57 protein-coding genes and 1 pseudogene (2 of these 58 cut by a window edge) are annotated in these 57,220 nt (G+C 54.9%); 25 read left to right on the plus strand and 33 right to left on the minus strand.

Features of this window, described 5'->3' with window-relative positions; translation table 11 throughout:
* Positions 1-1,408 carry the 5' portion of a CNNM family cation transport protein YoaE gene (gene yoaE / locus APU11_RS20755; protein ID WP_013096133.1) on the minus strand. Its footprint begins 152 nt before the window's first position, so 1,408 of the gene's 1,560 nt are visible here — the first part of the coding sequence; its start codon is at positions 1,406-1,408; its stop codon lies off the left edge, out of view.
* A 461-nt stretch (positions 1,409-1,869) separates the two neighbouring features.
* On the opposite strand from yoaE, the gene manX reads away from it, so the two are divergent.
* From manX to mntP, 5 genes are all read left to right on the plus strand, one after another.
* A complete protein-coding gene (gene manX / locus APU11_RS20760) occupies positions 1,870-2,835 on the plus strand; it encodes a PTS mannose transporter subunit IIAB (RefSeq protein ID WP_038419895.1) in 966 nt (321 codons plus the stop codon).
* Positions 2,836-2,882: 47 nt separating this feature from the next.
* Positions 2,883-3,683 carry a PTS mannose transporter subunit IIC gene (gene manY, locus APU11_RS20765; RefSeq protein WP_003859914.1) on the plus strand — a complete coding sequence of 267 codons (801 nt, stop codon included), beginning with the start codon at positions 2,883-2,885 and terminating at the stop codon, positions 3,681-3,683.
* Between the two features lie 12 nt (positions 3,684-3,695).
* Positions 3,696-4,547 carry a PTS mannose transporter subunit IID gene (locus tag APU11_RS20770; RefSeq protein WP_006175979.1) on the plus strand — a complete coding sequence of 284 codons (852 nt, stop codon included), beginning with the start codon at positions 3,696-3,698 and terminating at the stop codon, positions 4,545-4,547.
* Positions 4,548-4,601: 54 nt separating this feature from the next.
* The gene (locus APU11_RS20775; RefSeq protein WP_013096131.1) at positions 4,602-5,060 is read left to right on the plus strand and encodes a DUF986 family protein; all 459 of its coding nucleotides are present in this window, start codon (positions 4,602-4,604) and stop codon (positions 5,058-5,060) included.
* 395 nt (positions 5,061-5,455) lie between these two features.
* Complete coding sequence (gene mntP, locus APU11_RS20780) at positions 5,456-6,022, plus strand: manganese efflux pump MntP (RefSeq protein ID WP_013096130.1); 567 nt, start codon at positions 5,456-5,458, stop codon at positions 6,020-6,022.
* On the opposite strand, the gene rlmA is transcribed toward mntP, so the two are convergent.
* From rlmA to mgrB, 7 genes and pseudogenes are all read right to left on the minus strand, one after another.
* The gene (rlmA, locus tag APU11_RS20785) at positions 6,019-6,834 is read right to left on the minus strand and encodes a 23S rRNA (guanine(745)-N(1))-methyltransferase (protein ID WP_038419898.1); all 816 of its coding nucleotides are present in this window, start codon (positions 6,832-6,834) and stop codon (positions 6,019-6,021) included. The genes mntP and rlmA overlap by 4 nt on opposite strands.
* 67 nt (positions 6,835-6,901) lie before the next feature.
* Positions 6,902-8,608: a peptidoglycan glycosyltransferase FtsI gene (ftsI, locus tag APU11_RS20790; RefSeq protein WP_072200481.1), complete on the minus strand. Its 1,707-nt coding sequence runs from the start codon at positions 8,606-8,608 to the stop codon at positions 6,902-6,904.
* Positions 8,609-8,838: 230 nt separating this feature from the next.
* Positions 8,839-9,048, minus strand: coding sequence for a transcription antiterminator/RNA stability regulator CspE (cspE, locus tag APU11_RS20795; protein ID WP_001062678.1), 210 nt, complete (start codon positions 9,046-9,048; stop codon positions 8,839-8,841).
* A 12-nt stretch (positions 9,049-9,060) separates the two neighbouring features.
* Positions 9,061-9,205: pseudogene (locus APU11_RS20800) on the minus strand (DUF2627 domain-containing protein).
* A 525-nt stretch (positions 9,206-9,730) separates the two neighbouring features.
* Entirely contained in the window at positions 9,731-10,720 is a 990-nt protein-coding gene (locus APU11_RS20805; protein ID WP_013096126.1) for an MBL fold metallo-hydrolase, read from the minus strand.
* Positions 10,721-10,743: 23 nt separating this feature from the next.
* Positions 10,744-11,031: a YebO family protein gene (locus APU11_RS20810; protein ID WP_020690832.1), complete on the minus strand. Its 288-nt coding sequence runs from the start codon at positions 11,029-11,031 to the stop codon at positions 10,744-10,746.
* Between the two features lie 74 nt (positions 11,032-11,105).
* Entirely contained in the window at positions 11,106-11,249 is a 144-nt protein-coding gene (gene mgrB / locus APU11_RS20815) for a PhoP/PhoQ regulator MgrB (RefSeq protein ID WP_013096124.1), read from the minus strand.
* 159 nt (positions 11,250-11,408) lie between these two features.
* Here mgrB and APU11_RS20820 point away from each other — a divergent pair, with 159 nt between their 5' ends.
* Positions 11,409-11,648 carry a YobH family protein gene (locus APU11_RS20820; RefSeq protein ID WP_013096123.1) on the plus strand — a complete coding sequence of 80 codons (240 nt, stop codon included), beginning with the start codon at positions 11,409-11,411 and terminating at the stop codon, positions 11,646-11,648.
* A gap of 66 nt (positions 11,649-11,714) precedes the next feature.
* Here the strand turns inward: APU11_RS20820 and kdgR are convergent, their stop codons facing one another.
* A complete protein-coding gene (gene kdgR, locus APU11_RS20825) occupies positions 11,715-12,506 on the minus strand; it encodes a DNA-binding transcriptional regulator KdgR (protein WP_013096122.1) in 792 nt (263 codons plus the stop codon).
* 178 nt (positions 12,507-12,684) lie between these two features.
* On the opposite strand from kdgR, the gene APU11_RS20830 reads away from it, so the two are divergent.
* Positions 12,685-14,058 carry an MFS transporter gene (locus APU11_RS20830; protein ID WP_013096121.1) on the plus strand — a complete coding sequence of 458 codons (1,374 nt, stop codon included), beginning with the start codon at positions 12,685-12,687 and terminating at the stop codon, positions 14,056-14,058.
* 50 nt (positions 14,059-14,108) lie between these two features.
* Here APU11_RS20830 and htpX read toward each other — a convergent pair whose 3' ends face one another.
* The 4 genes from htpX to APU11_RS20850 form a co-directional block, all read right to left on the minus strand.
* Complete coding sequence (htpX, locus tag APU11_RS20835) at positions 14,109-14,990, minus strand: protease HtpX (protein WP_058650799.1); 882 nt, start codon at positions 14,988-14,990, stop codon at positions 14,109-14,111.
* Between the two features lie 192 nt (positions 14,991-15,182).
* Positions 15,183-17,231, minus strand: coding sequence for a carboxy terminal-processing peptidase (gene prc, locus APU11_RS20840; RefSeq protein WP_013096119.1), 2,049 nt, complete (start codon positions 17,229-17,231; stop codon positions 15,183-15,185).
* Positions 17,232-17,250: 19 nt separating this feature from the next.
* On the minus strand, positions 17,251-17,937 hold the full coding sequence (gene proQ, locus APU11_RS20845) for an RNA chaperone ProQ (protein WP_023620460.1): 687 nt from the start codon (positions 17,935-17,937) through the stop codon (positions 17,251-17,253).
* Positions 17,938-18,033: 96 nt separating this feature from the next.
* Positions 18,034-18,531, minus strand: a complete 498-nt coding sequence (locus APU11_RS20850) for a GAF domain-containing protein (RefSeq protein WP_040020000.1) — start codon at positions 18,529-18,531, stop codon at positions 18,034-18,036.
* A 132-nt stretch (positions 18,532-18,663) separates the two neighbouring features.
* Here APU11_RS20850 and yebS point away from each other — a divergent pair, with 132 nt between their 5' ends.
* The 4 genes from yebS (at position 18,664) to APU11_RS20870 (ending at position 24,413) form a co-directional block, all read left to right on the plus strand.
* Positions 18,664-19,947 carry a membrane integrity lipid transport subunit YebS gene (gene yebS / locus APU11_RS20855; protein ID WP_058650801.1) on the plus strand — a complete coding sequence of 428 codons (1,284 nt, stop codon included), beginning with the start codon at positions 18,664-18,666 and terminating at the stop codon, positions 19,945-19,947.
* Positions 19,916-22,549 carry a PqiB family protein gene (locus APU11_RS20860; RefSeq protein ID WP_038419908.1) on the plus strand — a complete coding sequence of 878 codons (2,634 nt, stop codon included), beginning with the start codon at positions 19,916-19,918 and terminating at the stop codon, positions 22,547-22,549. The genes yebS and APU11_RS20860 overlap by 32 nt, the downstream gene beginning before the upstream one ends.
* 76 nt (positions 22,550-22,625) lie before the next feature.
* Positions 22,626-24,068, plus strand: coding sequence for a 16S rRNA (cytosine(1407)-C(5))-methyltransferase RsmF (gene rsmF / locus APU11_RS20865; protein WP_058650802.1), 1,443 nt, complete (start codon positions 22,626-22,628; stop codon positions 24,066-24,068).
* Positions 24,069-24,173: 105 nt separating this feature from the next.
* Entirely contained in the window at positions 24,174-24,413 is a 240-nt protein-coding gene (locus APU11_RS20870; RefSeq protein WP_013096113.1) for a YebV family protein, read from the plus strand.
* Between the two features lie 33 nt (positions 24,414-24,446).
* Here APU11_RS20870 and pphA read toward each other — a convergent pair whose 3' ends face one another.
* Positions 24,447-25,091: a protein-serine/threonine phosphatase gene (gene pphA, locus APU11_RS20875; RefSeq protein WP_023620457.1), complete on the minus strand. Its 645-nt coding sequence runs from the start codon at positions 25,089-25,091 to the stop codon at positions 24,447-24,449.
* Between the two features lie 166 nt (positions 25,092-25,257).
* Here pphA and APU11_RS20880 point away from each other — a divergent pair, with 166 nt between their 5' ends.
* A complete protein-coding gene (locus APU11_RS20880) occupies positions 25,258-26,199 on the plus strand; it encodes a VirK/YbjX family protein (RefSeq protein ID WP_058650803.1) in 942 nt (313 codons plus the stop codon).
* Positions 26,200-26,605: 406 nt separating this feature from the next.
* On the opposite strand, the gene APU11_RS20885 is transcribed toward APU11_RS20880, so the two are convergent.
* From APU11_RS20885 to yobA, 3 genes are read right to left on the minus strand one after another with little or no spacing between them, the layout of a single operon-like run.
* Positions 26,606-26,944: a YebY family protein gene (locus APU11_RS20885; protein ID WP_013096105.1), complete on the minus strand. Its 339-nt coding sequence runs from the start codon at positions 26,942-26,944 to the stop codon at positions 26,606-26,608.
* A gap of 16 nt (positions 26,945-26,960) precedes the next feature.
* Positions 26,961-27,830 carry a copper homeostasis membrane protein CopD gene (gene copD / locus APU11_RS20890; RefSeq protein ID WP_060578714.1) on the minus strand — a complete coding sequence of 290 codons (870 nt, stop codon included), beginning with the start codon at positions 27,828-27,830 and terminating at the stop codon, positions 26,961-26,963.
* 1 nt (position 27,831) lies between these two features.
* A complete protein-coding gene (gene yobA / locus APU11_RS20895; RefSeq protein WP_058650805.1) occupies positions 27,832-28,203 on the minus strand; it encodes a CopC domain-containing protein YobA in 372 nt (123 codons plus the stop codon).
* A gap of 137 nt (positions 28,204-28,340) precedes the next feature.
* Between yobA and APU11_RS20900 the strand changes: the two genes are divergently transcribed.
* The 3 genes from APU11_RS20900 to exoX all read left to right on the plus strand — a co-directional run bounded on the left by APU11_RS20900 (position 28,341) and on the right by exoX (position 30,017).
* Entirely contained in the window at positions 28,341-28,571 is a 231-nt protein-coding gene (locus APU11_RS20900) for a DNA polymerase III subunit theta (protein ID WP_013096102.1), read from the plus strand.
* Between the two features lie 109 nt (positions 28,572-28,680).
* Positions 28,681-29,331, plus strand: coding sequence for a carbon-nitrogen hydrolase family protein (locus APU11_RS20905; RefSeq protein WP_058650806.1), 651 nt, complete (start codon positions 28,681-28,683; stop codon positions 29,329-29,331).
* Positions 29,332-29,354: 23 nt separating this feature from the next.
* Positions 29,355-30,017, plus strand: a complete 663-nt coding sequence (exoX, locus tag APU11_RS20910; protein WP_013096100.1) for an exodeoxyribonuclease X — start codon at positions 29,355-29,357, stop codon at positions 30,015-30,017.
* On the opposite strand, the gene ptrB is transcribed toward exoX, so the two are convergent.
* Both ptrB and APU11_RS20920 read right to left on the minus strand, forming a co-directional pair.
* Positions 30,014-32,074, minus strand: coding sequence for an oligopeptidase B (gene ptrB / locus APU11_RS20915; RefSeq protein ID WP_020690816.1), 2,061 nt, complete (start codon positions 32,072-32,074; stop codon positions 30,014-30,016). The genes exoX and ptrB overlap by 4 nt on opposite strands.
* An 85-nt stretch (positions 32,075-32,159) precedes the next feature.
* Positions 32,160-32,807 (minus strand): tellurite resistance TerB family protein, encoded by a 648-nt coding sequence (locus APU11_RS20920; protein ID WP_020690815.1) that lies wholly within the window; start codon positions 32,805-32,807, stop codon positions 32,160-32,162.
* Between the two features lie 170 nt (positions 32,808-32,977).
* Here APU11_RS20920 and purT point away from each other — a divergent pair, with 170 nt between their 5' ends.
* Positions 32,978-34,156 carry a formate-dependent phosphoribosylglycinamide formyltransferase gene (purT, locus tag APU11_RS20925; RefSeq protein ID WP_044158213.1) on the plus strand — a complete coding sequence of 393 codons (1,179 nt, stop codon included), beginning with the start codon at positions 32,978-32,980 and terminating at the stop codon, positions 34,154-34,156.
* Positions 34,157-34,198: 42 nt separating this feature from the next.
* On the opposite strand, the gene kdgA is transcribed toward purT, so the two are convergent.
* The 3 genes from kdgA to zwf all read right to left on the minus strand — a co-directional run bounded on the left by kdgA (position 34,199) and on the right by zwf (position 38,401).
* The gene (gene kdgA, locus APU11_RS20930; protein ID WP_029882310.1) at positions 34,199-34,840 is read right to left on the minus strand and encodes a bifunctional 4-hydroxy-2-oxoglutarate aldolase/2-dehydro-3-deoxy-phosphogluconate aldolase; all 642 of its coding nucleotides are present in this window, start codon (positions 34,838-34,840) and stop codon (positions 34,199-34,201) included.
* A 39-nt stretch (positions 34,841-34,879) separates the two neighbouring features.
* Complete coding sequence (gene edd, locus APU11_RS20935) at positions 34,880-36,691, minus strand: phosphogluconate dehydratase (protein ID WP_058650807.1); 1,812 nt, start codon at positions 36,689-36,691, stop codon at positions 34,880-34,882.
* A 234-nt stretch (positions 36,692-36,925) separates the two neighbouring features.
* Positions 36,926-38,401 carry a glucose-6-phosphate dehydrogenase gene (zwf, locus tag APU11_RS20940; RefSeq protein ID WP_014832396.1) on the minus strand — a complete coding sequence of 492 codons (1,476 nt, stop codon included), beginning with the start codon at positions 38,399-38,401 and terminating at the stop codon, positions 36,926-36,928.
* 356 nt (positions 38,402-38,757) lie between these two features.
* Between zwf and APU11_RS20945 the strand changes: the two genes are divergently transcribed.
* Positions 38,758-39,627, plus strand: a complete 870-nt coding sequence (locus APU11_RS20945; protein WP_029882312.1) for a MurR/RpiR family transcriptional regulator — start codon at positions 38,758-38,760, stop codon at positions 39,625-39,627.
* A gap of 140 nt (positions 39,628-39,767) precedes the next feature.
* Complete coding sequence (pyk, locus tag APU11_RS20950; protein WP_013096092.1) at positions 39,768-41,210, plus strand: pyruvate kinase; 1,443 nt, start codon at positions 39,768-39,770, stop codon at positions 41,208-41,210.
* A gap of 48 nt (positions 41,211-41,258) precedes the next feature.
* Here pyk and lpxM read toward each other — a convergent pair whose 3' ends face one another.
* From lpxM to znuA, 3 genes are all read right to left on the minus strand, one after another.
* The gene (gene lpxM, locus APU11_RS20955) at positions 41,259-42,230 is read right to left on the minus strand and encodes a lauroyl-Kdo(2)-lipid IV(A) myristoyltransferase (protein WP_058650808.1); all 972 of its coding nucleotides are present in this window, start codon (positions 42,228-42,230) and stop codon (positions 41,259-41,261) included.
* A 119-nt stretch (positions 42,231-42,349) separates the two neighbouring features.
* Complete coding sequence (mepM, locus tag APU11_RS20960; protein ID WP_013096090.1) at positions 42,350-43,669, minus strand: murein DD-endopeptidase MepM; 1,320 nt, start codon at positions 43,667-43,669, stop codon at positions 42,350-42,352.
* A gap of 15 nt (positions 43,670-43,684) precedes the next feature.
* Entirely contained in the window at positions 43,685-44,629 is a 945-nt protein-coding gene (gene znuA, locus APU11_RS20965; RefSeq protein ID WP_013096089.1) for a zinc ABC transporter substrate-binding protein ZnuA, read from the minus strand.
* 77 nt (positions 44,630-44,706) lie between these two features.
* On the opposite strand from znuA, the gene znuC reads away from it, so the two are divergent.
* Complete coding sequence (gene znuC, locus APU11_RS20970; protein WP_014832401.1) at positions 44,707-45,462, plus strand: zinc ABC transporter ATP-binding protein ZnuC; 756 nt, start codon at positions 44,707-44,709, stop codon at positions 45,460-45,462.
* Positions 45,459-46,244, plus strand: a complete 786-nt coding sequence (znuB, locus tag APU11_RS20975) for a zinc ABC transporter permease subunit ZnuB (RefSeq protein ID WP_013096087.1) — start codon at positions 45,459-45,461, stop codon at positions 46,242-46,244. The genes znuC and znuB overlap by 4 nt, the downstream gene beginning before the upstream one ends.
* Positions 46,245-46,736: 492 nt before the next feature.
* On the opposite strand, the gene ruvB is transcribed toward znuB, so the two are convergent.
* From ruvB to aspS, 6 genes are all read right to left on the minus strand, one after another.
* Positions 46,737-47,747 carry a Holliday junction branch migration DNA helicase RuvB gene (gene ruvB / locus APU11_RS20980; RefSeq protein WP_013096086.1) on the minus strand — a complete coding sequence of 337 codons (1,011 nt, stop codon included), beginning with the start codon at positions 47,745-47,747 and terminating at the stop codon, positions 46,737-46,739.
* Between the two features lie 8 nt (positions 47,748-47,755).
* Positions 47,756-48,370, minus strand: a complete 615-nt coding sequence (gene ruvA / locus APU11_RS20985) for a Holliday junction branch migration protein RuvA (RefSeq protein WP_013096085.1) — start codon at positions 48,368-48,370, stop codon at positions 47,756-47,758.
* An 81-nt stretch (positions 48,371-48,451) separates the two neighbouring features.
* Positions 48,452-48,973, minus strand: coding sequence for a crossover junction endodeoxyribonuclease RuvC (gene ruvC, locus APU11_RS20990; RefSeq protein WP_013096083.1), 522 nt, complete (start codon positions 48,971-48,973; stop codon positions 48,452-48,454).
* A 34-nt stretch (positions 48,974-49,007) separates the two neighbouring features.
* A complete protein-coding gene (locus tag APU11_RS20995; RefSeq protein WP_013096082.1) occupies positions 49,008-49,748 on the minus strand; it encodes a YebC/PmpR family DNA-binding transcriptional regulator in 741 nt (246 codons plus the stop codon).
* A gap of 27 nt (positions 49,749-49,775) precedes the next feature.
* Complete coding sequence (nudB, locus tag APU11_RS21000) at positions 49,776-50,219, minus strand: dihydroneopterin triphosphate diphosphatase (protein ID WP_023620451.1); 444 nt, start codon at positions 50,217-50,219, stop codon at positions 49,776-49,778.
* Position 50,220: 1 nt separating this feature from the next.
* Positions 50,221-51,993, minus strand: coding sequence for an aspartate--tRNA ligase (aspS, locus tag APU11_RS21005; protein WP_013096080.1), 1,773 nt, complete (start codon positions 51,991-51,993; stop codon positions 50,221-50,223).
* 264 nt (positions 51,994-52,257) lie between these two features.
* Between aspS and APU11_RS21010 the strand changes: the two genes are divergently transcribed.
* The 5 genes from APU11_RS21010 to cmoB are packed head-to-tail and all read left to right on the plus strand — an operon-like array spanning position 52,258 to position 55,837.
* The gene (locus APU11_RS21010; protein ID WP_058650810.1) at positions 52,258-52,824 is read left to right on the plus strand and encodes a hydrolase; all 567 of its coding nucleotides are present in this window, start codon (positions 52,258-52,260) and stop codon (positions 52,822-52,824) included.
* The gene (locus tag APU11_RS21015) at positions 52,821-53,639 is read left to right on the plus strand and encodes a DUF72 domain-containing protein (RefSeq protein ID WP_013096078.1); all 819 of its coding nucleotides are present in this window, start codon (positions 52,821-52,823) and stop codon (positions 53,637-53,639) included. The genes APU11_RS21010 and APU11_RS21015 overlap by 4 nt, the downstream gene beginning before the upstream one ends.
* A 50-nt stretch (positions 53,640-53,689) precedes the next feature.
* The gene (locus APU11_RS21020; RefSeq protein WP_013096077.1) at positions 53,690-54,085 is read left to right on the plus strand and encodes an MAPEG family protein; all 396 of its coding nucleotides are present in this window, start codon (positions 53,690-53,692) and stop codon (positions 54,083-54,085) included.
* A 40-nt stretch (positions 54,086-54,125) separates the two neighbouring features.
* Positions 54,126-54,869 carry a carboxy-S-adenosyl-L-methionine synthase CmoA gene (gene cmoA / locus APU11_RS21025; protein ID WP_013096076.1) on the plus strand — a complete coding sequence of 248 codons (744 nt, stop codon included), beginning with the start codon at positions 54,126-54,128 and terminating at the stop codon, positions 54,867-54,869.
* Positions 54,866-55,837: a tRNA 5-methoxyuridine(34)/uridine 5-oxyacetic acid(34) synthase CmoB gene (gene cmoB / locus APU11_RS21030; RefSeq protein WP_013096075.1), complete on the plus strand. Its 972-nt coding sequence runs from the start codon at positions 54,866-54,868 to the stop codon at positions 55,835-55,837. Before cmoA ends, cmoB begins: the two co-directional genes overlap by 4 nt.
* 262 nt (positions 55,838-56,099) lie before the next feature.
* Here the strand turns inward: cmoB and cutC are convergent, their stop codons facing one another.
* Both cutC and APU11_RS21040 read right to left on the minus strand, forming a co-directional pair.
* Positions 56,100-56,843: a copper homeostasis protein CutC gene (gene cutC, locus APU11_RS21035; RefSeq protein ID WP_029882316.1), complete on the minus strand. Its 744-nt coding sequence runs from the start codon at positions 56,841-56,843 to the stop codon at positions 56,100-56,102.
* A 78-nt stretch (positions 56,844-56,921) separates the two neighbouring features.
* Positions 56,922-57,220 carry the 3' portion of a VOC family protein gene (locus APU11_RS21040; protein ID WP_038979737.1) on the minus strand. It continues 262 nt past the right edge of the window, so only the last 299 of its 561 coding nucleotides appear in the window; the start codon falls outside the window, past its right edge; it ends in the stop codon at positions 56,922-56,924.

The following is a 57,220-nucleotide window of genomic DNA, read 5'->3' on the forward strand; positions in this document are numbered from 1 at the left end:
CGGCCACGGTGGCAATGTCTTCTTCATCGTTGACCACGTTTTCCAGCCCCAGCGTATGCGAAAGCGCGTGCAGGTCAGTGGTACCTTTCACCAGCCAGCCTTCACCATCGGCCACGATTTCCGGTGTTTCGTCCTCATCCGGGAACTCACCGGCAATGGCTTCAAGCACGTCCAGCGGCGTGACCAGCCCCTGCACCACACCGAACTCGTTGGTGACAATCACGAAGCTGCCGCGGGCACGGCGCAGAACGCCAAGCAGGTTGATGGGGTCCAGCGTTTCCGGTACCACGATAGCCGGTGAGGCGGCGGCGATGGCTTCGACGTCAACGCCCTCTTCCAGCGCGACCAGCATCTCTTTGGCACGCACGACACCGATGATCTCATCCAGCTCACCACGACACACCGGGAACAGGCTGTGCGGTGAAGAGAGCAGCTGCTGACGAATTTCATCAACGCTCAACCGGGAATCTACCCAGCTGATCTCGCCGCGTGGGGTCATGATGCCGCGTAGTGAACGGGAGGCCAGGGAGAGAACGCCGTTAATCATATAACGCTCTTCTTCCACAAATGCCCCTTCCGGCACCGGAACCGGGTTACGGTTCTCGGTGTCACTCTGCACATTCACCTGACGGCGACCGCCCATCAGGCGCAGGATGGCATCCGCGGTGCGGGCACGCAGCGGCTGATTGGACTGCTGCTTAATAAAGTTACGGCGTGCAATCTGGTTAAACAGTTCGATCAGGATCGAGAAGCCAATCGCGGCATACAGATAACCTTTCGGAATATGGAAACCGAAACCTTCCGCAACGAGGCTCAGACCGATCATCAGCAGGAAGCTCAGACACAGCACCACGACCGTCGGATGTTGGTTCACAAAGCGGGTCAGCGGTTTAGACGCCAGCAGCATAACCGCCATGGCGATAACCACCGCCGCCATCATCACCGGGAGATGGTTCACCATACCCACCGCTGTGATCACCGCATCAAGCGAGAAGACGGCATCCAGCACCACGATCTGCAGCACCACAACCCAGAAGCTGGCATAGCCTTTGCCATGACCATCGTCGTGCTGACGGTTCTCCAGCCGCTCGTGCAGTTCTGTCGTTGCTTTAAAGAGCAGGAATATCCCCCCGAGCAGCATGATCAAATCGCGGCCAGAAAAGGTGAAATCCATGACGGTAAAGAGCGGTTTTGTCAGGGTGACCATCCACGAGATCACGGACAGCAGCGCCAGACGCATAACCAGCGCCAGCGAGAGGCCGATCAGACGCGCTTTATCACGCTGTTTTGGCGGCAGTTTGTCCGCGAGGATGGCAATAAACACCAGGTTATCAATGCCGAGAACGATCTCCAGCACCACCAGCGTGAGCAATCCCACCCAGATTGACGGGTCCATTAAGAATTCCATGACAAGCTCCTGCTAAAGGAATGACGAAACGGTGCCCCACTCAATGTGGGCAAAACAGCGGTAAACAGAGTCGATACGTGGCGAGGATCGCCGGTGAACAAGGCGCGAAGTGGCCTGATAGATGACTGACGTCGGTGACGGTCCATATAGTGGGCTGTAGCCCTATACTCCTGATCAATTAAACGGAGGCTAAACATATCAGAGACATTACGTTTTTAGCAAAGATTTACGTTCCTTTGCAAAAACGTGAAAAGGCAGAATTTGTGTTGAGTAATTTCTGATTTTCGAAACCTAAATTACGGATCTTCATCACATAAATTATTTTTTCACTATCTAAAATAATTCGCGTAAGTCTGAGCTTTTTTAACTCTAACCCTTATCTGAATCGATTCGGTTCGCCAATACGATTCTCAGTACGTCTGCCTGGCAGAGGTATTAATGATAATAAAAGGAGGTAGCAAGTGACCATTGCTATTGTCATAGGCACACATGGTTGGGCTGCAGAGCAGCTACTCAAAACAGCAGAGATGCTGTTGGGCGAGCAGGAAAACGTCGGCTGGATCGATTTCGTTCCCGGTGAAAACGCCGAGACGCTGATTGAGAAATACACGGCTCAACTGTCGAAGCTGGATACCAGCAAAGGCGTGCTGTTTCTCGTTGATACATGGGGCGGCAGCCCGTTCAACGCTGCCAGCCGCATTGTCGTCGATAAAGAGCACTATGAAGTTGTCGCCGGGGTCAATATTCCGATGCTGGTGGAAACCTTCATGGCACGCGACGACAATCCGGCTTTTGATGAGCTGGTTGCCCTGGCGGTCGAAACCGGTCGCGAAGGCGTGAAAGCGCTGAAGGCACAGCCGGTTGAAAAACCCGCACCGGCGGCTGCCGCGGCACCGAAAGCCGCTGCCCCCGCAAAACCGATGGGCCCGAACGATTATATGGTGATTGGCCTTGCGCGCATCGATGACCGTTTAATTCACGGCCAGGTGGCAACGCGCTGGACCAAAGAGACCAACGTTCAACGTATTATCGTGGTCAGCGACGAAGTGGCCGCCGACACGGTGCGTAAAACCCTCCTCACCCAGGTTGCTCCTCCGGGCGTTACCGCGCACGTGGTGGATGTCGCCAAGATGATTCGCGTCTATAACAACCCGAAATATGCCGGTGAACGCGTGATGCTTCTGTTCACTAACCCGACAGACGTCGAGCGCATTGTTGAAGGCGGCGTGAAAATCACCTCCGTGAACATTGGTGGTATGGCTTTCCGTCAGGGCAAAACGCAGGTCAACAACGCGATTTCAGTCGATGCGAAGGATATCGAGGCATTTAACAAGTTGAATGCTCGCGGTATTGAACTGGAAGCCCGTAAGGTTTCCACGGACCCGAAACTGAAAATGATGGATTTGATCGGCAAAGTTGGGAAATAAGCCCGCGCCGGTTTTTCACATAAAGATTATGCAATAGGAGAAGTACAATGGAGATTACCACTCTTCAGATTGTGCTGGTGTTCATCGTCGCGTGTATTGCGGGTATGGAATCCGTACTTGATGAATTTCAGTTCCACCGCCCTCTGGTGGCCTGTACGTTGATTGGCGCCGTTCTCGGTGATATGAAAACCGGTATCATCATCGGTGGTACCCTGGAAATGATCGCCCTTGGCTGGATGAACATCGGTGCGGCGGTTGCGCCCGATGCCGCGCTGGCGTCCATTATTTCAACCGTGTTGGTTATTGCCGGTCATCAAAGCATCGGTGCCGGTATCGCTCTGGCAATTCCGCTGGCCGCCGCAGGCCAGGTACTGACCATTATCGTTCGTACTATCACCGTGGCTTTCCAGCACGCGGCGGATAAGGCGGCCGAAAACGGCAACCTCACGGCGCTCTCCTGGATCCACGTCTCGTCCCTGTTCCTGCAGGCGATGCGTATCGCTATTCCTGCCGTTATCGTCGCTATCTCCGTAGGGACCAGCGAAGTTCAGGGCATGCTCAACGCCATCCCTGAAGTGGTCACCAGCGGTCTGAACATCGCCGGTGGTATGATCGTGGTGGTTGGTTATGCGATGGTCATCAACATGATGCGCGCAGGCTACCTGATGCCATTCTTCTACCTGGGCTTCGTAACCGCGGCGTTCACCAACTTCAACCTGGTTGCTCTGGGTGTGATTGGTGCGGTAATGGCAATTCTCTACATCCAGCTCAGCCCGAAATATAACCGCGTTGCGGGTGCCCCAGCGCAGGCTGCTGGTAATAACGATCTCGATAACGAACTGGACTAACAGGTGAGCGAAATGGTTGATATGACTAAAACTACCCCTGAGAAGAAACTCACTCCGGGTGATATTCGTGGCGTGTTCATCCGTTCTAACCTGTTTCAGGGTTCATGGAACTTCGAACGTATGCAGGCCCTGGGCTTCTGCTTCTCCATGGTACCGGCGATCAAACGCCTCTACCCGGAGAACAACGAAGCACGTCGCCAGGCGATTAAGCGTCACCTGGAATTCTTTAACACCCATCCTTACGTAGCGGCACCGGTACTGGGCGTTACCCTGGCGATGGAAGAGCAGCGTGCAAACGGCGCAGAGATCGACGATGGTGCCATCAACGGTATTAAAGTCGGTCTGATGGGTCCGCTGGCAGGCGTAGGTGACCCGATCTTCTGGGGTACCGTTCGTCCGGTCTTTGCAGCGCTGGGCGCGGGTATCGCGATGAGCGGCAGCCTGCTCGGTCCACTGCTGTTTTTCATCCTGTTCAATGCGGTGCGTCTGCTGACCCGTTACTACGGCGTGGCGTACGGTTACCGTAAAGGGGTGGATATCGTTAAAGATATGGGCGGCGGCTTCCTGCAAAAACTGACAGAGGGGGCGTCAATCCTCGGCCTGTTTGTGATGGGGGCGCTGGTTAACAAGTGGACGCACGTGAACATCCCGCTGGTGGTTTCAACCATCACCGGACAGGATGGGCAAACCCGTGTGACCACCGTGCAGACCATCCTTGACCAGCTGATGCCTGGCCTGGTGCCGCTGCTGTTGACCTTCGCCTGTATGTGGCTGCTGCGTAAGAAAGTGAACCCGCTGTGGATCATCGTTGGCTTCTTCGTCATCGGTATCGCGGGCTACGCTGTTGGTCTGTTGGGCCTGTAAAGCTTTATGTTATACGCCGGGGGCTTGCCCCCGTTTTTTTTATCTGGAGGATGAATGACTGTCACGGACACCGTACTGGTTTTGTTTATTGTTGCCCTTCTGGCTTACGCGATCTATGACGAGTTCATTATGCCTCGCCGCCACGGCGAGACGCTGCTGACCCTTCCCCTCTTACGCCGTGGACGCATTGATGCGTTTATCTTCGCCGGTCTGGTGGTCATCCTGATTTACAATAACGTGACCAGCCATGGTGCAATATTAACCACATGGTTATTATGTGCGCTGGCATTAATGGCGATTTACCTGTTCTGGATCCGTTCGCCAAAACTCATTTTTAAAAAACACGGATTCTTCTTTGCCAATGTCTGGATAGAATATAACCGCATTAAAGAGATGAATTTATCTGAAGACGGGGTGCTGGTAATGCAATTAGAACAGCGCCGCTTGCTCATTCGGGTCAAAAATATAGATGACCTGGAAAAGATATACAAATTACTCATTAAAACTCAATGAGTTATATTTATAGCATCGGCTATATTCCGTGTTAACGTTGCTCACGAAATATAGCCATAGCTATATTCCATTGTTTTTATCCTTCCTATTTTTTAACGCTATTTTTACGAATAAATCTAAATGAAAATCGTTATCAACAAGATAATAAAATAATACCCCACTGTTGTTGTTTTATATTCTCAAAATATGTTAAGGTTGCGCCCGTCGTTGGGGAGTAGCTAATTTCCTGTACTCAGGAAATGTACGTGTCAACATACTCGTTGAAAAACGTGGCGCGTACGGATCGTTTTCTGCACATCATTGTGCGACGGTCAGGCGAGACCATAGATACATCAACTGCTGTTTACTGGGGGCAGTGATGTGTCATATGGATATCTCCCGGTCTGGACGCTTGTATGAACATCTCCGCCACCATTCTTCTCGCTTTCGGCATGTCCATGGATGCTTTTGCTGCTTCCATCGGAAAAGGTGCCACACTCCATAAACCAAAATTTTCTGAAGCGCTGCGCACAGGTCTGATTTTCGGTGCTATCGAAACCCTGACGCCGCTTATCGGCTGGGGCCTGGGTATGCTGGCCAGCCAGTTTGTACTGGAGTGGAACCACTGGATTGCGTTTGTGCTGCTGGTGTTTCTCGGCGGACGAATGGTGATTGAAGGATTCCGTGGCAACAGCGATGAAGATGAAGAGCCTCAGCACCGCCACGGTTTCTGGCTGCTGGTCACCACCGCAATTGCCACCAGCCTTGACGCGATGGCCGTCGGTGTTGGTCTGGCCTTCCTGCAGGTGAATATCATTGCCACCGCGCTGGCCATTGGTTGCGCCACACTGATTATGTCCACCCTGGGCATGATGGTTGGCCGTTTTATCGGCCCGCTGCTGGGTAAGCGAGCCGAGATCCTGGGCGGGATCGTGTTAATCGGTATTGGTGCCCAGATACTCTGGGCACACTTCGCGGGTTAACCTTCGCGCTGCCAGCAGTGGATGCTGAAATCCGTCTGGCAGCGAAACGTGGCCTGTGCAGCCAGCGTCTCCCGGACAGCCGGTTTTGCCCGCCAGGCAAACGGCGTCATTTGCAGTAACGCCACGGCTTCATCCCCTGTCAGATCCATCTCATACGCTACGGTTTCTTCCTGCCTGAGCACAAAACCAGCCAGTTGTTCTGAATGGGGAGCATGCAGGCGAACCTCGTCATAAATCAGCCCTTTCAGCTCCATCAGATGACGTGGTCCAGGCGTGACGGTTATCAACCACCCGCCGGGTTTCACCACCCGGGCCAGCTCTTCTGCCTTACAGGGAGCATAAATACGCACAACGGCATCCATGCTGGCATCTTCAAACGGCAGCCGGTGGCTTGAGGCCACGCAGAACATCACCCCCGCGTAGCGTTTTGCCGCTGCGCGAATCGCCGCTTTCGACACGTCCAGACCCGTCGTCTGCGCGCCCTTCCCGGCGGCAATCTCGGCAAACCTTGCGGTGTAATACCCTTCACCACAGCCGATATCCAGCAGAGCGGAGGCACTCTGCGTCAGCGTGTGGTCCAGCAGCTGCGCGACACTCTCCCTTAGCGGCTTGTAATGTCCGGCATCCAGAAAGGCACGTCGCGCCTGCATCATCTCTGCGCTGTCGCCCGGATCGCGGGAGCGTTTATGCTGTACCGGCAGAAGATTCACATACCCCTCTTTCGCCATATCAAACTGATGTCCCTGCGGACACGCATAACTTTTCTCAGAACGCGTCAGGCGCGCGTGACAAAGGGGGCAACTGAAGGGCATGACAACTCCGGGGCATAAATCAAAGGGCGAAGTGTACCGCTATTCGCCCCGTTATAAAACGCCAGGGTTAACGCATGACGATAAGGTGGCCGGAATCAGCCGGCAAGCCATCCGGTTTCACGTTCTCCAGGCGCAGCACATTCCCCATGATCTCACTGAAAACTGGCGCTGAAACGGCACCACCATAATAGGCACCGTTCTGCGGATCGTTTATGACCACCACCAGCGCAAAACGCGGGTCGCTGGCAGGCGCAACGCCTGCGGTATAGGCGACATACTTATCGACGTACTTGCCACTGTCATCAATCTTTTTCGCCGTACCGGTTTTGACCGCCACCCGGTAATCCCGTACCGCGGCCTTCACTCCTCCACCGCCCGGAAGCGCCACGCTTTCCATCATGTGTTCCACTTCATGGGCAATCTTTTCTGGCATGACTCTGTGGCCTATCACCGGCGGGTCGATACGGGTGATCGAGAGCGGGCGCTCAAGCCCATACCCGCCAATGGTGGCGTAGACATGGGCCAGTTGAAGGGGCGTCACCATCAGGCCGTAGCCGAAGGCAAAGGTTGCCCTGTCGAGTTGACTCCAGAATTTACGCTGCGGCAGTAACCCTGAGCTTTCGCCCGTTAAACCCAGCCCGGTATTGGTGCCAAAGCCAAAGTTCCGGTAGGTATCGATAAGATGCTGGATGGGCATCGCCAGAGAGAGACGGGAAACACCGGTGTCGCTCGATTTTTGCAGGATCCCGGTCATCGTCAGTTCCGGGTAGTAACCCACATCACGGATACGGTGACCGTCAAGGGTATACGGATGGGTATCAATGACGCTGTCCGGTTGCACCAGCCCCTGCTGCAATGCCGTCATCAGAACCAGCGGCTTAACGGTGGAGCCGGGTTCGAAGGTATCGCTAATGGCACGATTACGAAAATCGTTTAACGTTGCACCTTCACGGTTGTTTGGGTTGAAATCGGGATAGCTCGCCATGGCGAGTATTTCCCCTGTGGGGATATTGATCAGGACCGATGCACCCGACTCGGCTTTATTCCAGGCAACCGCATTATCAAGCGCGTCCTCGGTGATGGTTTGCAGACGCTCGTCAATGCTCAACTGGATATTATGCGCAGGAACGGGCGCCACTTCGGTCAGGTTTTCCACCACGCGTCCATAGCGGTCCTCCCTCACCTGCCGGACCCCGGCCTTCCCCATCAGCTGCGCGTTGAAGCTCTTCTCTACGCCTTCAATCCCCTGACCATCAATATTGGTAAAACCAATAAGGTTTGCGGCCACATGACCTGCCGGATAAAAACGCCGGGACTCATCGCGCAGGTTGATGCCCGGCAAATTGAGTTTATCGATCCACTGCGCCTGAGCAGGATCCACCTGACGGGCAAGGTAAATGAAGCGCCCCTGTGGATTACTGTTAATACGCGATGCCAGCGTGCTGAGGGAGAGATGCAGCGCACTGGCCAGCGCCTGCCAGCGGTCATCAAACCCTACCCCACCTTTTGCCAGTACCGTTTTGGGATCGGCCCACACGGCCCTGACGGGCACACTCACCGCCAGCGGACGGCCTTCACGGTCCATGATCATGCCACGCGGTGCATCAATCGCCACCTCACGCAGCGATCGCATATCTTCCTGTTTTACCAGATTGTCAGGTTTAATAATCTGCAGCCAGGCAACGCGTCCCAGTAAAAATGCCAGGCTGCAAAAAATAGCAAAACAGAGCAGAGCAAAACGTGCCGGGGTGAAACTGCCGGCACTCGGTATCATTTTCTTCTTCACCTGAACCCCAGGGCTGTTGAACAACGCCCTGATTTAACGGGAAAAGCCGCTGTGGAGGGGGGAAAACAGTGCTAATAATCTCGTAGCTTTGCAACAAGTTACTAACAGAGACAGGGATGGTAATATTTTGAAAGATAAGGCATATAAAAAAGCCCCGCGTACGCGAGGCTTTATGTCTGAGATTGAAGTGCTACGCGCTTCAGTCAGCAGCGGTTCGATCAGATAGCAGTTACGTTAACTGCAGCTGGGCCTTTCTGGCCGTCCTGAATTTCGAACTCAACGTTCTGGCCTTCAGCCAGAGTTTTGAAGCCGTTACCCTGGATTGCAGAGAAGTGTACGAACACATCTTTGCTGCCGTCAGCAGGAGTAATGAAACCAAAACCTTTAGACTCGTTGAACCACTTAACTTGACCTTTAATCTTTGCCATTTGCAAAATTCCTTAGAGTGTTTTCTTAGCCCGCAGGCATTGACTGAGATAAAACTGAGACATTACTGCTTGAGGCACTAATATAAGGTTCGGCAGAGAAGCGGTATTCAACGACAACGTGTTTACTCAGGACTTCTTTACTGAAAATGCCACACATAAACAGAACTGTACCTCGTTTGACCCAAAACGTGTTATCACACACTATGTTTAATATGGCAAGCCATTTTTAAACATGTCTCGATCCGCCGCACAAATTCGAACACAGCCTGTAAGGATTTGCACATTTATGCTTACCGCATACAAACCAGTCCTCGTCCTTATACAGACTCAACGTTGCTTTCACACCCGCTGTAATCAAAGACTTTTTTAACATAGCTCAATCATTACAATGCGTCCAGCAACCTACGAAAGAAAGCCGGAAACAGTGATTGATTTAGAACATTTTGTGAAAAGTTATGCTCAAATCATTGTAACGCAACTGTATTGTTACAAAGAAAATACACAGCTAATAAGCCCGGCCAAACTGTGTTAAAAATCACCAGATAATAAAAACGTTATGCACCAAAATAATGAAATTTTTATGACTCTGCCTCAAAAGAAGGCAAGCAAAACGTTTCGATAAAAATAAAACATTAGATAGTGGCTTTAATAGCAGAATATATGCAACAAATCATCGCTTCGCTTACAAGGATAAATATTCACCAATTTTCAGTATCCTGAAGGAATTATTAACCGGTGCTAAATTAACAAGCGCGTCAGTTAACTCTCTGACAGGTTCATCCAGTGATTCATCCGCCAGTTCAAACACCCCCCAGTGAATGGGAAAGGCTAAGGGACTCCCCAGCTGCTGCCACAGTGCGACGGCAGATTGCGGATCCATATGGTGTACCGCCATGAACCATCTTGGTGCATAGGCGCCAATGGGCAACGCGGCGGCGTCGATTTTGCCCAATCGTTCCGGGATCAAAAGCAGCTCCGGAGAGTAGCCCGTATCGCCGCTAAACCAGAAACGGCGGTGTCGCCCCTCAAAGACCCAGCCACACCACAGAGAGCGATTGCGGTTCCAGAATGTTCGCATGCTCCAGTGCTGTGCCGGAACGGCGGTCAGGGTTATCCCCTGCCAGGTGATACTCTGCCACCAGTCGAGCTCAACGATGCGCCTTGCTCCCCGGCGGCGAAACCACTGTGCAAGTCCTAACGGCACGAAGAAACTGACATCGGGAAAGCGCTTCAGGATACGGCGAATGGTCGCGTCATCAAGGTGATCGTAATGATTGTGAGAGATAACCACTGCATCAAGCTGCGTGAGTTGTTCCACAGAGAGAGCGGGAGGCGTTCTGCGCAGGGGCCCCAGGAACGGTACGGGAGAGGCGCGTCGGGAAAACACCGGGTCGGTGAGAAGAGTATTGCCGTCCATTTGCAGCAGCATACTCGCATGCCCCAGCCACCATACCCCATCTTCATGAGGTTGATTAAGCGACACGGGCTGCCACCACTGGCGGATAAAGTCGTCATAACCGAGCGCAGGAGGTTTGGGCAAACCGGCTTCTTTACGCGCTTTACGCCAGCGCTCAAGGTCGCCGGGCTGATGCCCAACGGGACAGGTATTCTGAAAACCGTTCGGCGTGTGATGCTTCAGGGAGGCGTCATACCAGGGATTTTTCCAGACCACAACCACCTCCCAGGCCAGAAAGATTAACGCTCTGCCACCAGACGGATAAATTCGTCTTTGTCGTCGTTCTCTTCAGCAGCCTCTTTCGCCGTTTCTTTCTCTTCCGGTTCGTTAGCCTCACACAGACGGCGTAACAGCGCATTCTGACGCTTTTGCTGATCGAGCAGCGCTTCCAGCAGTTCGATCTGCTCGTTCGTCCGGGAGCTCGCACGGTTTACGAAAAACCAGATGACAAGTCCCACCAGCAAAACAACGACAGAAACCATCAGGGATGCCATATTCAGTAGCCCTGAATTCAGTAACTCACCCATTTCACCACCTCAATAAAAACACGCATTTTACCACTGGCGCGAAGGAAGGAAATCACCTTAAGAAAAAATGCCTGTTACCACGGAATAAACTTATTGATTGCGCAAACGCCGCTAAAAAACTGTACATCCTGATCGCACATCACATTGATCGTCTGCGTCCACAACACCACGCATGCAATCAGCACGATAACCAGAATTACCCAGCGTATTTTTTTCACTCCACACTCCGTCTTAACACCTGTTGCATACAGGTTATCACGGTTATCTTAAACAAGGACTAACTGTAACGCCTGTAAGCCCTTTTCAGAATCATGCACTTGTTTCATAGAGTAAACCGTTTAGTCTTGAGGCATGACAACAAAGATAAAGAGGCAATGATGCATTTAATCATTCGAACAATTATTGCACTGGCCGTAGTATGGATTGGCCTTTTATTAACCGGATATGGCGTGCTTGTGGGGAGCACCGAAAACGCAGCTGGATTAGGTATCCAGTGTAAATACCTGACCGCCCAGGGAATGAGCACCGCCCAGTACCTGCATTCTGATAGCGGGATCATCGGGTTAACCAACTGCCCGGTTCTGCGTAAAACTTCTGTCGTCATTGATAACGGTTAATTACCCTTTTTTACGACCGATAAAAAACGCCGCAATGTCTGCGGCGTTTTTTTATGCTGAGAGGGGTTAAAACGGATACGCGTTATAGCCCATCTGCTCAGAAATCTTACGCGCGGCGGTATGAAGAATAGCAACATACTCATGCAGACGCTCTTCTGAGAAGCGCAGCGTCGGGAAGGAGATACTCAAGCCCGCAATCACCACACCAAAGCGGTCAAATACCGGCACACCAATGCAGCGCAGCCCTTCTTCCTGCTCTTCGTTATCTTCGCCATAGCCCTGCTCACGTACCTTATCAAGCACCGTCAGCAGTTCGTCCGTGCTGGTGATGGTACGCTGGGTACTGCGTTTGTACTCCACCCCATCCAGAATCTGCTTCACTTCTTCACGGTCGCGCCAGGCCAGCAGAACTTTGCCGATAGCCGTGCTGTATAACGGATTGCGACGCCCAATGCGAGAGTACATGCGCAGGTTATACATTGAGTCAATTTTATGGATGTAAACAATGCTGTCTTCATCCAGAGCACCCAGGTGAATGGTTTCTTTGGTCAGACGAGAGAGCTCACGCATCTGGATATCTGCACTACGCACCAGGTCAACGTTTTGCAGCGCACGGGCACCTAATTCGAACAGTTTCAGCGTCAGAGAATATTTTTCAGACTCGCCTTCCTGCGCGACATACCCCAGTGACTTCATGGTTTGCAAAAAGCGATAAACGGTGCTTTTCGACATCATCACACGCTGCGACAATTCTGTAATACCAATTTCACGCTCTTCTCCGAGCGCCTGCAGGATGCCAAACACCTTCAGCACGGAAGAAACAGAATCGGGTTGTTTATCCAAATCTGCAATTGCCATTCATCACCTCATAGAGAGTGTTTTATAAAAATCAGAACCGGTTTTTATTATAAATTCCCGTCATGCCTGCTGCAATCAATCCGCGTTTACTTCGTTACAAATCTGCGACATAAAGCGGTTGTAACAGTGCTAAAATAGTTACCCTGAGAATAATTTCACACTGAGCTATTCATCCCACATGGAAAAAAAACTGTCCGATGGCCTGCCTTTACCCCAGCGGTATGGCGCTATCGCTACGATTATCATCGGTATTTCAATGGCCGTACTCGACGGCGCGATTGCCAATGTTGCCCTGCCTACCATTGCCAGCGATCTGCATGCCTCACCCGCCAGCTCAATCTGGATTGTTAACGCTTATCAGATAGCGATCGTGATCTCACTGCTCTCGTTCTCGTTTCTGGGTGATATGTTCGGCTACCGGCGGGTGTATCAGTGCGGTCTGGCTGTGTTTACCTTAACCTCCCTGTTCTGCGCCCTCTCTGATTCGCTGCATATGCTGACGCTGGCCCGCATTGCGCAGGGTTTTGGCGGCGCGGCGTTGATGAGCGTTAATACCGCGTTGATTCGCTTAATTTATCCTCAGCGCCATTTAGGGCGCGGAATGGGAATAAACTCCTTTATTGTGGCGGTATCCTCGGCCGCCGGGCCCACCATTGCGGCGGCTATACTGTCTGTCGCCTCATGGCAATGGTTGTTCGCCATCAATGTGCCGCTGGGTATGGTGGCCATTTTCTTTGCCCTGCGCTATCTGCCGGGGAACGGCCCCAAAAGCACCATGCCTCGTTTTGATATCGCCAGTGCGGTGATGAATGCGCTGACCTTTGGCCTGCTGATTACGGCCCTGAGCGGCTTTGCGCAGGGTCAATCACTCCTGCTGACCGTTGCAGAGGTTGCTGCTCTGCTGATCATTGGCTACTTCTTTGTTCGCCGCCAGCTCGCTTTGCCTGTGCCGTTACTGCCGGTGGATCTGCTGCGTATTCCGCTTTTTTCGCTCTCAATATGCACCTCCATCTGTTCGTTCTGCGCCCAGATGCTCGCCCTCGTCTCTCTGCCCTTTTTCCTGCAGAGCGTAATAGGACGTTCGGAAGTGGAGACTGGACTGCTGCTGACCCCATGGCCGCTGGCAACGATGGTGATGGCACCGCTGGCAGGTTATCTCATAGAGCGCGTGCATGCCGGATTACTGGGCGCGCTGGGGCTGGCAGTCATGGCGGCGGGTCTGTTTGCGCTGGCGCTGCTTCCCTCGCAACCTACGGATCTGGATATTATCTGGCGTATGATCCTCTGCGGTGCCGGTTTTGGCCTGTTCCAGTCACCGAACAACCACACCATTATCACCTCCGCACCGCGCCACCGCAGTGGAGGAGCCAGTGGCATGTTGGGTACCGCGCGCCTGCTGGGGCAAAGCACCGGTGCGGCACTGGTCGCCCTGATGTTCAACCTCGCCGGGCAGAATGGTAATCACCTTGCGCTCCTCACCGCAGGTGCACTTGCTACCCTTGCCGCGATCGTCAGCGGCCTGCGCGTCACGCAGCCCAGCGTACAGGCATAAAAAAAGCCGGGCGGAGTTTCCTCCGCCCGGCTCAGACTGCATCTTCAGCGTTACTTCAGGTATTCCCCACTGCGCAGCGCTTCAATACGTTTATCCAGCGGCGGGTGAGACATAAACAGCTCGCTCAACGATTTTGATTTACCGTTGATGCAGAATGCCATCATGCTGTTAGCTTCCTGCGGCTCGTAGCTGGTTTTCAGACGCTGCAGGGCAGCAATCATCTTCTCACGACCAACCAGTTTCGCAGAGCCGGCATCCGCATGGAATTCGCGGTGACGGGAGAACCACATGGTGATGATGCTGGCCAGAATGCCGAACACCAGTTCCAGAACCATCGATACCGCGAAGTAGATCAGCGGGTTACCGTTGCTCTCTTCACCTTCATCGCGGTTTCCCCCCATAAAGCCAGCGGCGATCTGCGCCAGAATACGGGAAATAAAAATCACAAAGGTGTTCACCACGCCCTGAATCAGCGTCATGGTTACCATGTCACCGTTCGCAATATGGCTGATTTCGTGCGCGATAACCGCTTCGGCTTCGTCACGGCTCATGTTCTGCAGCAGCCCGGTACTTACGGCAACCAGCGACGCATCGCGACGGGCACCCGTAGCAAAGGCATTGATGTCCGGCGCATGGTAAATGGCAACCTGTGGCATGGCGATCCCCGCCTGCTTAGCTTGCTGCGCCACCGTATTCATCAGCCACTGCTCCATATCGTTGCGCGGCTGTTCAATGACCTCACCACCTACCGATTTCAGCGCCATCCACTTCGACATCAGAAGTGAAATAAAAGAGCCACCAAAACCAAACAGCAGCGCCATAATCAACAGACCCTGAACGCTTCTCGACTGAATTCCTGTCAGGCTTAGCACCAGCCCGAATACCACCATTACCGCCAGGTTGGTGAGCAGGAAGAGCGCGATTCGCATCATAATTTTCTTTTAACCTCAGTTTAACAAAACGCACTATGCGATTACCCACATCGTATGGGTATTGTGGCTATTTTCAAGCATACGAAGGGCGTAAGTCACCAGAAAGACACAACTTTACACAATTGGAAATCTGCCTGACGGAAGGATGCAGAACAAAAAGAAACAGGCACAATTTCTTGTGCCTGTTGGGGATTATTTTGCCGGAGCGGGTTGCTCGGCGGGCCTGGCTTTTTCGAGTTTCGCCAGGTCAAGAGCGATATGTACCGTCTCGTCCAGGTACGGATCCGGCTCCTGGTAATCTTTTGGCAGATCGTCCAGTTTCTTGAGCAACGGTTTACCTTCACGTTTGAAGCGATCGTTGATACGCGCCAGACGCGTTGCATCATCCTCATTGTTCTCTTTCTCACGCTGAGCGTAGTTCAGAGAAACAATATTCCGTTTTTCTTTCAGGGCATTAAAGCGGGCAATGTCCTTCATGATGTACTGGAATTCAGGATCTTTCGCGATGCGTTCGTTGTGGTCTTTCAGTAGCTCCGGACCAAACTGGGTCATATCACCGGCTTTCACGTAAGTCGCGGCATTGATGCTATCCCACGGCAACGCGTTATCTTCAAACTTCTCACCGGTTTCCGTCTCTTCCGTGCCTGTCGGCATCATGATGTCTGGCGTCACGCCCTTACGCTGCGTACTGCCGCCGTTCACACGATAGAATTTCTGAATGGTGTACTGAACAGACCCCAGCGCAGGCCATTCCGGACGCAGCATCTGATCGTAAATACGATTCAGGGAACGATACTGCTGGACGGTACCTTTACCGAACGTCGGCTCACCCACGATCAGCGCGCGACCATAGTCCTGCATTGCAGCGGCAAAGATTTCTGACGCTGACGCACTGAAGCGATCGACCAGCACCACCAGCGGGCCTTTGTAGTAAACCACGCCATCATTGTCGGCATCTTCACGCACTTTACCGTTGTTATCGCGCACCTGCACGACCGGGCCAGACGGGATAAACAGGCCAGACAGAGAAACGGCTTCTGTCAGTGCACCACCGCCGTTGCTGCGCAGATCGATGATCACGCTGCTGACGTTCTGCTTCTCAAGCTTCTGCAGCTGCACTTTTACGTCATCGGTCAGCCCTACGTAGAAGCCAGGGATATCAAGTACACCCACCTTCTCTTTACCGACGGTTTTCACCGACATTTTCACCGCGCGGTCTTCAAGGCGAATACGCTCGCGGGTCAGGGTAACGATACGGGTTTTGGTGCCTTTCCCGGCAGGCAGAATTTCAAGACGAACTTTGCTGCCTTTCGGACCTTTGATCAGCGCAACCACATCGTCCAGACGCCAGCCGATGACATCAACCATGTTCTGCCCGGTTTGGCCTACACCGACAATGCGATCGCCTACGCTTATCGCTTTGCTTTTTGATGCCGGGCCACCCGCAACCATGGAGTTGATCACCGTGTAATCGTCGTCCATCTGCAGCACCGCGCCGATACCTTCCAGAGACAGGCTCATTTCGGTATTGAACTGTTCGGTGTTACGCGGGGAGAGATAGTTCGTGTGCGGGTCGATTTCGTGGGCAAAGGCAGTCATTGCCAGCGAGAAAACATCTTCGCTGTTGGTTTGTGCCAGACGACGAATGGCAAACTTGTAACGGCGCGTCAGCGTGTCACGGATCTCTTTCTCATCTTTGCCAGTGAGCTTGAGACTCAGTTCGTCGTACTTCACTTTGCTGTCCCACAGGGCGTTCAACTCGGCTTCGTCTTTCGGCCAGGGCGCTTTACTGCGGTCCAGATTAAAGGTGTCGTTGCCGGTGAAGTCCATCGGACGTTCCAGCACTTTCAGCGCATATTGATAACGTTCAAAGCGGCGCTTTTGTGCCAGGTTATACAGATCGTAGAACAGATCCAGCTTGCCGGAACGCAGCTCATCACCGACGTCGGATTTACGTTTGGCGAACTGCTCGACATCACTGGCGAGCAGTACGTTATGGCTGTAATCCAGCAAGTTCAGATAGCGGTCGAAGATTTTGGCCGAAAAGGCCTGATCGAGATCGAACTGACGATAGTGCGAACGGGTGAAGCGTGACGTCACACGCTCGCTCACCGTCGCGTGCTGCGTCTCTTCCTTGAGAACCGGAATTTGATCAACACGCGTAATATCGTCCACTGCGAAAGCATGGCCTGTTATGGCAAACAGGCCCGCCAGCGCGGTGAGCTTAAAAAAAGTGTTCATGCCAGGCTTGGCCTCCGTTTCAGAACAACAAGTGTTCTGCGCGTACAATCATTGACATACCAGAAGTCAGCTGTACACGAACGCCATCTTTGGTGATTTCCATAACGGTGGCGTCCATTGCATTGTTACCCGCTTTTACCTTCAGTGCCTGACCGACGCTCAGGGCGTTGATGTCTGAAACCGGAGTGTGGCGCTGCTCTTCACGAGGCGCGCGCGGGGCTTTAGCTGCTGGTTTGTCAGCACGCGGTTTGCGATCGTTATTTTCGTTGCGACGCGGTGCAGGACGCGGTTTACGCTCACGACGAGGCGCTTCTTCCTGGCCGTTTGCCGCAGCGGCTTCACGTTTTTTCGCCTGCTGTTCTGCACGTTGTGCCTGAACGCGTGCTTTGGCTTCTTCAAGCTGCTTACGTGCATGCTCGACGTGCTGCTCGTCCAGCTCACCACATGGGTTGCCGTCAAGATCCACGCGAGTCGCGCCCGGTTTGATACCGTACAGGTAACGCCAGCTCGAAGTATAAAGACGTAAGGCGGAACGCAGCTGAGTTTTGCTGAGGTTCATTTCCCCCTCAACGCGTGCTACCAGATCCTGAAAAATACCGACTTTCAGGGGACGAGCTTCGCCTTCAGCGCTGAAGCACTGTGGGAAACGCTCGGCCAGAAATGCGATAACTTCTTTACTGCTATTCAACTTAGGTTGATTTTCCATGAAATTTCCTGATTACAACGGACGTTGCCAACAAGCGCAGGCATGAACAGGCGTCATTATAATGACGCTATCAGTAAATGCTACGTTATCCGTTGATTATCCTGCGACGCTCGCAAAGAATTTTTGATAATCGGTTGCTGCAAGAACGTTTTCCAGATTCGCCACCAGCTCGCGCAGCCCCTGTTCGTCCTCGATTGTAAAGCGACTGAAGACCGTACTGTCGATGTCCAGAACGCCAATAATCTGATTTTTTACCACCAGCGGCAGCACGATTTCAGAATTACTGGCGGCATCACAGGCAATGTGCCCGTCAAACGCATGCACATCTTCCACACGCTGTATCTGATTCTCAGCGACTGCCGTGCCGCAGACACCCCGGCCTACCGGAATGCGCACGCAGGCCAGTTTGCCCTGGAACGGCCCCAGCACCAGTGTTTCACCTTCCAGAAGATAAAAACCGGCCCAGTTCACGTCAGAGAGACGTTCAAACAGCAATGCGCTAGTATTTGCCAGAGTGGCTAAGAAGCTGGTCTCACCCGCCATCAATGCCTTAAAATCGCGGTTCAGGTCCGCGTAGAATTCTGTTTTGTTCATTCTTCAATCACTTAGTTGTCTTACAAAATTACCGCATAGCCTATTAAAATAAGCATTAAATGCGCTCATGCTCAAGATGAATCCATTCATGAGTTATTATAACTTTCAACAATACCTATTTGTGCGCAACTGATGGCCTTAAAAACAACCAAAATCACGCCGACAAAAAAGATAACTGTCCATACGGTAAGCGCAGCTTTGCCTCGTGCACATTATCAGCGTTGCCCCCAGTGCGATACGCTTTTTATGTTGCCGAAGATGAAATCGCACCAAAGCGCCTTTTGTCCCCGCTGCGACGCCAAAATTCGTGACGGCCGCGACTGGTCATTAACCCGTCTCGCCGCCATGGCGATTACCATGCTGCTGTTGATGCCCTTTGCCTGGAGCGAGCCGCTGCTGAAGCTCTACCTGCTCGGCGTGCGCATTGATGCCAACGTGCTGCAGGGGATCTGGCAGATGACGCGCCAGGGCGATCCGGTGACTGCAGCCATGGTGCTTTTCTGCACCGTTGGTGCACCGCTGGTGCTGGTCGCCGCCATTGCGTATCTCTGGTTCGGTAATATTCTCGGCATGAACCTGCGTCCGGTGTTGCTGATGCTCGATAAGCTCAAAGAGTGGGTGATGCTGGATATCTATCTGGTGGGCGTTGGCGTGGCCTCCATAAAAGTGCAGGACTACGCGTTTCTGCAACCGGGTGTCGGCCTCTTTGCTTTTATCTGTCTGGTATTACTCAGTATCCTGACGCTGATCCACCTTAACGTTGAGCAGCTCTGGGAGCGATTTTACCCGCAGCGCCCCGCCACGCGCCCGGACGAGAATCTCCGGGTCTGTCTGGGCTGCCATTACACCGGGCTGCCCGATGCGCGCGGCCGCTGCCCACGCTGCCATATTCCCTTGCGACTGCGGCGCAACAATAGCCTGCAAAAATGCTGGGCCGCCCTCATCGCCTCGTTGATATTCCTGCTTCCTGCCAACATGTTGCCGATATCCATTATTTACGTGAATGGCGGGCGGCAGGAGGATACCATCCTCTCGGGCATTATCTCCCTTGCGCACAGTAATATTGGCGTGGCGGCAATTGTGTTTATCGCCAGTATTCTGGTGCCGTTTACCAAAGTGGTGGTGATGTTTACCCTGCTCATCAGCATTCACTTTAAATGTGAGCAAGGCTTACGTACCCGTATCCTGCTCCTGCGCTTCGTTACCTGGATTGGCCGCTGGTCGATGTTGGATCTGTTCGTGATTTCGTTGATGATGTCGCTGATTAACCGCGACCAGCTACTTGCTTTTACAATGGGACCCGCAGCTTTTTATTTCGGCTCTGCGGTGATATTGACTATTCTTGCTGTGGAATGGCTGGATAGCCGCTTACTTTGGGATGCACATGAGTCAGGAAACCCCCGCTTCGCCGACTGAAGCGAGAATTAAAACAAAACGCCGCATTTCGCCATTCTGGTTGCTGCCTGTCATCGCCCTGATGATTGCAGGCTGGCTTATCTGGACGAGCTATGAAGATCGCGGAAGTACCATCACCATTGATTTCCAGTCTGCCGACGGCATTGTGGCCGGACGTACCCCGGTGCGTTTCCAGGGGGTGGAAGTCGGTACCGTCCAGGATATCTCCCTTGGAAAAGGGCTGAATAAGATTCAGGTGCGGGCCAGCATCAAATCTGATATGCAGGACGCGCTGCGTAGCGAAACACAGTTCTGGCTGGTCACGCCAAAGGCCTCTCTGGCCGGGGTGTCCGGTCTGGATGCGCTGGTTGGCGGGAACTATATCGGCATGATGCCGGGTAAAGGTGAGCCACAGGATCACTTTGTGGCGCTTGATACGCAGCCCAAATATCGTCTCAATAACGGGGATCTGATGATCCACCTGCAGGCGCCGGACTTAGGGTCACTCAACAGTGGCTCGCTGGTGTACTTCCGTAAAATCCCGGTGGGCCGGGTGTACGATTACGCCATCAACCCCAACAAGCAGGGGGTGACTATCGATGTGTTAATTGAGCGTCGCTTTACCAATCTGGTGAAAAAAGGCAGCCGTTTCTGGAACGTTTCCGGCGTGGACGCTGACCTAAGCCTTAGCGGTGCGAAAGTGAAGCTTGAAAGTCTGGCCGCGCTGGTCAATGGTGCCATTGCCTTTGACTCCCCGGAAAATTCCAGCCCTGCCGCCGCAGATGACACGTTCGGTCTGTATGCCGACCTGGCGCACAGCCAGCGTGGCGTGATCGTCAAACTTGCCCTGCCCGATGCCAAAGGGTTAAAAGCCGGTTCTACGCCGCTGATGTACCAGGGTCTGGAGGTCGGTCAGCTCACCAAAATGACGCTCAATCCGGGCGGTTCCGTAACCGGGGAGATGACGGTTGACCCAAGCGTGGTAGATCTTCTGCGCGAGAAAACGCGTATCGAAATGCGCAGCCCGAAACTGTCCCTGAGTGATGCCAGCATCAGCAGCCTCCTGACAGGCAGTACCTTCGAGTTGATCCCCGGCGAAGGCCAGCCCAGCAACACCTTTGTGGTTGCCCCGGCGGATAAAGCCCTGCTGCAAAAACCCGGCGTGGTGACCATTACGCTGAACGCGCCGGAAAGTTACGGTATCGAAGCCGGTCAGCCGCTGATCTTACACGGCGTGCAGGTAGGCCAGGTGCTGGAGCGGTCGTTGTCGGAAAACGGTGTGAGCTTCTCCGCCGCAATCGATCCGCAATACAGCAATCTGGTGCATGGCGACAGCAAATTCGTGGTTAACAGCCGCGTAGACGTGAAGGTCGGGCTGGACGGCGTTGAATTCCTCGGAGCCAGTGCGAGCGAGTGGGTGAACGGCGGGATCCGCATCCTGCCGGGCAGCAAAGGTCCTGTCCGCGACAGCTATCCGCTGTATGCCAATCTGGATAAAGCGATTGAAAACAGCATGAGCGATCTGCCGACCACCACGCTGACGCTGAGTGCGGAAACGCTGCCGGACGTTCAGGCAGGCTCAGTCGTGCTGTATCGCAAGTTTGAAGTTGGGGAGGTCATCACCGTTCGCCCTCGTGCAGACGCCTTTGATATTGAACTGCACATCAAGCCGGAGTATCGCAAACTGCTTACCCCGAACAGCGTCTTCTGGGCGGAAGGTGGTGCAAAAGTTCAGCTTAACGGTAGCGGGCTGACCGTGCAGGCCTCCCCGCTCTCTCGCGCGCTGCGCGGGGCGATCAGCTTCGATAACCTGCCCGGCGCGGGCGGCAATATGCGCAAGGGTGACAAGCGTATCCTCTTCCCGTCTGAAACCGCTGCACGTGCGGTTGGCGGGCAGATTACCCTGCACGCCTTCGATGCCGGAAAGCTGGCGGAAGGAATGCCTATCCGCTACCTGGGCATTGATATCGGACAGATCCAGAAGCTGACGCTGATCACCGCCCGCAATGAAGTGCAGGCCACCGCGGTGCTTTATCCGGAATATGTGCAGACGTTTGCCCGTTCAGGCACGCGTTTCTCCGTGGTGACGCCGCAGATCTCGGCCGCGGGCGTTGAGCATCTCGACACCATCCTGCAGCCGTATATCAACGTCGAGCCTGGCCGTGGCAACGCGCGTCGTGATTTTGAACTGCAGGAAGCCACCATCACCGACTCGCGCTATCTTGATGGTCTGAGCATTGTGGTGGAGGTACCGGAAGCCGGCTCGCTTAGCATCGGCACGCCAGTCCTGTTCCGCGGTATTGAAGTGGGAACGGTGACCGGCCTGACGCTCGGGACGCTCTCCGACCGCGTGATGGTGGCGTTACGCATCAGCGATCGTTACCAGCATCTGGTACGGAATAACTCGGTGTTCTGGCTGGCCTCCGGATATTCGCTGGACTTCGGCCTGACGGGCGGCGTGGTGAAAACCGGTACGTTCAACCAGTTTATTCGCGGCGGTATTGCTTTCGCCACGCCGCCGGGTACACCGCTGGCGCCGAAAGCACAGCCGGGCAAACACTTCCTGCTGCTCGAAAGCGAACCTAAAGAGTGGCGTGAGTGGGGAACCGCCCTGCCGCGTTAATCTCAGGGCTCCGGTGTCAACGCGCCGGAGCCTTTATGTTACACTGCGTACCTGAACTTTTCCCTGTGGTGTGCCCGTGGCTCAAAACTCCGTATATCTTCCTGAACAATTCCTGGCGCAGATGCGCGAGGCGCTTCCTTCTCACCTCTCGTTAGACGATTTTATCGCCGCCTGTCAGCGACCGTTACGCCGGAGTATTCGCGTCAACACGCTGAAAATCAGCGTCGCGGATTTCCTTGCGCTGGTATCACCTTACCACTGGCAGCTCACGCCCGTGCCGTGGTGTGAAGAGGGTTTCTGGATCGAACGGGAGGACGAAGCGTCACTGCCGCTGGGCAGTACCGCCGAGCATTTGAGCGGTCTGTTTTATATTCAGGAAGCCAGCTCAATGCTGCCGGTTGCTGCGCTGTTTGCCGATGGCAACGCGCCTGAACGGGTCATGGATGTGGCTGCCGCCCCCGGTTCAAAAACCACGCAGATTGCCGCCCGCATGGCTAACCGCGGGGCCATTCTCGCCAATGAGTTTTCAGCCAGCCGCGTGAAGGTGCTGCATGCCAACATCAGCCGCTGCGGCATTCAGAATGTTGCCCTGACGCATTTCGACGGACGCGTGTTTGGCGCCGCCCTGCCGGAAGCGTTTGACGCCATCCTGCTGGACGCCCCCTGCTCCGGTGAAGGCGTGGTACGCAAAGATCCCGATGCGCTAAAAAACTGGTCAGTTGAAAGCAACCTCGACATTGCCGCAACGCAGCGCGAACTGATCGACAGCGCGTTTCATGCCCTTCGTCCAGGCGGAACGCTGGTTTATTCCACCTGCACGTTAAACCGTGATGAAAACGAAGACGTCTGCCTGTGGCTGAAAGCGCAATACCCCGATGCGGTTGAGTTTCTGCCACTGAATGACTTATTTGCCTCTGCTGAAGACGCCATCACCCCGGAAGGTTTCCTCCACGTATTCCCGCAGATTTATGACTGCGAAGGTTTTTTTGTCGCCCGACTGCGTAAAACTGCCGCCATCGCACCACTGCCCGCGCCAAAATTTAAGGTCGGTAATTTCCCCTTCACACCGCTGAAGAGCCGTGAAGCAGAGCAGGTCACCACCGCAGCCCGCAAAGCCGGACTGAACTGGAATGACGATCTTCACCTCTGGCAGCGCGATAAAGAGATTTGGCTTTTCCCGGCGAACATCGAACCGCTTATCGGCAAAGTTCGTTTTTCCCGAATCGGGATCCGCCTGGCGGAAGTGCATAACAAGGGCTATCGCTGGCAGCACGAGGCGGTCATTGCCCTTGCCGGCACGGTTAACACCTTCGCGCTGACGCATCAGGAAGCTGAAGAGTGGTACCGGGGGCGCGATGTGTATCCGGAAACGGCCCCTTCTCAGGATGACGTTGTGGTGACGTACCAGGGATACCCGCTGGGACTGGCAAAGAAAGTGGGTTCGCGTCTGAAAAACAGCTATCCACGCGAACTGGTGCGCGATGGTCGCCTGTTTACCGGTAACGATCGCGCCGACTAAAAAAAGCGCACTTTTTTACTGGCGATTTTGCTCTCCTTGTCTACGATCAAAAATGGATGGCTGTACTGGTCATACCAGATTTTGACAACACACCCGGAGAGCATTATGACGAAAACCAGCGTGCGAATTGGCGCTTTTGAAATCGACGACGCAGAATTGCGCGGCGAAACACAGGGCGAACGAACGTTAAGTATTCCCTGCAAATCCGACCCGGATTTGTGTATGCAACTGGATGCCTGGGATGCCGACACCAGCGTTCCGGCAATCCTTGATGGCGAACATTCCGTCCTTTACCGCGAGCATTACGATAGTAAAACCGATGCCTGGGTCATGCGTCTTGCCTGACCAGAGAGAACCCGCCCGAAGGCGGGTTATTTATTACTGCAACTGCGCCAGCGTGAAATAGCCGTCAAACACCGCGCCGGTATCAATGTAGTGCAGGTTGTCAAAATCATATCGCTTATCCAGCGGCGTATGACCAAACCAGAAGTGATCCGCCCCGCGAATTCCCTGCCCTTTTCCTGCCATAAACCCCATTAGCCGATCCCGATCCCACAGCACCCGCTCAGCGCTCACCGGCTGCTGCCAGCGATATTCCGCTGCCGGATAGTCAGCATGAGCAATAACATTCAGGCCGTTTGTGCAGGTTATCTCAATAATCAGCGGCAACTGTCGGCACGCTTCTAACAGGGTCAGCGCCTGCTGCTGTTGCGAATCACCAAGCTGCGAAAACCAGCTTCCACCATTCATCAACCAGAGCGCAAAGTCATTATTTTCCACGCTGTCGATTGCCATTTGCTCATGGTTCCCCCGGACTGCGCGAAACCATTTTTCATTGATCAGTTGCAGGCACTTAACGCTGTCAGGGCCACGATCAATCAAATCCCCAACGGAGATCAGCAAATCCTCATAAGGATTAAAACGGCGGCGTTTCAGTTCGTCCAACAGCCACTGATAGCAACCGTGTATATCGCTCACAACCCAGACGTGACGCCACTTTCCACCATCGATTCGCTGATACATAAGGCCTCCCTGAATAAGTATAGCCGCATCAGAAAATGCAAATATCAGCGCCGGGCATCACAAAGCCAAACAAACGCTAAACCAAACGGAAATAAACCTTCCCGCGCTATTAATCCCTTTTTATCGGGCCTTTAAAATAAGCGCTAAATAAAAGAGAGGTTTCAACGTGTCCAATACTCACCTGCATAACGATGTGCTCTATCCGCATCGTACACATATTATTTCCGACCTGGTCAACGGAAGATGCGTTCCGGGCCCCATCTGGAAAAAGCGTGAGTATCGGCTGAAATTCCTGTTACGCTCGCTTCTGTTCTGGTCTTCTACCCGACGCATGCTTGAGGCACTCTCTGGCCGGGATGACTTCGATCGGTTACTGGCCGCGCAAATCACGTTACCCAGTAAAACCCACCGCCAGTACTTGATGCGCGGCCTGAATGCCGGCGACCGTGCTGACGCGATCGTCAGCCACTACCACTGGATTGATGGTCTGAAAGCCCCCCTACTCGCCCATGCGCTGACCAGCTCTCAGGAGCAACCTGTCGTGCAGTTCAGGGCTAAAAATGAGGTGCTCTATACCGTCAACGCCTCCTCCGCTCACAAAGCCGAGCGCGAAGGTGAAAGCACACTGTGGCTGCGCGATGACGAGAATACCTTACTCGCAAGCCTGACCTTCACTGTTGCGCACAGCGCGGGACAACGGGTACTGGTGATCGGCGGTCTTCAGGGGCCTCGCCGTGGCGTCACGCGCGATGTGATAAAACAGGCTACCCGCGCCTGCCACGGCCTGTTCCCAAAACGCGTACTGATGGAAGTGATTTTCCAGCTGGTCGCACAGTCAAACATCCGCGCCATTTATGCCGTCAGTGATGAGGGCCATGTTTTCCGCGCGCTGCGTTATCGCCTGAGCAAAGGCCGTCATTTCCACGCCAGCTACGATGAGTTTTGGGAAACCCTGGACGGTAAGAAACGCTCGACCTTCTGCTGGCAGTTGCCACTTGAGATGGCGCGCAAATCCCTGGACGAGATTGCCAGTAAGAAACGGGCAGAATATCGCCGCCGCTTTGAGCTGCTTGATGAAATTAAAACGGCCATCAACGCCCGCTTTTAACCCTGCGTCTTGCTTTTGCCAACCACATACAAAAATTTAACAAAACCGTCAAAAAGGGCTGGACTTCCGCCTGCCGTAGTGTGGTATGGTTGAAGGCGGTTCACTGGAACTGTCCCTTCTGAGAGAGTCGATAAGTGGATTTTGTCGCTACTTTCAATCAGATAAAAAGAGACCGAATACGATTCCTGTATTCGGTCCAGGGAAATGGCTCTTGGGAGAGAGCCGTGCGCTAAAAGTTGGCATTAATGCAGGCTAAGTCGCCTTGCCTTTTAAGAATAGATGACGACGCCAGGTTTTCCAGTCCACAGCTAAAGCGGCCGGAAAAAAAGCGTCAAAACATCAATAAATATGAAAAACCGCAGTGCTTTCGCAAGCCACTGCGGTTTTTTTTACTGGAAACCGAAAGCTAGCAGAGCTTGTCAGCGCGTTCGATAAACGGCGCCAGGCTCATTTTCTGCCCCGGGCTGGACGGGTCGTCAATCTGGATAACGCTGATAGGCTGTCCGCTGCTCTTACCGCTGGCGACCTGCTGTTCGGCCGCGTCGTTTAACGGGTATTGCACCAGCGTGCTTGGGTTGATGGCATACAGCGCATGACCCGGACGGCAGGTCAGCATCACCTCTTCACGATTGAACGCCCACTTATCCTTACCCACTTCAAAACGGCTGACGGTGATAACCTGTGGTGCCGCCAGCGCGCTACCCGTGCAGGCCAACAATAAGAGAGAAAGTACTGTCTTTTTCATATGCTTTTTAACCTTGTCAAAAGGGTTCCCAGGTCGCGAACAGGCTGACCGTTGCCAGCACCAACGCCCCCAGCACCACCTCTGCCTGTGTCATCCTGATAAAAATCTCTTGTTCGCGCCCGATGTGGGCACCAAACCGTGGCACCAGAAAATACCGATTCACCAGCGCAATTACCACCATCAATGCCACCAGCGCACATTTGAACAACAAAAGTTGCACGTAGCCCGCGTGCCAGGGCAGCGTAATGCCCAGAATAAAGAGCCCATTGATCGCGCCGGTAAGCACGACCCCCGCTACGGCATAATGCCCCACGCGAGAGAAGCGCATCATGGTGTAAATTGCCGCAACCCGCCAGCGCCCTTTCGCCAGATGCATGCAATACAGCAGCGGCAGGAGGCCGCCAACCCAGGTGGCGGCACAGAGCAGATGCAGAGCGTGATTGATACGCTGCAACGCCCCCGCTGCACCGTCGTTCATTGCCGCATGCCCTACACCTGCCAGCAGGACAAATTGCCCCATGGCGAGCAGCAAGAGTCGCGATCCTTTCTGAGGCGCAAGCCAGGCGACACAGGCCGCAATTGCGCCCAGGATAATTTGCCACAGCCACACGCTACCAAACTGCGTTACCAGCACACTCTGCCAGACGTTCGGGTTAAACACGTCTCCCCAGCCGTTGCCCATGAGCCCCGCCTGGGTCATGAACATCAGGAGCGCCGACAACAGACTGACCAGAGACGCAATCTGCTGCTGCGCCTGAAAACGACAGGACATCAGACGGTACAAAGAAGACGGCGCGAACCAGACGCTATACAGCGCATTACCAAAAATCAGCATCAGCGCGCCGAAATGGATAAAGCGCAACCCCACGTAGATGAAGGCCAGCATATTATTTCACGCTGAAGCGATAGCTGCCTTTGGTTTTGTGACCATCTACCGAGACCACATGCCAGTCAACCTGGTACGTGCCGGGCACCAGCGTCTGCTCCAGCGGAACATGGAACTGGGCCTTATTCTGCTCGTCACGCTGTATATCACCGGTTTTAACCACGTTCCCCTGTGCATCCTTCACCACGACACCGCTGAATCCGGGTTCAATGCCTTCGGAAAAATTCAGGGTAAGCGCCTGAGGAGCTGCTACCTGGCTATCGGCTGCCGGGATCTGCTGCTGGAGGTGCGCATGCGCCAGCACCGGGGTCGCTGTAACGGAAGAGAAGAGAAAAGCCAGCGCGCATACCGCGCGGGAAGCGGATAAACCCATCGCAATCATTCCTTTTTGTTATGCCTGTATGCTAAAGAATAACGCTGTATAATAGTCGAGTCGAGGATCATCCCACCTCCGCTTGTCATCATCGTGCAATCGCGGTAACGTTGCCGCCGCATAAAAAGGAGAAGGTAATGAAGATCAATCTGGCTGCCCTTCCTCAGGACGAGATGGATAAAGTGAATGTCGATCTCGCTGCCGCAGGTGTCGCGTTTAAAGAGCGTTACAACATGCCAATCGTGGCTGAGGTGGTGGAACGTGAACAACCCGCCCATCTGCGTGACTGGTTCCGCGAACGTTTGATTGCGCACCGACTCGCGTCGGTCAATCTCTCTCGTTTGCCGTACGAACCTAAAGTTAAATAAGCTTAACGACTCGTTACACTTCCTTACGCGGAATATGCCAGGATAAGAAAACCCTGATTAGTTTAGGTGTATTCTTAAATCCTGCGACTCTGTGTATAAGGAAGTCACGATGTCACAATGGAATATTGCCGCCGCCCAGTATGCCGGGCAGCATCACAGTGTAGATGACCACGTAGCGCACCATCTCCGTTTCGTTGCGAAAGCGGCACAACAGCGGTGCGATCTCCTGGTCTTTCCTGAACTCTCGTTAACAGGACCGGGAAAGACGGACCTACTTCCCCCACCCGATGACGCACAGCTCGCCCCTTTGCTTGCCGCCGCAAAGCGTTACCGGATCACCATCATTGCCGGTCTGCCCCTTGATCTGAATGGTCAGCGCGTTAAGGGCCTCGCCCTGTTTTCGCCGTCCCGGCACAGCATCCTGCGCTACCCCCAGGGAAGTGGAGCCAGCCTGGTGCCGGGTGATAAACAGCTGACGATTGTTGATACGCATGCCGATTCCCCCAATCTGGATCCGCAGGCGACGCTATTCACCAGCTGTCAGTCGGTGGGCGATACCCGCTGGCGCCAGTCCATCAACACGTTGCAGCGCTTCGCGCACAGGTATGCCATTGCCGTGTTAATGGCGAACGCCCGTGGCGGTAGCGCGCTGTGGGATGAAAAAGGCCAGCTGATTGTCCGTGCGGATAAGGGCGAACTATTATTGACCGGATCTCTGGGCCGACAGGGTTGGCAAGGCGATATCATTCCTTTAGGCTAAGCGTTTTAGCTCAGGAGCGTTCAATGCTGCGCGTCATCGATACCGAAACTTGCGATCTTCAGGGCGGAATAGTGGAAGTGGCGTCTGTTGACGTCATTGACGGTAAAATCGTCAATCCCATGAGCCATCTGGTGCGTCCCGACCGCCCGATTAGCCCGCAGGCGATGGCCATTCATCGCATTACTGAATCGATGGTGGCGGATAAACCCTGGATTGAAGAGGTCATTCCGCACTATTACGGTAGCCCGTGGTATGTCGCGCACAACGCCAGCTTTGACCGCCGGGTACTGCCCGAGATGCCCGGCGAATGGATTTGCACCATGAAGCTGGCGCGTCGTCTGTGGCCGGGGATCAAATACAGCAATATGGCGCTGTATAAATCGCGTAAGCTCAGCGTCAGAACGCCCGAGGGGCTGCATCATCACCGCGCCCTGTACGACTGCTATATTACCGCGGCGCTACTCATAGATATTATGAATACCTCTGGCTGGACGCCGGATGATATGGCGACGATCACCGGGCGACCGGCGCTGCTGACCACCTTCACCTTTGGCAAATACCGCGGCAAAGCGGTGTCCGATATCGCCGATAAAGATCCGGGCTACCTGCGCTGGCTGTATAACAACCTCGACAAAATGAGCCCGGAGCTTCGCTTAACGCTCAAGCACTATCTGGGTGAAGCTTAACTTCCGGCACGGCCTGGCAGCGTTTCCTGCGCCAGGCCAATCAAAAAGGCATACTCCAGCGCGACCCCTTCATACGATTTGAATCGTCCCGATTTCCCGCCGTGTCCGGAGTCCATGTCGGTACAGAGTAGCAGCAGGTTATTATCAGTTTTCAGCTCACGCAGCTTCGCCACCCACTTTGCGGGCTCCCAGTATTGCACCTGTGAATCGTGCAGACCGGTGGTCACCAGCATGTGCGGATAGGCTTTGGCTTCCACGTTATCGTACGGGCTGTACTCTTTCATATAGCGGTAATAGATCTCGTCCTGAGGATTCCCCCACTCTTCAAACTCACCAGTCGTCAGCGGAATAGACTCATCCAGCATTGTGGTCACCACGTCGACAAACGGAACCTGCGCGATGACCCCTTTGAAGCGGTCAGGACGCTGGTTAATGGCCGCCCCCATCAGCAGCCCTCCCGCACTGCCGCCCATGCCAAAGCAGAGCTGCGGATCGCCATAACCCTGCTCTATTAGCGCATCGCAGACGTCGAGGTAGTCGTTAAAGGTGTTTTTCTTCTTCAGGAATTTCCCGTCTTCGTACCAGTGCTGGCCCAGCTCGCCGCCACCGCGCACGTGGGCGATGGCGAAAACAAAGCCACGATCGAGCAGGCTTAATCTGCTGCTGCTGAAATCGGCATCCATGCTTGAGCCGTAGGATCCATACCCGTAGACCAGGATCGGGTTTTTCCCTTTCTGGAAATGCGCCTTGTGATAGACGAGCGAGACGGGCACCTCAACGCCATCCCGGGCGGTGACCCACAGGTGTTCGCTTCGGTAGTTATCGGAATCAAACCCTTTTACCTCAGACTGCTTAAGCACCTGACGTTGTCCGGTCTCCATGTCCAGCTCAAACAGCGTATCCGGCGTGGTCATTGACGAGTAGCCATAGCGCAAGCGGGACGATTCCGGCTCGGGATTAAACCCAATCCACGTAACATAGGCCGGATCGTCAAACGCAATCCCGATGACCTCCCGCGTTTTGCGGTTAATTTGCCGCAGGCTGGTCAGCCCCCGCTGGCGCTCTTCCACCACCAGCCAGTCGGTAAAGAGGGTAAATCCTTCGAGCATCACCTGTTCCCGCGCAGGAATGAGCACTTCCCATTTCCGTTCATCGCGTACTTTGGTTTTATAGAGGCCAAAGTTTTTGCCCTCGCGGTTAGAGCGCAGGTAAAAGCTGTGCTGGAAGTGATCCAGGCTGTACTCATGATCTTTACGACGCGGCAGGAAGCAGAGCGGCTGCGCATCAGGCAGCTCGGCATCCAGGAGCAGAACTTCAGAGGTGGTTGCGCTGGCGAGGAAGATAATCACATAGTGGCGTGACGACGTTTTATGCAGACTGACATAGAACGTTTCATCTTTCTCTTCGTAGACCAGCTCGTCATCATCCGCACTGGTGCCGACGGTATGACGCCATACCTGATAAGGCAGCAGCGTGGAGGCATGTTTCTTCACGTAATAGACGGTTTCAGAATCATTCGCCCAGACAAAATCCGGCGAAACGTTCGCAATCATCTCCGGGTACCAGTTACCGGTTTCCAGATTGCGAAAACGCAGGCCGTACTGACGCCGGGAGAGGTAATCTTCCGCCAGCGCCATAATGGCGTTATCGGGCGAGACCGACATGCCGCCCAGCGTATAAAACTCGCTGTGGGCAGCACGCTGGTTGGCATCCAGCAAAATATCCCATTCATCCCACTCGGCGCTTAACACCGACTGACGCTGGTAGATGGGATATTCGTTACCGGGCTCGTAGATATGGCGATAACGATAGCCGTTTTTGGTCCAGGGTGCGGAGACATCGCGCTGGGGAATACGCTGCACCATTTCATTCAGCAACTGATCCTGAAGCGCCTGCTGGCTGGCCATGACCTTGCGGCCATAGTCATTTTCCGCGTGCAAATAGTCGAGCACCTCTGGCCGGGAACGCGAATCGTCCCGGAGCCAGTAATAGTTGTCAATGCGCGTATCGCCATGCGTGGTGATCGCATAAGGAGTACGTCGGGCTTTTGGTGGCATGTCATGTTTCTTTTGAGTTTTACACCCTATAAGGTTGGCAAAACACGCGCATGATGCAAGCGAAACATGACCGCGACGGTGACAGTTAACCCGCTAACGCCTGTTTTTGCTCCCTGATATCCTTCTCAATGCCGTCGCGCACGTCCTGAGGGATCTTCAACGCGTCGCCGAGGGCATTGAGGTAGCTGCGCTCCATAAAGTGGTCAATATCAATGGCGGCACAGCTTAAGAAATAAAGTTCAAGCGCCTCCTCCTCATTCTTTACGCTTTGCGCAAGGCGCTGCGGATCCAGCGGCTGTTCGATGGCCTGAGCCACCAGCGTTCTGCCCTGCTCTTCCACACCGGCCTCCCGCAGCTGCTGCTCAATCGCCGACCGTTCTTTATCGTCGATATGCCCGTCACTTTTCGCGGCAAAAACCAGCGCAAGGATCAGCCGTTCAGTGCGCAGATCCAACGGTGATGTGTGCTGACCATAATCGGGTTCATCGCTATGTGCGGTTCGTACTCTGTCCTTGTATTTATTCCACAGAACCGTGCCCGCAATGGCTCCGCCACCGGCCAGTAACGCGCCGGTGCCATATTTTGCCAGCAACTTGCGCGAGGATTTATTCGCCACCAGCAGGCCCGCCAGCCCGCCGAGCGCCCCGGGGACCAGTTTGCTCAGCCCCTGCTCGCCGGATGGCGACGTTTTCTGCCCTAACAGTGATTGCAATTGATTTAACCAGCCAGACATGGTTTCCCTCACTTAACGGTGTACATATTCCACAGCGTAAGCGAGCAGGCGTCAGGAAATGTCTGGCGGGGCTAAAGAAGCGCAAATTTCTTCCCCGCGCACGGGCCCCGATCAAGACACACGCAAACGTTTTCGTTTATACTGCGCGCAACTTTTTCAGGGGGATTGTTATGACTCGTTTAGGAACCGCGCTGCGACCTGCGGCGACGCGTGTAATGCTGTTGGGATCGGGTGAACTGGGCAAAGAGGTCGCCATTGAGTGTCAGCGTTTAGGCGTGGAAGTCATTGCCGTAGACCGGTACGCCGATGCACCCGCCATGCACGTTGCCCACCGTTCTTATGTGATTAACATGCTGGATGGCGATGCCCTGCGCGAGCTGATTACGCGTGAGAAACCGGATTTTGTCGTACCGGAAATCGAAGCCATCGCCACCGATACGCTGCTTGCCCTTGAACAGGAAGGCCAGCGCGTGGTGCCCTGTGCAAAGGCCGCGAAGCTGACCATGAATCGCGAAGGCATTCGTCGCCTGGCGGCGGAAGAGCTGGGATTACCCACCTCTGGCTATCGTTTTGCCGGCGATAAAGCTGCTTTCCTGCAGGCCGTTGAGGAGATTGGCTATCCGTGCATCATTAAGCCGGTGATGAGTTCCTCCGGTAAAGGGCAGAGCTTCATCCGCGACAGCAGCACGCTGGACAAGGCATGGGATTATGCCCAACAGGGCGGTCGCGCCGGAGCCGGTCGCGTGATTGTTGAAGGCGTGGTGAAGTTTGATTTCGAAATTACCCTCCTGACCGTCAGTGCCGTTGATGGTGTCCATTTCTGCGATCCGATTGGACACCGTCAGGAGGATGGCGATTACCGTGAATCCTGGCAGCCGCAGCAGATGAGTGCCCTGGCGCTGGCGCGCGCGCAGGAGATCGCCCGTAAAACGGTGCTGGCGCTGGGCGGTTACGGCCTGTTCGGTGTGGAACTGTTTGTCTGCGGTGATGAGGTGATATTCAGCGAAGTGTCCCCTCGCCCGCACGATACCGGGATGGTGACCCTGATTTCCCAGGATCTCTCCGAGTTCGCCCTGCACGTGCGCGCGTTCCTCGGCCTGCCGGTTGGCGGTATTCGCCAGTATGGTCCGACCGCCTCGGCGGTGATCCTCCCGCAACTGACCAGCCAGAACATCACCTTTGACAACGTTGAAGGCGCGGTTGGGGCAGGTCTGCAGGTTCGCCTGTTCGGGAAACCGGAGATCGACGGTACGCGTCGACTGGGCGTGGCATTAGCCACTGGCGATAGCGTGGATGATGCCGTGGCAAGGGCGAAAGCTGCCGCTGCCGCGGTTAGCGTTAACGGATAAAAAAAACGGGCCTGATGGCCCGTTTTTCATGATGCGAGGTGCTTACTGCTTCGCGCCTTCAACCGCTTCGCGAGCCAGTCTGGTGATGCGATCCCAGTCGCCTGCTTCCAGGGCATCCGCCGGTACCAGCCAGGAGCCGCCGATGCACAGCACGCTCTTCAGCGCCAGGTAATCACGGTAGTTGGCCGGAGAGATGCCACCCGTCGGGCAGAAGCGCACCTGAGAGAAGGGACCCGCAATCGCCTGCAGCGCTTTGGTGCCGCCGTTGGCTTCTGCCGGGAAGAATTTGAACTCTTTCAGACCGTAGTCCATGCCCAGCATCAGTTCAGAAACGGTGCTGATCCCCGGGATCAGCGGGATGGTGCCCTCGGTTGCCGCTTTTAACAGCGGCTCGGTCAGACCCGGGCTGATGGCAAACTGCGCGCCCGCTTCGGTCACTTCAGCCAGCTGTTTTGCGTTCGTAACGGTACCCGCACCAATGATGGCATCCGGCACTTCTTTAGCGATTGCGCGAATCGCGTCCATCGCGCAGGCGGTACGCAGGGTCACTTCCAGAACGCGAACGCCACCCGCAACCAGCGCTTTCGCCATCGGTACCGCGTGCTCCAGTTTGTTCACCACGATAACCGGCACAACGGGGCCAGTGGTCAGGATTGCTTCTGCACTTGTTTTCCAGTTTTTCATCAGAGTTTTCTCTCGCCAGATCGATAAAATCAAGTCGTCTTAAAACGTAATACAGGTTGCGCCCTGCTCCGCCCCGGAGAGTTTCTCACGCAGCGCGCCAAACATTTCGCGTCCGGTTCCCACGCGCGATGCGCTCAGGTCTGGAATATGCGGCTGACGGGCCGCCAGCTCGGCTTCGTCCACCAGCAGGGTTAACTCACCTGTCTGGCCATTGACGCGGATGATGTCGCCGTCACGCACCTTAGCCAGCAAACCACCATCATACGCTTCAGGCGTTACGTGGATGGCTGAAGGCACTTTACCTGAGGCACCCGAGAGGCGTCCATCGGTGACCAGTGCAATTTTGAAACGGCGGTCCAATAATACACCAAGTGGTGGCATAAGTTTATGTAATTCTGGCATCCCGTTCGCTTTGGGTCCCTGATGACGCACCACCACCACGCAATCCTTGTCGAGAAGGCCCGCATCAAAGGCAGGTAAAACATCATGCTGGCTCTCAAAGACCACTGCCGGGGCTTCAATCACCTGGTTCTCTTCCGGCACGGCAGAGGTTTTCATCACCGCCCGTCCCAGGTTGCCGCTCAGCACTTTCGTGCCGCCGTGGCGTGAGAACGGCTGTTCGAAGGTAGCAATGACCTGCGGATCAAGAGAGGCGCTCGCCCCATCACGCCAGTCCAGCTCACCGTTGTTCAGCCACGGCTCAAGGGTATAGCGATGCAGACCATAACCCGCCACCGTGTTCACGTCTTCGTGCAGCAGACCGCCCTTGAGCAGCTCACGCATCAACACCGGTACGCCACCGGCGGCCTGGAAGTGGTTAATGTCTGCCGGACCGTTCGGATACAGGCGCGCCATCAGCGGCACCACGGAAGAGATGTCTGAGAAATCATCCCAGTTGATCAGGATGCCAGCCGCACGTGCCATTGCCACAAGGTGCATGGTGTGGTTGGTTGAGCCCCCCGTTGCCAGCAGGGCCACGATGCCGTTGACGATCACTTTCTCGTCGACCATTTTACCCAGCGGCATCCACTCGTTGCCGTTCCCGGTCAGACGCGTCACCTGACGGGCGGCGGCTTCGGTCAGAGCCTTGCGCAGCGGCGCATCGGGTTGAATGAAGGAGGAGCCCGGAAGCTGCATCCCCATAAATTCCACCACCATCTGGTTGGTGTTGGCCGTACCGTAGAAGGTACAGGTACCCGGCGCATGGTAAGAGGCGGCTTCCGCTTCCAGCAGCGCCTGGCGGTCTGCTTTACCTTCGGCATACAGCTGGCGGATACGCACTTTTTCTTTGTTTGGCAAACCGCTGGCCATCGGACCTGACGGCACAAAAATGGCCGGAAGATGACCAAACGACAGCGCCGCCATGGCGAGCCCGGGGACAATCTTGTCGCACACACCGAGGTACAGCGCGCCATCAAACATATTGTGAGACAGACCGACCGCTGCAGACATGGCAATGACTTCGCGGCTCAGCAGCGACAGCTCCATCCCGTCCTGCCCCTGGGTCACACCGTCACACATGGCCGGCACGCCCCCCGCCACCTGGCCCACCGCATTCACGCTGTGCAGCGCTTTACGGATGATGTCCGGGTACACTTCGTACGGCTGATGCGCGGAGAGCATGTCGTTATAGGAGGTAATGATGGCGATATTGTTACGCAGCATGCTCTTTAATGAGGCTTTGTCTTCAGGCTGACAGGCGGCGAAACCGTGCGCCAGGTTACCGCAGGCCAGCTGCGAGCGGTGTACGGTATTGGTCTTAGCCTGTTCAATGCGGGCGAGGTAGGCCGAACGGGTCTCTTTCGAGCGCTCGATAATGCGTTGTGTTACGCGTAACAATTTCGGATTCATAAAAGCTCCTCTAATTTATCTGTCCGGGCTCGGGAGTTTACAAAGTCGCTGGCAGTTGTTAACAACGCTGAAACGCTTGCTGTCCGGAGCTCAGGGGCAAAATCGCTTCCGGCAGTGTAATAAAAAAAGCCCCGCGGGTGAATCCACGCGGAGCTTAAAAGTATAAAAATTGTGCCACTAGCTGTGTTAGATAATGTTACCGGTAAAATAACACCTTCGGGCTAGAGGATTATCTTACTCAAACTCGTTCCAGGAGCGGCCATCACGGGTGATCATCGCCACGGAGGCGACAGGTCCCCAGGTGCCCGCCTGATACGGTTTTGGCGGATCCTGATCGGCAGCCCAGGCTTCGGTGATGGAGTCGACCCATTTCCACGCCTCTTCCACTTCGTCGCGACGCACAAACAGCGCCTGGATACCGCGCATGGTTTCCAGCAGCAGGCGCTCGTAAGCATCCGCCAGGTGCGTTTGATTGAAGGTCTCGGAGTAGCTCAGATCCAGTTTGGTGGTCTGCAGGTTATGTTTGTGATCCAGCCCCGGCACTTTGTTCAGGATCTGGATATCCACACCTTCATCCGGCTGCAGACGGATAGTCAGTTTGTTCTGCGGCAGCTCCTGCCACGACTCTTTGAACAGGTTCAGCTCAGGGTTTTTGAAGTAAACGACAACTTCAGAGCATTTGGCTGGCAGACGTTTACCGGTACGCAGGTAGAACGGCACCCCCGCCCAACGCCAGTCATCGATATCCACGCGGATCGCCACGAACGTCTCAGTGTTGCTGGACTTGTTCGCGCCCTCTTCTTCCAGATAACCAGGGACTTTTTTGCCCTGCGCAAAGCCGGATGTGTACTGACCACGCACCGTCTTCTCGCGCACGTTAGAACGGTCGATACGACGCAGTGACTTCAGCACTTTCACCTTCGCGTCGCGGATGCTGTCAGCGGTCAGGTCTGATGGCGGAGACATGGCAATCATGCAGAGTACCTGCAGCAGGTGGTTCTGGATCATGTCACGCATCTGACCGGCCTGGTCAAAGTAACCCCAGCGGCCTTCGATACCCACCTCTTCGGCCACGGTGATTTCCACGTGGTCGATGGTGCGGTTGTCCCAGTTGTTCACAAACAGGGAGTTGGCAAAACGCAGCGCCAGCAGGTTCAGTACCGTCTCTTTGCCCAGATAGTGGTCGATGCGGTAGACCTGGCACTCTTCGAAGTATTCGCCCACCTGGTCGTTGATTTCGCGGGAGGTAGACAGTGAGGTACCCAGCGGTTTTTCCATTACCACACGCGCAGGTTTGGCGTTCAGATTCGCTTCGCCCAGACCTTTACAGATGGCGCCGAAGGTGCTTGGTGGCATGGCGAAATAGTTAATGGTGACCCGGTTTTTCTGATCCAGCATCTCACCCAGACGGGTAAACGCGCTCACGTCGTTCACATCCAGATTGCAGAAATCGAGACGTCCGCTCAGGGTATCCCACAAACTTTCATCAATTTTCTCTTTCATGAAAGTTTCGAGCGCTTCACGCACGACTTTGGTGTATGCGTCTTTGTCCCAGTCGGCGCGCCCTACACCCAGGATACGGGTATCCGGATGAAGTTGGCCCGCTTTCTCCAGTTGATACAGGGAAGGCAGCAATTTTCGGCGTGCAAGATCGCCTTTCGCGCCGAAAATGACCAGGTCACATGCCTGGGCTGTTTGCGTTACCGCCATGTCATTCTCCTCAGTTGGATCACCTGGTGCTTCTGCCAGGTATCGTTGTAATTTTATTACAATGCACTGTACTGCTTTTACGTCATTCCCGAAACCATTAGCGCTTAACGTCGCGTGCGATACGGCGATTTTTCACCCTTAAGAGGATTACGCTGGCCTGATGACGCAACAAGCGTCGATTCTTTGCGCAACACGGTCACAGTAAAACCCGACACCGATCAAGTAATGAAAAAAAACAACAACATTATCTTGTCGACTGTTACCCTTTATGGAAGCCACGAGGGTAATATCGGCTAAATCGAATCTCAATTTCATCTATAGATGAAATCGTTTACACCCATGAGCGTCCTGTTAACATGAACATGCTGGAAAAAATCCAGTTTCAACTGGAACACCTTAGCAAATCCGAGCGAAAAGTGGCTGAAGTTATTCTCGCCTCGCCTGCTCAGGCGATTCATTCAAGCATCGCCGCTCTGGCACAGGATGCAGGCGTCAGCGAGCCGACGGTGAATCGGTTCTGCCGGAGCCTGGAAACGCGTGGCTTTCCTGATTTTAAACTGCATCTGGCACAAAGTCTGGCAAATGGTACGCCCTATGTTAATCGCAATGTGGATGAAGACGACAGCGTAGATGCATACACGGCGAAAATATTTGAATCGGCCATGGCCACGCTTGACCACGTGCGTCAGTCGCTGGATATGAGTTCCGTTAACCGGGCGGTCGATTTACTGACCCAGGCCAAGCGAATTGCATTCTTCGGACTCGGTTCGTCGGCGGCCGTGGCGCATGACGCCATGAATAAATTCTTCCGCTTTAACGTCCCGGTCATTTATTCCGATGACATCGTGTTGCAACGCATGAGCTGTATGAATTGTAGCGAGGATGACGTGGTGGTCCTGATTTCCCATACCGGGCGCACCAAAAGTCAGGTTGAGCTGGCGCAGCTGGCGCGTGAAAACGATGCCATGGTTATCGCCCTCACGACGGCAGGCACGCCGCTGGCAAGAGAAGCCACGCTCGCCATCACTCTGGACGTTCCGGAAGATACGGATATCTATATGCCAATGGTCTCCCGTCTGGCGCAGCTGACGGTGATTGACGTCCTGGCAACCGGTTTTACCTTACGCCGCGGCGCTAAATTCAGAGATAACTTGAAGCGTGTCAAGGAAGCGCTCAAGGAATCGCGTTTTGATAAAGAATTGCTTATAAAGAGCGATGTTCCCTGATAGTAGATAACTAAGACGTAACGAATAATTACGATGTAACGATTTACGGCATTCGGTCCCCTCGCGGTTGCTTTGCAGCAGATGAAGGCCGATTCAATCTTCACGCAACACCAAAGTTGTTTCAGTCAACGGAGTATTACATGTCCAGAAGGCTTCGCAGAACCAAGATCGTCACCACCTTAGGCCCGGCCACCGATCGCGATAATAACCTCGAAAAGATTATCGCCGCGGGTGCCAACGTGGTGCGTATGAACTTCTCTCACGGTACGCCAGAAGACCATAAATTACGTGCCGACAAAGTGCGTGAGATCGCGGCTAAACTGGGCCGCCATGTTGCTATCCTCGGTGACCTGCAGGGTCCAAAAATTCGTGTCTCGACCTTCAAAGAAGGCAAAGTTTTCCTCAATATCGGCGATAAATTCCTGCTTGATGCCAACCTGGGTAAAGGTGAAGGCGATAAAGAGAAAGTGGGTATCGACTATAAAGGTCTGCCGGCTGACGTTGTGCCTGGCGATATCCTGCTGCTCGACGACGGTCGTGTTCAGCTGAAAGTGCTGGAAGTTCAGGGGATGAAGGTGTTCACCGAAGTCACCGTCGGCGGCCCACTCTCTAACAACAAAGGCATTAACAAGCTCGGCGGTGGCCTGTCTGCCGAAGCGCTGACCGATAAAGACAAAGCGGATATCGTTACCGCGGCGCTGATCGGCGTGGACTATCTGGCCGTCTCCTTCCCGCGCTGCGGCGAAGACCTGAACTATGCCCGTCGTCTGGCGCGTGATGCCGGCTGCGACGCGAAAATCGTAGCAAAAGTTGAACGTGCGGAAGCCGTTTGCGATCAGGATGCCATGGACGACGTGATTCTGGCGTCTGACGTGGTGATGGTTGCCCGTGGCGATCTGGGTGTGGAAATTGGCGACCCGGAACTGGTCGGCATCCAGAAAGCGCTGATCCGTCGCGCGCGTCAGTTGAACCGCGCGGTGATCACCGCAACCCAGATGATGGAATCCATGATCACCAACCCAATGCCGACCCGTGCAGAGGTGATGGACGTGGCTAACGCCGTGCTGGACGGTACCGATGCGGTCATGCTTTCCGCTGAAACCGCAGCCGGTCAGTACCCGGCAGAGACCGTTGCCGCGATGGCGCGCGTCTGTCTGGGCGCGGAGAAGATCCCAAGCATCAACGTCTCTAAACACCGTCTGGACGTGCAGTTCGACAACGTGGAAGAAGCGATTGCGATGTCCGCCATGTATGCGGCTAACCATCTGAAGGGCGTCACGGCGATCATCACCATGACCGAATCAGGCCGTACCGCGCTAATGACGTCCCGTATCAGCTCCGGTCTGCCGATCTTCGCGATGTCCCGCCACGAGCGCACGCTGAACCTGACGGCGCTGTACCGCGGCGTAACCCCGGTTTACTTCGACAGCACCAATGACGGTGTGGCAGCGGCGCACGATGCCGTTAATCTGCTGCGCGACAAAGGCTACCTGGTATCCGGTGATATTGTCATCGTGACCCAGGGTGATGTCATGAGCACCATCGGCTCAACCAACACCACCCGCGTATTAACCGTCGAATAAACAGATGTTTCCCTCTCCCCCACGGGGAGAGGGTCAGCGTGAGGGGTTTTATTTCTTTGGGTAAAGTTCTTTGCGCTGATACGGCTCTTTCTCGCCAGGCTTACGCGTTTTGAGCAGCTTCAGGATCCACGTGTATTGCTCAAGATGCGGTCCCACCAACACCTCCACCTCTTCGTTCATGCGACGCGCGATGGTGTTATCGTCCGCGGTCAGTAAGTCGTCCATCGGCGGGCGAACCTCAATGCTCAGACGGTGCGTGTTGCCATCGTAGACCGGGAACAGCGGAATAACCCGGGCGCGGCAGACTTTCATCAGACGGCCAATCGCCGGAAGCGTCGCCTTGTAGGTGGCAAAGAAATCGACAAACTCGCTGTGCTCAGGGCCGTGATCCTGATCCGGCAGATAGTAACCCCAGTACCCCTGTCGCACGGACTGAATAAACGGCTTGATACCATCGTTACGGGCGTGCAGGCGTCCACCAAAACGACGACGCACGGTGTTCCAGACGAAATCAAAGACTTTATTACCCTGGTTATGGAACATGGCCGCCATCTTCTGGCCCTGAGATGCCATCAGCATGGCCGGAATATCCACTCCCCAGCCGTGCGGAACGAGAAAAATCACTTTTTCATCGTTGCGGCGCATCTCGTCAATGATCTCCAGCCCTTTCCAGTCAACACGCTTAAGGACCTTTTCTGGCCCTTTTAGCGCCAGCTCTGCCATCATCGCCATGGCCTGTGGCGCGGTGGTATACATGTCATCAATAATCGCTTCGCGCTCGGCTTCGCTCTTTTCCGGGAAGCAGTAGAAGAGATTGATTTGCGCGCGACGGCGGGCACTTTTGCCCATTCGTCCTGCGAGACGGCCAATTTTACCCAGAACGGGATCGCGCACAGAGGCAGGTAACATGGCAATGCCAGCAAACGCGTAAACGCCAAGCCAGGCGCCCCAGTTACGCGGGTGGCGAAAGGATTTTTCAAACTCAGGAATGAACTCTATATTGTTTTTTTTGGTTTCCATGCTGGTTCCAGGGTCTGGTGACGCAAAATATAATGACGATAGTGTAGCGAGGCAGCGCCCCACGCACAAAAGAAAAAGCCGGCGCTTACTGACGCCGGCTTTAGACAAAACGGAAGGGTTTAGTCGAAACGCAGTTGCGGCACAACCTCTTTCACCTGCGCCAGGTAATCTTTACGATCTTTACCCGTCAGCCCTTCGGTGCGCGGCAGTTTCGCCGTCAGCGGGTTTACCGCCTGCTGGTTGATCCACACTTCATAATGCAGGTGTGGCCCTGTAGAACGTCCGGTATTGCCTGAGAGGGCGATACGGTCGCCACGTTTCACTTTCTGGCCTGGTTTCACCAGCAGCTTACGCAGGTGCATATAACGGGTGGTATAAGTGCGACCATGACGGACCGCAACATAGTACCCGGCAGCCCCGCTGCGTTTTGCGACAACCACTTCACCATCTCCCACCGCCAGCACCGGTGTGCCCTGTGGCATGGCGAAGTCCACGCCACGGTGCGGCGCCACGCGCCCGGTGACCGGGTTCAGACGACGCGGGTTAAAATTGGATGAGATGCGGAACTGTTTCGCCGTTGGGAAGCGCAGGAAGCCTTTCGCAAGCCCGGTACCGCTGCGGTCATAGAATTTGCCGTCTTCAGCGCGAATGGCGTAGTAATCTTTACCATCAGAGCGCAAACGTACACCCACCAGTTGGCTCTGCTCACGCTTGCCGTCCAGCATTTCGCGGGACATCAGTACGGAGAACTCATCACCTTTTTTCAGCTTACGGAAATCCATCTGCCACTGCATGGCTTTGATAACCGAGCTGATTTCAGCGCTGGTCAGGCCCGCATCACGCGCGCTGGAGACAAAGCTTGCGCCTACGGTCCCTTTCATCACGCTGTTAACCCAGTCGCCCTTCTGCAACTCGCTGGTCATCTTGAAACCGTTTGCAGTGCGGTCGTAGGTGCGCGTTTCGCGACGGGACATTTCCCAGGTCAGGCGCTGCAGATCGCCCTCTGGCGTTAACGTCCACGAGAGCTGCTGGCCAATTTTCAGGTTACGCAGGTCTTTATCTGCGGCAGCCAGCTGGCTGATATTCCCCATGTCAATGCCGTACTGGTTCAGTACGCTGCTCAGCGTATCGCCAGTGGAGACCACATATTCATGGATCCCGGCTTCATTCTCGGTTTTATCGTCCAGCTCATCCTGCGGAATGGCTTCATCTTCCTGAGCCGCCTGGTCGATAGGCTCACTGGCCTCCGGCAGCAGAGAACGGATTTCGTTCTTCTCAAGCTCGATGGTTTTGATGATAGGGGCAGAACTCGGGTGGTAAACATAGGGCCGCCAGACGGCGACCGCTAAGGTGAGAACTGTAAGCGACCCCAGCATAACGCGATGGGGTCGGGGCAGATTGTTAAATGCCAGGGCGACAGAGCGGGCTATCTGTTGCACGTATTCACTTCCTCGTTAATCTCCTTTCAGGCAGCTCGCATACTGGTTCGCCAGTTGAGTGAGGAACTGCGAATAGCTCGCTTTACTCAACTGGATGTTCGTTCCTAGCGGGTCAAGGGTTCCCATGCGCACGGATGTTCCCCTGGCCACGGCTTCTACGACCGCTGGCCTGAACTGTGGCTCAGCAAAAACGCAGGACGCTTTTTGCTCAACCAACTGTGTTCTGATCTCATGTAAACGCTGCGCACCAGGCTGAATTTCAGGGTTGACGGTAAAATGCCCACGCGGGGTCAGGCCGTAGTGTTTTTCGTAATAGCCATAGGCGTCATGAAAAACGAAATACCCTTTTCCTTTCAGCGGTGCCAGCTCGTTACCCACCTGCTTATCGGTTGCGGCTAATTGTGCCTCAAAATCTTTCAGGTTGGCGTCTAGTTTGGCTCGACTTTGCGGCATAAGTTCCACTAATTTGTCATGGATTGCAACCGCCGAAAGCCGCGCTATCTCTGGGGAGAGCCAAAGATGCATATTGTACTCGCCGTGATGGTGATCCCCGTCACCTTTTTCATCATGAGCATGATGACCTTCGTGTTCGTCACCGTCGTCATCACTCCCCTTCATGAGCAACGGCTTCACGCCAGAAAGTTCGGCAATGGTGACCTTTTTCGTGTCCGCGATCTGGTTCGCAGACTTCTGCATGAAGGCTTCCATCTCCGGCCCAATCCAGACAACTAAGTCCGCGTTTTGTAAGCGTTTTACATCAGATGGACGCAGGGAATAATCATGCTCAGAGGCACCATCGGGCAGCAGAACCTGGGTTTCAGTCACCCCATCTGCAATGGCCGATGCAATGAATCCCAGCGGTTTGAGCGAAGCGACAACGGCAGCGTTAACATCTTGTGCTGTTGTGCCCCAAAGGGCAGCGGATAATGCTGCGAAAAGAAGCGTATTTTTATGTAACATAATGCGACTAATCATCGTAATGAATGCGTGGAATGTGATATTATAACATTCGTTGACTTCTGCAAGCTTAAATTGACATGACAACTTTGGTTTCTCTTGAAAATGTTTCGGTCTCGTTCGGTCAGCGCCGCGTCCTTTCTGACGTGTCGCTGGATCTGAAGCCCGGTAAAATTCTGACGCTGCTCGGTCCGAACGGCGCGGGTAAATCCACCCTTGTGCGCGTGGTGCTGGGTCTGGTAGCCCCTGATGAAGGTGTCATCAAGCGTGAAGAAAAATTGCGTATCGGCTACGTGCCGCAAAAATTACATCTTGATGCCACGCTGCCGCTGACCGTCAGCCGCTTCCTGCGCCTGCGCCCTGGTACGCGTAAAGCCGATATTCTTCCGGCGCTGAAACGTGTCCAGGCGGGCCACCTGGTGGACGCGCCACTGCAAAAACTGTCCGGCGGGGAAACCCAGCGCGTGTTACTTGCCCGGGCGCTGCTCAGCAGCCCCCAGCTGCTGGTACTGGATGAGCCAACGCAAGGTGTGGACGTCAATGGTCAGGTCGCGCTTTACGATTTAATTGACCAGCTGCGCCACGAACTGAACTGCGCGGTGCTGATGGTCTCCCACGACCTGCATCTGGTGATGGCGAAAACCGACGAAGTGCTCTGTCTGAACCATCATATCTGCTGTTCCGGCACGCCTGAAGTGGTGTCAATGCACCCCGAATTTATCTCTATGTTTGGCCCTCGCGGCGCTGAACAACTGGGTATTTATCGCCATCATCATAACCACCGCCATGATTTACAGGGACGAATTGTCCTGCGCCGGGGAAATGGACACTCATGATTGAACTGTTACTGCCCGGCTGGCTGGCCGGGATTATGCTCGCCTGCGCCGCGGGTCCGCTTGGCTCGTTTGTGGTCTGGCGCAGAATGTCCTATTTCGGCGATACCCTGGCCCATGCTTCACTGCTGGGCGTGGCCTTTGGTTTGCTGCTGGACGTCAACCCGTTCTATGCGGTGATTGTCGTTACGCTGCTCCTCGCCGCCGGTCTGGTCTGGCTGGAAAAACGCCCTCACCTCGCCATTGATACCCTGCTCGGCATTATGGCGCACAGCGCCCTGTCGCTGGGCCTGGTGGTAGTGAGCCTGATGTCCAATATCCGCGTTGACCTGATGGCCTATCTGTTTGGCGACCTGCTCGCCGTGACGCCTGAAGATCTCATTGCTATTGCCATTGGCGTGGTGGTGGTGCTGGGTATTCTGCTGTGGCAGTGGCGTAATTTGCTGGCGATGACCGTCAGCCCGGATCTGGCGTTTGTAGACGGCGTGAAGTTGCAGCGGGTGAAACTGCTGCTGATGCTGGTGACGGCGTTAACCATCGGCGTGGCGATGAAGTTCGTCGGTGCGCTGATTATTACGTCGCTACTGATTATTCCTGCGGCCACCGCGCGTCGTTTTGCCCGTACGCCGGAGCAGATGGCAGGCGTGGCGGTGATTATCGGGATGATTGCGGTCACGGGCGGGTTAACCTTCTCGGCGTTCTATGACACGCCTGCGGGGCCGTCAGTGGTGCTGTGTGCGGCGGTGCTGTTTATTTTCAGTATGATGAAGAAAACCGCTAGTTGATATCGAGGGCGCTGATGCCCTCATCCTAACCCTCTCCCTTTGGGCTGAGGAATCCCCAGTAATTTTTTACCGAAAGCGATGAATGTTGCTTCAGGAAAATGAATGACTTACAGCGACGCCCTAGTCCGGCTGTAAATCGCTGAGGCGTTTCCTGCAGGCCGGGGCGAGGCGCAGGGATGCGCCGAGAGGGCGGCTTTACAGGGACGTTACATCCGCCCGTCCCCGATAAGCCGGAAGGAATAAGCCGAGGGCACCGCGAAGCGGCGATTTACCGCCGGGAGCCCGGGTCGCCAGGGCGGCGGCGATTGAGCCGCCCTGGCACGTTCACGGATCATGTTGTTGCAGAGTAGCAAGGAACATGAAGTGAACGGAATGACCTCCATAGCCGTATGTTCCCCCTCACCCCAACCCTCTCCCAAAGGGAGAGGGGGGCCGTCTGTGCAGGCATTATTTATGGGGATCCCTCAGCCCTTTGGGAGAGGGAATTAAGCATTACGGCATTGCCGGTGGCGTGATACCAAAATGATTCCACGCCCGCACCGTGGCCATACGCCCACGCGGGGTACGTTGCAGGAAGCCCTGCTGGATCAGATACGGTTCGAGTACATCTTCAATTGTCTCGCGCTCTTCCCCGATTGCCGCCGCCAGGTTATCCAGCCCGACCGGCCCGCCAAAGAATTTGTCCAGTACCGCCAGCAGCAGCTTGCGGTCCATGTAGTCAAAACCCTCAGCATCGACATTCAGCATATCCAGCGCCTGAGCAGCAATTTCGGCAGAAATAGAACCATCGTGCTTCACTTCTGCAAAGTCACGGACGCGGCGCAGCAGGCGGTTAGCGATACGCGGTGTTCCGCGCGAACGCTTCGCCACTTCAAATGCCCCCTCTTCGCTCATATCCAGCCCCATATAGCGGGCACTGCGGCCCACGATATGCTGGAGGTCGGCGACCTGATAGAACTCGAGGCGCTGCACAATACCAAAGCGGTCGCGCAGTGGAGAGGTTAAAGACCCGGCACGGGTGGTGGCGCCAATCAGGGTAAACGGCGGCAGATCGATTTTGATCGAACGCGCGGCAGGGCCTTCGCCGATCATGATATCCAGCTGGTAGTCTTCCATTGCCGGATAGAGAACCTCTTCCACCACCGGTGACAGGCGGTGGATCTCATCGATAAACAGCACGTCGTGCGGTTCAAGATTGGTCAGCATCGCCGCCAGATCGCCTGCTTTTTCCAGCACCGGGCCAGACGTGGTACGCAGGTTCACGCCCATTTCATTGGCAACGATATTCGCCAGGGTGGTTTTCCCCAAACCCGGAGGACCGAAAATCAGCAGGTGATCGAGCGCATCGCCGCGCAGCTTTGCCGCCTGGATGAAGATCTCCATCTGGGAACGCACCTGCGGCTGGCCAATATACTCATCAAGCAACTTCGGACGGATCGCACGATCCACCACGTCGTCTGCCTGAATAGTGCCTGCCGATACCAGGCGATCTGCTTCAATCATCCTTTACCTCACAATGCAGCGCGCAGCGCTTCACGAATCAGAGTTTCACTGCTGGCATCCGGTTTGGCAATTTTGCTCACCATTCGGCTGGCCTCCTGAGGTTTATAGCCCAGCGCCACCAGCGCGGCAACCGCTTCCTGCTCGGCATCATCATCCGACACAGGCGCACCCGGCGAAGTCAGCACCAGATCGGCAGCAGGGGTAAAGAGATCGCCATGCAGACCTTTAAAGCGGTCTTTCATCTCAACAATCAGGCGCTCTGCCGTTTTCTTACCAATGCCCGGGAGCTTAACCAGCGCGGCAGGATCTTCGCGCTCAACGGCATTGACGAACTGCTGGGCGGACATACCGGAGAGAATGGCCAGCGCCAGCTTCGGCCCGACGCCGTTGGTTTTAATCAGCTCGCGGAACAGGGTGCGTTCCTGTTTGTTGTTGAAGCCATAGAGCAGTTGAGCATCTTCACGCACCACAAACTGGGTAAAGACAATCGCCTCTTTGCCCGCGTCCGGCAGCTCGTAGAAGCAGGTCATTGGCATATGGACTTCATAGCCCACGCCGCCCACTTCCAGCAGCACTAACGGGGGTTGTTTTTCAATGATGATGCCTCTGAGTCTGCCTATCACGTGACGCTCCTGCGTTCTGGAAAATTATTGATTTGCGACATAATAAAAAAAGGCTGGATAAACATCCAGCCTGATTTCTCATTATCGTAACCTGCCTCGCGCCAGATTGAGCCGCGACTCGCTCATTTGCATCGCGTTCTGGCTGACATGACAGTGGGTGATCGCAATTGCCAGCGCATCGGCGGCATCGGCCTGCGGGTTCGCGGGGAGCTTCAACAGGGTACGCACCATGTGCTGCACCTGGCTTTTCTCCGCGCTACCAATCCCCACCACCGTCTGCTTGACCTGTCTTGCCGCGTATTCAAATACCGGAAGATCCTGGTTCACGGCAGCAACAATTGCCACGCCCCGCGCCTGACCGAGCTTTAACGCCGAATCGGCGTTTTTCGCCATGAAGACCTGCTCGATGGCGAAATAGTCAGGCTGAAACTGGGTGATAATCTCCGTCACACCTGCATAAATGAGCTTCAGTCGCGACGGCAGATCTTCAACTTTAGTGCGAATACAGCCACTGCCAAGGTAGGTTAACTGGCGTCCAACCTGACGGATAACGCCGTAACCGGTGACGCGTGAGCCGGGGTCAATCCCAAGGATAATCGACATCACGCGTCTCCCGTAAACGGTTTAAACGCTCTCATCAGAGAGTCGCTGCAACCTCATCAGAGATCTCACCGTTGTGATACACTTCCTGCACGTCGTCGCAGTCTTCAAGCATGTCGATCAGACGCAGCAGTTTTGGTGCCGTTTCAGCATCCATATCCGCTTTGGTGGACGGGATCATGGAGACTTCAGCGTTGTCGGCTTTCAGGCCCGCCGCTTCCAGCGCATCACGTACTGCGCCCATCTCTTCCCACGCGGTGTAGACATCGATAGCGCCATCGTCGAAGGTCACTACGTCTTCCGCACCCGCTTCCAGCGCCGCTTCCATGATGACATCTTCGTCGCCTTTCTCGAAGGAGATGACGCCTTTTTTGCTGAACAGGTACGCTACAGAACCGTCAGTCCCCAGGTTCCCCCCGGTTTTGGTGAACGCATGGCGCACTTCTGCAACGGTACGGTTACGGTTGTCGGACAGACATTCAACCATTACCGCGGTGCCGCCAGGACCGTAACCTTCATAAATGATGGTTTCCATGTTCGTGTCTTCATCACCGCCCACGCCACGAGCGATAGCACGGTTCAGGGTGTCACGCGTCATGTTGTTGGACAGCGCTTTATCTACTGCCGCACGCAGACGTGGGTTAGACGCCGGATCGCCGCCGCCCAGACGCGCTGCTGTCACCAGCTCGCGAATGATTTTGGTAAAGATCTTACCGCGCTTGGCATCCTGTGCCGCTTTGCGGTGTTTGGTGTTGGCCCACTTACTATGACCTGCCATAAAAAGTTCTCCAAAAATCGCGCCTTTTCAGGCTGCGTTAATTACAAATTCTTCAATCGCCTGCCGGTTGCTCCACGATTTGGTCAGTGCGGCGGCATCCGCCGCATCCACCCAGCGGTAGGTCAGATGTTCAGTGAACACGATCTCCCGTTCGTGAGGGAGCGCGAGACAGAACCACGATTCCGTGTTGCGCTCGATACCCGGTGCATAGCGATGACGTAAATGGCTAAAAATTTCGAACTCCACCGTGCGCTGACAGTCCTTCAGGGTCAGTTGCTCGCAAGCAACGTCAATGGTGACCTCTTCCTTTACTTCACGCGCGGCGGCCTGCGGCGCGGTTTCGCCCTCTTCCAGACTGCCGGTAACCGACTGCCAGAATTCAGGGTCATCGCGCCGCTGCAACATCAGCACCCGCTTCGTGTCCTGAGCGTAAATTACAACTAAGACAGAAACGGGACGCTTATATGCCATATCAGTTTTTCTCTTCCTTTTTCACCACGTCGATACCCAGCTCAGCCAGCGCGGCCGGGTTAGCGAAGCTTGGCGCTTCGGTCATCAGACACGCCGCTGCGGTGGTTTTCGGGAAGGCAATAACGTCACGGATGTTGTCGGTGCCGGTCAGCAGCATAGTCAGACGGTCGAGACCGAATGCCAGGCCTGCGTGAGGCGGCGTACCGTACTTCAGCGCATCCAGCAGGAAGCCGAACTTCTCGCGCTGTTCCTGTTCGTTGATGCCCAGAATGCCGAACACCGTCTGCTGCATCTCACCGCTGTGAATACGCACGGAGCCGCCGCCCACTTCATAGCCGTTGATAACCATATCGTAGGCGTTCGCGACTGCCTCTTCCGGTGCCGCTTTCAGCTCTGCCGCCGTCATGTCTTTTGGCGAGGTGAACGGGTGGTGCATGGCAGTCAGGCCGCCTTCACCGTCGTCTTCAAACATCGGGAAGTCGATAACCCACAACGGCGCCCATTTGCTCTCGTCGGTGAGGTTCAAATCTTTGCCCAATTTCAGACGCAGCGCGCCCATTGCATCGGCAACAATTTTCTTGTTGTCAGCGCCGAAGAAGATCATGTCGCCATCCTGTGCGCCGGTGCGCTCAAGGATCGCTTCTACAATCTCCGCGTTCAGGAACTTCGCCACCGGGCTGGTGATACCTTCCAGACCTTTCGCACGCTCAGTTACTTTAATATAGGCCAGACCTTTCGCGCCGTAGATCTTGATGAAGTTGCCGTAGTCGTCAATCTGCTTACGGCTAAGCGCTGCACCGCCCGGTACACGCAGGGCTGCTACGCGGCCTTTCGGATCGTTAGCCGGGCCGGCAAACACCGCAAACTCAACGGATTTCACCAGGTCAGCAACGTCCACCAGCTCCATAGGGTTACGCAGGTCTGGTTTGTCGGAGCCGTAACGACGCTCGGCTTCGGCGAAGGTCATAATGGGGAAGTCGCCCAGCTCCACGCCCTTCACGTCATTCCACAGGCTGCGCACCAGCGCTTCCATCACTTCACGCACCTGCTCAGCGGTCATGAAGGAGGTTTCCACATCGATCTGGGTAAATTCTGGCTGACGGTCAGCGCGCAGGTCTTCGTCACGGAAGCATTTTACGATCTGATAGTAGCGATCGAAGCCGGACATCATCAGCAGCTGTTTAAACAGCTGTGGAGACTGCGGCAGCGCGTAGAATTTGCCTTTATGAACGCGGGATGGCACCAGGTAATCGCGCGCGCCTTCCGGCGTGGCTTTGGTCAGCATCGGGGTTTCGATATCGAGGAAACCGTGGTCATCCATAAAGCGACGCACCAGGCTGGTGATTTTCGCACGGGTTTTCAGGCGCTGTGCCATTTCCGGGCGACGCAGATCCAGGTAGCGGTATTTCAGACGCGCTTCTTCAGTGTTGACGTGGTTGGAGTCCAGCGGCAGCGCTTCAGCACGGTTGATGATCGTCAGATCGGAGGCCAGCACTTCAATGGCACCGGTCGCCATATCTGCGTTGACGTTTTTCTCGTCACGCGCACGTACGGTGCCGGTGACCTGAATGCAGAACTCATTACGCAGCTCAGAAGCCAGCTTCAACGCGTCCGCGCGATCCGGATCGAAGAACACCTGAACGATACCTTCGCGGTCGCGCATATCGATGAAGATAAGGCTACCAAGATCACGACGACGGTTGACCCAACCACACAGGGTCACCTGCTGTCCGACGTGGGACTGACGCAGCTGCCCGCAATATTCTGTACGCATGAGATATCCCTTAATTAGCCGCAGGCTAAATGTCGCCTGGTATGCAGGCTACTATGTCGCAGCTTTCTGTATGTCACAACTGGATGAAAAAAGGCGGCTATTATACTGGAAATTCCGCCGGACGATAAGAGCGAAGCACGGCCAGACGCACGTTTGCTGCGCTCTTATTGCGCATTCTCACAAAAATTAACAAAATTATCCGACCGATAACAGGCCATAACGTCGTAAGGTGTAACGGAAGCGATTCATTTAACTGGAGTTACCATGCTGACACTTGATGCCCGCAAAACCGCCCTGGTGGTGATTGATCTACAGGAAGGGATCCTTCCCTTTGCCGGCGGCCCGCACACCGCTGATGATGTCGTCAGCCGTACCGCCCGTCTGGCGGAAAAATGCCGCGCCAGCGGCGCACCGGTTGTCATGGTGCGCGTTGGCTGGTCGACCGATTTTGCCGAAGCGTTAAAACAGCCGGTTGACGCCCAGGCGCCCGCGCACGCCCTGCCGGACAACTGGTGGACGTATCCGGTCTCGCTCGGTAAACGCGACAGCGATATCGAAGTGACCAAACGCCAGTGGGGCGCCTTCTATGGCACCGACCTGGAGCTGCAGCTGCGCCGCCGCGGTATCGACACCATTATCCTGTGCGGGATCTCCACCAACATTGGCGTGGAATCCACCGCCCGTAACGCCTGGGAGTTGGGCTTTAACCTGGTGATTGCCGAAGACGCATGCAGCGCGGCTTCTGCGGAACAACACCAGGGCAGCATGACCCATATTTTCCCGCGCATCGGTCGCGTGCGCAGCACGGATGAGATTTTAAGCGCGTTATGATGTATGTGGGCCTGCCCCAGTGGTCGCACCCGAAATGGGTGCGCCTTGGCATAACCAGCCTTGAAGAGTACGCCCGGCACTTTAACTGCGTGGAGGGTAACACCACGCTGTATGCCCTTCCCCGGGCAGAGATTGTCGAGCGCTGGCGGGATCAAACCACGGATGATTTCCGCTTCTGCTTTAAATTTCCGGCAACCATCTCCCATAACGCCGCCCTGCGTAACTGCGGTGATTTAACCGAAGAGTTTTTTGGCCGAATGTCGCCACTGGCAAACCGTATCGGCCAGTACTGGCTGCAGCTTCCCGCCACCTTTGGTCCGCGCGATCTGCCCGCGCTCTGGCCATTCCTTGATGGCCTGCCCCGGGACTTTACCTACGGCGTTGAAGTGAGACATCCTGAATTTTTTGCCAAAGGCGAGGTGGAAAAAGCACTCAACCGGGGATTGCATGAGCGCTCAGTCAACCGCGTTATCCTTGACAGTCGTCCTGTTCACAGCGCAATTGCGCATAACGAAGCCATTATTGATGCCCAGCGCAAGAAGCCCAAAGTCCCGGTCCACGCTATCGTAACCGCGCACAATCCGATGGTCCGGTTTATCGGCAGCGACAATATGCAGCAAAATCAGGAGATGTTCGCCGTCTGGCTGCACACGTTAGCGAAATGGGAACAGACCACCACGCCGTATCTCTTTTTACATACGCCGGATATCGCCCAGGCACCCGAACTGGTCGATACGCTCTGGCAGGCCCTGCAAACCGCGGTTCCGTCGCTCGGCAGCGCGCCGTCCATCCCACAACAATCTTCTCTTTTCTGAGATCACGCCATATCATAGAGACGCCATCTGCCAAAACACAGGGAGTTTGTATGGTCAGCGCGTTGTATGCGGTGCTAGGTGCATTACTGCTGATTAAATTTTCATTTGATGTTGTGCGACTCAGAATGCAGTACCGCGTCTCATACGGCGACGGGGGGTTTTCCGAACTGCAAAGCGCTATCCGTATCCACGGCAACGCGGTTGAGTACATTCCGGTGGCACTCATTTTGCTGCTGTTTATGGAGATGAATGGCGCCGAAACCTGGATGGTACACATTTGTGGCCTGCTGCTGATTGCGGGTCGGTTAATGCATTATTACGGCTTTCACCACCGCTTATTCCGCTGGCGTCGTTCCGGCATGAGCGCGACATGGTGTTCGCTTTTGCTGATGGTGCTGGCTAACCTTTGGTATATGCCGTGGGAGTTGGTTTTCTCCTTCCGTTAGCGCACAATACGCCACTTTATTTTTCCCGGATTTTTACGTTATGTCAGATCGCGACACGCTTTTTTCCGCGCCTATCGCCAGCCTGGGCGACTGGACCTTCGATGAACGGGTAGCCGAAGTCTTCCCGGATATGATCCAGCGCTCTGTTCCCGGTTATTCCAATATTATCTCCATGATCGGCATGCTGGCTGAGCGCTTCGTTCAACCCGGCACGCAGGTGTATGACCTGGGCTGCTCGCTCGGCGCGGCAACGTTGTCGGTACGTCGTAACGTTCATCACGAAGGCTGTAAAATCATTGCCGTCGATAACTCCCCGGCGATGGTTGAACGCTGCCGCCGTCATATTGATGCCTGGAAAGCGGCAACTCCGGTCGAGGTCGTTGAAGGCGACATTCGTGACATCGAAATCCACAACGCCTCGATGGTCGTGCTGAATTTTACCCTGCAGTTCCTGGTGCCCGATGACCGCCAGCGGCTGCTGGACAAAATTTATCAGGGCCTTAACCCCGGTGGCGCGCTTGTGCTGTCTGAGAAATTCAGCTTTGAAGACGCGACCGTCGGCGAACTGCTGTTCAACATGCACCACGATTTCAAACGTGCAAACGGCTACAGCGAGCTGGAGATTAGCCAGAAACGCAGCATGCTGGAAAACGTGATGCTGACGGACTCCGTGGAAACCCATAAAGCGCGTCTGCGCCAGGCAGGCTTTGAGCACAGCGAACTGTGGTTCCAGTGCTTTAACTTTGGCTCCCTGGTGGCGCTGAAAGCTGAGGACGCGGCATGATTGAGTTCGGTAACTTCTATCAGTTGATTGCAAAAAACCATCTCTCCCACTGGCTGGAGACGCTGCCTGCGCAGATTGCCACCTGGCAGCGCGATCAGCAGCATGGGCTGTTGAAGCAGTGGTCAAATGCGGTGGAGTTTCTGCCGGAGCTGACGCCTCACCGTCTGGATCTGCTGCACAGCGTCACGGCCGAAAGCGCAGAGCCGCTGCCCGCCGGGCAGATTAATCGCATCGAAACGCTGATGCGTAACCTGATGCCGTGGCGCAAAGGACCGTTTTCGCTCTACGGGGTGAATATCAATACTGAATGGCGCTCCGACTGGAAATGGGATCGCGTGCTGCCGCACCTCTCCGACCTGACCGGGCGTACCATTCTGGACGTCGGCTGCGGTAGCGGTTACCACATGTGGCGCATGATTGGCGCGGGCGCGCATTTAGCCGTTGGCATCGACCCGATGCAGTTGTTCCTGTGCCAGTTCGAAGCCGTGCGTAAGCTGCTGGGTAACGACCAGCGCGCGCATTTGCTGCCTCTGGGCATTGAGCAACTGCCCGCGCTGAAAGCGTTTGATACCGTCTTCTCCATGGGCGTGCTTTACCACCGCCGTTCCCCGCTGGAGCATTTATGGCAGCTGAAAGATCAGCTGGTCAGCGGCGGCGAACTGGTGCTGGAAACGCTGGTGGTCGAAGGCGATGAAAATACCGTTCTGGTTCCCGGCGATCGTTACGCGCAAATGCGCAACGTCTACTTCATTCCTTCCGCGCTGGCGCTGAAAAACTGGCTGGAGAAGTGCGGATTTGTGGATGTGCGCATCGCCGACGTCTGCGTGACCTCCATCGAGGAGCAACGCCGCACGGAGTGGATGGTGACCGAATCGCTGGAGCAGTTCCTTGACCCAACCGACCACAGCAAAACCGTTGAAGGCTATCCGGCGCCAATGCGTGCGGTGTTGATTGCCACGAAGCCGTAGCCTTTTAGCCGGGTGGCGGCTGCGCCATACCCGGCCTGGTCATCGCAGGTTTTCTCCAAAATATTTCAAGTTGCAGCAAGGCGGCAACGCAGCGAATCCCCAGGAGCTTACATCAGTAAGTGACTGGGGGGAGCGAGGCAGCCAACGCAGCTGCGGCTTGAAATATGAAGGAGAAAAAAAGGCCCCTGTGTAATTGGCAGGGGCCTGGTACAAGCAAGCATCATATTGGGCGACATGATGCGCGGTAAAAATCGGTACGTTGCTACACGTGATGACGTTCAATCAGCGATTTCATTTCCGCAACCGACTCTCCATCTACACCGTAGCGTGAGTACTCATCCGCTTCAGCATCCGTCGACATAGACAACCCTGTATTGCGATAACGCATGGGCGACGGTATCCATTTCCCGGCAGAGCTGTGAAGCTCTTCCACCCCGGCGTTTAAAAACAGTTCCAGATTGCTGGCACGGACTCCCGCACCCGCCATTATTATTGGAACACCGGAATGTGCTTTTAGTTCCGTAATTAATTGCAGTCCTTTTTCAGCCGACGACTGCTGACCCGATGTCAGCACACGCGCCACGCCAAGTTCCGCAAGGGTATCAAAGGCTTGCAATGGGTTTTTACACATATCGAACGCGCGATGAAATGTTACCGCCATCCCCTTTGCGGCCGCCATTACCTGGCGCATCCGCGGTACATCGACGTTACCTTCTTCATTGAGCAGTCCCGTCACCAGCCCCGGAAAACCCAGATCGCGAACAAGGGCGATATCGTCAAGCATGGCATTGAACTCACCTGCCGTGTAACAAAAATCACCGCCCCGAGGACGAATGATAGGGTGTACCGGAACGGTGACAGCCTGACGGGCAGACTTCAACACACCGTACGAGGGCGTTAACCCCCCTTCTTTCGGTGCCGCGCACAGTTCAATGCGGTCAGCCCCCCGCTGTTGCGCCGTCACGGCACACTCCACGCTGTAACAGCAAATCTCCAGCAGCGCCATCCACTCCTCCTTTAATTTCGCGTAATGCACCATCATGACACGCCGCTCCCGGTCGGTCTTCGCGTGTCGTCACAACGCTTACTCTTCGCTGGCAACAATCTGTTCTATCGTCCAGGTATGGAACTTCACCGTCACCTGTCCGTCAGTCACGGCCAGCGTCGGGTTCGGTAAACGCTCGCGCTCGCCTTTTGGTGAACTCGTTTTCACAAAGATACCCGGCTTGCTCAACCCCTCATCAGACAGCAGCGCCAGCGCGCGCGCATTCAGCGTTTCGGGCTCGCCTGGCAGCACGATTTCGATGTGCTCCCAGCCTTCATGCGGGTAACGTTTTTCTCCCGGCCACGGCAGTTCAACAACGCTAAACTGCCAGTGCGCTA

The sequence above is a fragment of the Enterobacter sp. 50793107 genome, assembly GCF_001463365.1.
GTDB lineage: Bacteria > Pseudomonadota > Gammaproteobacteria > Enterobacterales > Enterobacteriaceae > Enterobacter > Enterobacter cloacae.

Bases quoted from the DNA above. Each gene is read 5' to 3' on its own strand.
- APU11_RS20900 (WP_013096102.1), top strand. From the start codon at position 28,341: ATGAAGATCAATCTGGCTGCCCTTCCTCAGGACGAGATGGATAAAGTG.
- prc (WP_013096119.1), bottom strand. From the start codon at position 17,231: ATGAACACTTTTTTTAAGCTCACCGCGCTGGCGGGCCTGTTTGCCATA.
- APU11_RS20945 (WP_029882312.1), top strand. From the start codon at position 38,758: ATGAACATGCTGGAAAAAATCCAGTTTCAACTGGAACACCTTAGCAAA.
- kdgR (WP_013096122.1), bottom strand. From the start codon at position 12,506: ATGGCAATTGCAGATTTGGATAAACAACCCGATTCTGTTTCTTCCGTG.
- APU11_RS20820 (WP_013096123.1), top strand. From the start codon at position 11,409: ATGCATTTAATCATTCGAACAATTATTGCACTGGCCGTAGTATGGATT.
- rlmA (WP_038419898.1), bottom strand. From the start codon at position 6,834: ATGCCCTTCAGTTGCCCCCTTTGTCACGCGCGCCTGACGCGTTCTGAG.
- cmoB (WP_013096075.1), top strand. From the start codon at position 54,866: ATGATTGAGTTCGGTAACTTCTATCAGTTGATTGCAAAAAACCATCTC.
- nudB (WP_023620451.1), bottom strand. From the start codon at position 50,219: ATGGCATATAAGCGTCCCGTTTCTGTCTTAGTTGTAATTTACGCTCAG.
- znuA (WP_013096089.1), bottom strand. From the start codon at position 44,629: ATGTTACATAAAAATACGCTTCTTTTCGCAGCATTATCCGCTGCCCTT.
- APU11_RS20920 (WP_020690815.1), bottom strand. From the start codon at position 32,807: ATGTCTGGCTGGTTAAATCAATTGCAATCACTGTTAGGGCAGAAAACG.
- APU11_RS21020 (WP_013096077.1), top strand. From the start codon at position 53,690: ATGGTCAGCGCGTTGTATGCGGTGCTAGGTGCATTACTGCTGATTAAA.
- htpX (WP_058650799.1), bottom strand. From the start codon at position 14,990: ATGATGCGAATCGCGCTCTTCCTGCTCACCAACCTGGCGGTAATGGTG.
- APU11_RS20830 (WP_013096121.1), top strand. From the start codon at position 12,685: ATGGAAAAAAAACTGTCCGATGGCCTGCCTTTACCCCAGCGGTATGGC.
- ftsI (WP_072200481.1), bottom strand. From the start codon at position 8,608: ATGATACCGAGTGCCGGCAGTTTCACCCCGGCACGTTTTGCTCTGCTC.
- APU11_RS20885 (WP_013096105.1), bottom strand. From the start codon at position 26,944: ATGAAAAAGACAGTACTTTCTCTCTTATTGTTGGCCTGCACGGGTAGC.
- kdgA (WP_029882310.1), bottom strand. From the start codon at position 34,840: ATGAAAAACTGGAAAACAAGTGCAGAAGCAATCCTGACCACTGGCCCC.
- APU11_RS20995 (WP_013096082.1), bottom strand. From the start codon at position 49,748: ATGGCAGGTCATAGTAAGTGGGCCAACACCAAACACCGCAAAGCGGCA.
- pyk (WP_013096092.1), top strand. From the start codon at position 39,768: ATGTCCAGAAGGCTTCGCAGAACCAAGATCGTCACCACCTTAGGCCCG.
- ruvB (WP_013096086.1), bottom strand. From the start codon at position 47,747: ATGATTGAAGCAGATCGCCTGGTATCGGCAGGCACTATTCAGGCAGAC.
- exoX (WP_013096100.1), top strand. From the start codon at position 29,355: ATGCTGCGCGTCATCGATACCGAAACTTGCGATCTTCAGGGCGGAATA.
- proQ (WP_023620460.1), bottom strand. From the start codon at position 17,937: ATGGAAAATCAACCTAAGTTGAATAGCAGTAAAGAAGTTATCGCATTT.
- yebS (WP_058650801.1), top strand. From the start codon at position 18,664: ATGGCCTTAAAAACAACCAAAATCACGCCGACAAAAAAGATAACTGTC.
- APU11_RS20810 (WP_020690832.1), bottom strand. From the start codon at position 11,031: ATGGGTGAGTTACTGAATTCAGGGCTACTGAATATGGCATCCCTGATG.
- znuC (WP_014832401.1), top strand. From the start codon at position 44,707: ATGACAACTTTGGTTTCTCTTGAAAATGTTTCGGTCTCGTTCGGTCAG.
- APU11_RS21010 (WP_058650810.1), top strand. From the start codon at position 52,258: ATGCTGACACTTGATGCCCGCAAAACCGCCCTGGTGGTGATTGATCTA.
- APU11_RS20870 (WP_013096113.1), top strand. From the start codon at position 24,174: ATGACGAAAACCAGCGTGCGAATTGGCGCTTTTGAAATCGACGACGCA.
- lpxM (WP_058650808.1), bottom strand. From the start codon at position 42,230: ATGGAAACCAAAAAAAACAATATAGAGTTCATTCCTGAGTTTGAAAAA.
- pphA (WP_023620457.1), bottom strand. From the start codon at position 25,091: ATGTATCAGCGAATCGATGGTGGAAAGTGGCGTCACGTCTGGGTTGTG.
- copD (WP_060578714.1), bottom strand. From the start codon at position 27,830: ATGCTGGCCTTCATCTACGTGGGGTTGCGCTTTATCCATTTCGGCGCG.
- mntP (WP_013096130.1), top strand. From the start codon at position 5,456: ATGAACATCTCCGCCACCATTCTTCTCGCTTTCGGCATGTCCATGGAT.
- yobA (WP_058650805.1), bottom strand. From the start codon at position 28,203: ATGGGTTTATCCGCTTCCCGCGCGGTATGCGCGCTGGCTTTTCTCTTC.
- purT (WP_044158213.1), top strand. From the start codon at position 32,978: ATGACTCGTTTAGGAACCGCGCTGCGACCTGCGGCGACGCGTGTAATG.
- APU11_RS21015 (WP_013096078.1), top strand. From the start codon at position 52,821: ATGATGTATGTGGGCCTGCCCCAGTGGTCGCACCCGAAATGGGTGCGC.
- zwf (WP_014832396.1), bottom strand. From the start codon at position 38,401: ATGGCGGTAACGCAAACAGCCCAGGCATGTGACCTGGTCATTTTCGGC.
- APU11_RS20770 (WP_006175979.1), top strand. From the start codon at position 3,696: ATGGTTGATATGACTAAAACTACCCCTGAGAAGAAACTCACTCCGGGT.
- APU11_RS20850 (WP_040020000.1), bottom strand. From the start codon at position 18,531: ATGAACAAAACAGAATTCTACGCGGACCTGAACCGCGATTTTAAGGCA.
- ptrB (WP_020690816.1), bottom strand. From the start codon at position 32,074: ATGCCACCAAAAGCCCGACGTACTCCTTATGCGATCACCACGCATGGC.
- APU11_RS20775 (WP_013096131.1), top strand. From the start codon at position 4,602: ATGACTGTCACGGACACCGTACTGGTTTTGTTTATTGTTGCCCTTCTG.
- manY (WP_003859914.1), top strand. From the start codon at position 2,883: ATGGAGATTACCACTCTTCAGATTGTGCTGGTGTTCATCGTCGCGTGT.
- znuB (WP_013096087.1), top strand. From the start codon at position 45,459: ATGATTGAACTGTTACTGCCCGGCTGGCTGGCCGGGATTATGCTCGCC.
- cspE (WP_001062678.1), bottom strand. From the start codon at position 9,048: ATGGCAAAGATTAAAGGTCAAGTTAAGTGGTTCAACGAGTCTAAAGGT.
- cmoA (WP_013096076.1), top strand. From the start codon at position 54,126: ATGTCAGATCGCGACACGCTTTTTTCCGCGCCTATCGCCAGCCTGGGC.
- edd (WP_058650807.1), bottom strand. From the start codon at position 36,691: ATGAATCCGAAATTGTTACGCGTAACACAACGCATTATCGAGCGCTCG.
- ruvC (WP_013096083.1), bottom strand. From the start codon at position 48,973: ATGTCGATTATCCTTGGGATTGACCCCGGCTCACGCGTCACCGGTTAC.
- aspS (WP_013096080.1), bottom strand. From the start codon at position 51,993: ATGCGTACAGAATATTGCGGGCAGCTGCGTCAGTCCCACGTCGGACAG.
- APU11_RS20905 (WP_058650806.1), top strand. From the start codon at position 28,681: ATGTCACAATGGAATATTGCCGCCGCCCAGTATGCCGGGCAGCATCAC.
- cutC (WP_029882316.1), bottom strand. From the start codon at position 56,843: ATGGCGCTGCTGGAGATTTGCTGTTACAGCGTGGAGTGTGCCGTGACG.
- APU11_RS20860 (WP_038419908.1), top strand. From the start codon at position 19,916: ATGAGTCAGGAAACCCCCGCTTCGCCGACTGAAGCGAGAATTAAAACA.